Raw genomic sequence first — 54,742 nt, forward strand, 5'->3', positions numbered from 1 at the left:
ACCCCGGCCTGCCGGCCGCCGAGCCGTTCCCGATCCCGGTCCACTCCGGCGACATCCGGGTCGACGTGCAGTCCGCGCTCGCCATGCTCGCCCCGGTCTGGGGCCTGAAGCCGCTGCTGGACATCGACGCCGAGCAGGCCCGCGACGACCTCGCGCGCGCCGCCGTCATGGCGCTCTCCTACGTCGCCCAGTCCGCCCGCGGCCAGGGCCTGCCGATGGTCCCGCAGAGCGAGATCGACAAGGCCGAGACCGTCGTCGAGCGGTTCATGATCCGCTGGCGCGGCGAGCCGGACCCCAAGCACATCAAGGCCATCGACGCCTACTGGACCTCAGCCGCCGAGCACGGCATGAACGCCTCCACCTTCACCGCCCGGGTCATCGCCTCCACCGGCGCCGACGTCGCGGCCGCCCTGTCCGGCGCGGTCGGCGCGATGTCCGGCCCGCTGCACGGCGGCGCGCCGTCCCGTGTGCTCGGCATGATCGAGGAGATCGAGCGCACCGGCGACGCCACCACCTGGGTCAAGAACGCGCTGGACAAGGGCGAGCGGCTGATGGGCTTCGGCCACCGCGTCTACCGCGCCGAGGACCCGCGCGCCAGGGTGCTGCGCCGCACCGCCAAGGAGCTCGGCGCGCCGCGCTTCGAGGTCGCCGAGGCGCTGGAGAAGGCCGCGCTGGAGGAGCTGCACAACCGCCGCCCCGACCGCGTGCTGGCCACCAACGTCGAGTTCTGGGCCGCCATCATGCTGGACTTCGCCGAGGTCCCCGCCCACATGTTCACCTCGATGTTCACCTGCGCCCGGACGGCGGGCTGGTCGGCGCACATCCTGGAGCAGAAGCGCACGGGCCGGCTCGTGCGCCCCGCCGCGCGCTACATCGGCCCCGGCCCGCGCGGCCCGCAGGAGATCGAGGGCTACGACGCCATCGCGCGCTGACCCCGGCAGACCTCCGCAGGTCACCGCCCGACCGCGGGAGCGGCGGGTCCGGAATGTGAACCGGACCCGCTGTTTCCGCAGCTCGCAGGCCGGTCGACGGCATCTCAGCGGGCGGACCGCCGTCGATTTAGGCCACCCCTGCGGGTAGGCTGCGCCCGTGGCTCAGATCCAGATCCCCGCTGACATCAAGCCCGCCGACGGCCGTTTCGGCTGCGGCCCGTCCAAGGTGCGCCCCGAGGCCCTGAGTGCCCTCGCCGCGACCGAGACCTCCCTGCTCGGCACCTCGCACCGCCAGGCCCCGGTGAAGAACCTGGTCAAGCGCGTGCGTGAGGGCGTGAGCAGCCTGTTCTCCCTCCCCGAGGGGTACCAGGTGGTTCTCGGCAACGGCGGGTCCACCGCCTTCTGGGACATCGCGGCCTTCGGCCTGGTACGGGAGAAGTCCCAGCACCTCGACTTCGGCGAGTTCTCCTCCAAGTTCGCCTCCTCCGTCAAGGCCGCGCCCTGGCTCGCCGAGCCGAGCGTGATCAAGACCGCCCCCGGCACCCACCCGCTGCCGGTCGCCGAGGCCGGCGTCGACGTCTACGCGCTCACCCACAACGAGACCTCGACCGGCGTCGCGATGCCGATCGCCCGCCCGGCCGGCGGCGACGAGGGCTCGCTGGTCCTGGTGGACGCCACCTCGGGCGCCGGCGGCCTGCCGGTGGACATCACCGAGACCGACGTCTACTACTTCGCGCCGCAGAAGTCCTTCGCCTCCGAGGGCGGCCTCTGGCTGGCGTCGTTCTCCCCGGCCGCCCTGGAGCGCGCCGCCGCGATCGCCGGCTCCGGCCGGTACATCCCGCCGTTCTTCGACCTGCCGACGGCCATCGACAACTCGTCGAAGGACCAGACGTACAACACCCCGTCGATCGCCACCCTGTTCCTGCTGGCCGACCAGCTGGAGTGGCTGAACGGCAACGGCGGGCTCGACTGGGCCGTCGCCCGTACGGCTGATTCCTCGTCCCGGCTGTACGGCTGGGCCGAGAAGTCCTCGTTCGCCAACCCGTTCGTGGCGAACCCGGCCGAGCGCTCGCAGGTCGTCGGCACGATCGACTTCGACGACGCGGTGGACGCCGCCGCCGTCGCCAAGGCGCTGCGCGCCAACGGCATCGTCGACACCGAGCCGTACCGCAAGCTGGGCCGCAACCAGCTGCGCATCGCGATGTTCCCGGCCGTCGACCCGGCCGACGTGGACGCCCTCACGGCCTGCGTCGACTACGTGGTCGAGCGCCTCTGACCCGGTCCCACGGGCCACGGGCCGACAGGCCAACGGGAAGGGCCACCGCCTCCGGGCGGTGGCCCTTCCCGCATGTCGTCCGCGGTGGTCAGCCGCCGACCAGCGAGCTGATCAGCACGACGACCAGCAGCAGTACCAGGGCGCCGGTCACGATTCGCATTCGAGTCTTGGGATCCACGGTCAACGAGCGTACCCCCGACCGGTCCGCGCCCGGACGCCGAGGCCCGGGGAGCACGGTGGCCCGGCACTACTCCGCCTCGGCCTCCCAGCGGGCCAGCGGCCAGGAGGACAGCGAGGTGTAGCGGACCGTGCCGCCCTCGTGCGCGCTGAGCATCAGGTGCAGCTCGGCGGCCTCCCACTCCGGTCCCCGGTACTCGTCCAGCGCCGCCGCGAGGGCGTCCAGCTCGCCCGCCGCCAGCCGCTGCTCCGCCCGCCGCCGGCCGCGCGAGGAGCCGGCCCGGGCCAGCGTCAGGTGCGGGTGGAAGCTGAACGCGTCCGTCTCACCGGTCACCTCGGCGGTGGCCCCGTGCACCGCCTCGGCGAGCCGGCGCAGCGCCCAGTCCTGCCCCGTCACCCCGGCCCAGAGCACCCGGTCGCCGAACCGGCCGCCGCCGGCCAGCCGCAGCGTGTGCACCGGATGCCCCTCGGCGACCTCCGCCAGCGCGACCTCCAGCTCCGGCACCCGGTCGGCCGGCACCTCGCCGAGGAAGGCCAGGGTCAGGTGCCAGGCGTCGGCCGAGGTCCAGCGCAGCCGGTCCGCCCCCGGCAGCCCGCGCAGCGGGGCCACCGCGTCGGCCAAGCCCTGCAACGCCTCCACCGGAGGCAGTACCGCCACGAAGAGCCTCATGGAGCCATCTTCCCGCGCACGGCGGTTCGGGCTAGAACTGATGACCATGAAGATCCGCAACGGGGGCCCCGAGGACATCCCCGACATCCTGTCCCTGCTCGACGGCGCCGTGGCCTGGCTGGCCGCGCAGGGCCGGACCCGGCAGTGGGGCGACCGGTCGTTCAGCGGCTCGGCCGCCCGCGTCGAGCACATCGGCAGGTACGGCCGCGAGCCGTTCCTGATCCGGCTCGCCCTCGACGACGAGGGGCGCACGGTCGGCTCCTGCGTCCTGTCGGAGCAGCGGCCCGAGTACGCCACACCGGTGGACGAGCCCGAGCTGTACATCCGCAACCTGGTGACCGACCGGTCCCGCAAGGGCTCCGGGATCGGCGCCGCGCTGATCGCCGACGCGCTCGACGAGGCCCGCCGCCGCGGCATCGGCCTGCTGCGGGTGGACTGCTTCGGCGGTGACGACCGCAAGCTGGTCGGCCGGTACCGGGCGCTCGGGTTCACCGAGACCGAGTCCTTCGAGGTCGAGCAGCCGGCCGGTCCCTGGCCGGGGCAGATCCTCGCGATCCGGCTCTGACCGGTCGGCGGCCCCGGGAACGCCGTCGCGGCGCTCCCGGGGCCGGCCGGGTCAGCAGGCCGTGGCCAGCTCCGGCTTGGCGCCCGCCGCCGGACGCGGCACCAGCGCCACCACCCGGCCGCCGCGCCCCGGGTGCAGGTCCAGCCGCAGCCGCAGCTCGGCGCTGCGGGCCAGCACCAGGCCCACCACACCGGCCGCCGCCGCCGAGACCAGACCGCAGGCCAGCAGCCCCAGCCGGGGGCCGTACGAGGCGGTGACCCAGCCCACGATCGGCGCGCCGATCGGCGTGCCGCCGGTGAAGACCAGCATCAGCAGGCCCATCACCCGGCCGCGCATCGCGGGCTCGGTGGCCAGCTGGAGCGAGGCGTTGACCGAGGTGTTGAAGCTCAGCCCGAACACCCCGATCAGGGTGAGCAGCAGCGCGAAGGTCCAGTAGCCGGGCGCGAACGCCGCCACCACCTCCAGCGCGCCGAACCCGAGGGCGGCGCCGACCAGTCTGCGCAGCCGGGGCGCGCCCCGGCGGGCCGCGATCAGCGCGCCGGTCAGCGAGCCGACCGCCATCGCGGTGTTCAGCAGGCCGTACTGCCCGGCGCCGACGTGGAAGGTGTCGGTGGCGAAACCCGCCAGCAGGGTCGGGAAGTTGAAGCCGAAGGTGCCGATGAACCCGGCCAGCACCAGCGGCCAGAGCAGCTCGGGCCGCTCCTTGACGTACCGCAGGCCCTCCCGCAGCTGCCCCTTCTCGCGGGCGATCGGCGCGGTCGGGCGCAGTTCGCCCGTCCGCATCGCGAGCAGCCCGCCGATCACGGCGGCGAAGGACAGCGCGTTCAGCGCGAACGCCCAGCCGCTGCCGACCGCGGCGATCAGCAGGCCCGCGACGGCGGGGCCGACCAACCGGGCGGTCTGGAAGTTGGCGGCGTTCAGGCTGACCGCGTTGGCGAGGTCCTTCGGGCCGACCATCTCGGAGACGAAGGCCTGCCGGGTCGGGTTGTCGACCACCGTGACCAGGCCGAGCAGCAGCGCGAACACGTACACGTAGTACGGGGTCACCACGCCGCCGACGGTGAGCACGGCGAGGCCGGCGGCGAGCAGGCCCATCGCGCCCTGGGTGAAGATCAGCAGCCGGCGCTTGGGCATCCGGTCGGCGAGCACCCCGCCGAACAGGCCGAGCAGCAGCATCGGCAGGAACTGCATGGCGGTGGTGATGCCGACCGCGAGCGGGCTGCCGGTGAGGCTCAGGACCAGCCAGTCCTGGGCGATGCGCTGCATCCAGGTACCGGTGTTGGACACCACCTGGCCGGCGAAGTAGTAGCGGTAGTTGCGAACGCGCAGTGAGGAGAACATCCCCCCGGGCCGGGTGAAGCGGGCGCCGGTCGGGGACGCGGCCGCGCGGGTGCGGCCGGGAGCGGCGGGGTCGTCCGCCGCGGTGCGTTCGTCGGGGTCGTCGTCACCGCTGCCCGGCAGCCCCGTCGGGGCGGGTGCCTGGGCGTCGGCGGCCGCGGCGCTCGCCGCGGCGGGGTCGGTGGTCTGCTCGTCGGTCCGGGTACGGGTGGCGGCGCTGGCTGCGGCCGGCGGTGTCACGGTGGTCTCCCCTCGCGGCGCGACGGCCGGTGGCATGGCCGTCGCGCTCCTGGTGTCGGTCATCGGTCCTGCGGTGATGCGGTTCTCCTTCGTCCTCCGGCGGCTACCGGATCCGCTGTGCCTAGAGGTGTGCGAGCTTGTAGAGCACGGGCGCCGCCTCGCGGAGCTTCGCCCACTCCTCCTCGTCGAGCCCCTCGGCGAGCTCGGCGAGCCAGGCGTTGCGGCGCCGGCGGGACTCCGCCAGGATCTCCTCGGCCTGTTCGGTACTGCTGACGACCACCTGCCGGCGGTCCTCCGGGTGCGGCTCGCGCCGCACCAGGCCCTTCTCCTCCAGCATCGCGACGATCCTGGTCATCGAGGGCGGCTGTACGTGCTCCTTCCGGGCGAGCTCACCCGGCGTGGCCTTCCCGCACCGCGCGAGGGTGCCCAGCACCCCGATCTCGGTGGGACTGAGCGACTCCTCGACCCGCTGGTGGCGCAGTCGACGGGAGAGGCGCATGGCGGACGACCGCAGCTGACTGATCGCTGCGAGGTCCTGCTCGGACATCTCGGGCATGTTCTTTAGCCTACGTCATTACTTTGACTAAAGAAAATTGGATTGCGACCGTCCGCATCCCGGCCCCGGCCAGGGGTCAGCGCCGGGTGTCCACCGCCGCGAGACCGTCCGGCATGCCCAGCAGAAGCAGGGTCCCGGCCAGCGCCAGCGACCACACCTCCGAGCCCGTCCGCAGGTCCAGCGCCCCACCGCCGGCCAGGTCCCGCACCCGTACCAGCCCGTCCGACCAGGCCGCCGCCACCACCGGCCCGGCCGCCGTCGCCCCGGCGGCCACCGCCGTCACCGGGCAGCCGCGCCGGTCCGACGGCTCCGGCATCGGCGCCGAGCGCGGCCCCCAGAGCCGGACGGCGCCGTCGAAGCCACCGCTCACCAGCAGCGGGATCTCCGGATCGGACAGCGGACCGCCGCCCAGCGCGGTGCCGGCCAGCGCGGTCACCGGCCCGTGGTGCAGCCGCTCGCTCACCACCTTGCCGTCCTCGGCCCAGTGCACCGCGCCGTCCGCGTCACCGAAGGCGGGCGCCGCGTCGGCCAGCGCGCCGATCGCCGCCACCGCGCTGAGGTCCCCGGCCGCCGCCCGCACCGCGTCCAGCGCCGCCATCAGCCCGTACGCGTCCAGGCCCGGCCGCGGCTCGTCCGGGACCACCGGCTCCGGGCGGCCCCAGGCGTCCAGCAGCACCACCGAGCCGCCGGCCGTCACCGCGAGCCCGCGCAGCGGGCGCGGGGCGGGCACCACCACGGCACCGAGACGGCGGCCGGTGGCGGCGTCGAAGGTCCGCACCGAACCGGTCGGATCGGCCACCAGCACCTGCGACAGGTACGGCCCCGCCCCGGTGGTGAGCGCGACGGCCGGCCCCGGCCAGTCCCGGTCGCCGCCCTCCCAGCGCGCCCAGCGCCCGGCCCACGGCGCGGGCAGCTGCGCCAGGACGGCCGCGGCGGCCGCCGAGACGGTGTCCGCGCCCAGCAGCCGGGTGCGCAGCACGGCGGCCCGGACCGCCGGGTCGGGCTCGTCGACCACCGCCGGACCGGCGGCCCGCCAGGCCCGGGCGAGCGCGTCGTCGCGCCGCTCGACGGCCGCCGTCACCGGGACCGGACCGGCGAGCGCGTAGAGCAGCGGGTCGGCGGCCAGCGGGCCGGGGTCGGCGGCGGCGGCCGTCCAGAGCGCGGACAGCGCCTCCTCGCCAAGGGAGCGCAGGTCGGCCCCGGGCGGCGGCGGGACCGGCGCCGCCGGTCGTGCCGGTGCCCCCAGGGCCGGACCGGGCAGCGGATAGGCGGCCGGGTCGCCGCCGCGGGCCGTCGCCCACTCGGCGAACCGCGCCGGGTCCGTCCACTGCGGATCGCCGAGGTCCAGCACGGCGGGCGCGGGAACGGCGGTGAACGCCCCGGCCGCGGCACCTCCGGTCGCCGCCTCCACCACCAGCCGCACCCCCGGCAGCCGCAGCAGCGGGTCGAGCAGCCCGGTCACCAGGGCGGCCGGGTCCTCCGCCAGGTCCAGCTCGGGGACGCAGACCAGGACCGGCCGCCCGTCCGCCGCGAGCGCCTCCACCAACGGGCCCGGGGCGTGCGCGACCAGGTCGAGCTGGCGCCCCAACGACCAGACCGCCGTCCGGACGGTGGCCCCGGCGGCGGGCAGCACGGCGTGGACCCGCCGCCCGGCCGGCACCTCCCCCTCGGTGGCGCCGCGCACCAGCCACGCCAGCAGATGCGACTTGCCGGACCCCGGCGGCCCCGCCACCCGGCACAGCCGCGGCGCCCGCGGATCGTCCAGCCACCCCAGCAGCGCCAGCCCGGCCGGCCTGCGCCCCGCCCCCAGCGGCGGTATCCGTCGCCCGTCGCGCACCATCGCCCGCTTCTCCCCGTTCCCGGCTCAGCCCCGTCGTTCGGCCAGGCTGAGCATCAACGCCTTGATGCCGTTCTCCCTGGAGTCGGCCGTCGCCCCGTAGTCGAAGCCGTGGGTGAACTCCGCCTGCGGGAACTCCCGCGCCATCCAGCGCGCACAGTAGTGCCCGGGCATCATGCACGGCTCCAGCTCGCAGTACACGCGGACCACCCGCTCGGCCTCGACGCCCTCGGCCTGGAGCCGGTTCCAGAGCCGCTCCTCCGGGTGCAGCAGCCCCGGGCCGCTCACCTCGGTGACGATCCGCTTCGCGCCCTGCTCGTCGACCACCTCGAAGGCCGCCGAGGAGTCGACGTTCAGCGGACGCCGCAGGTCGTCCAGCACCCGCGGCCACCAGCCCTCGCGGTCCTCGAACGCCGCCGGGTCGACGGCCAGCAGACCCTGCCGCAGCTCCCGGTACGCGGCCAGGGCCACGTCCGGCCGCTCCGACCCGGCGAGCGCCGGCAGCAGCCGGTCCAGCAGCAGCAGCCCCTTCGCGAACGCCCCGACACCGGGAGCGACCGGCAGGTCGAGCGGCTCGTCCCCCGGCAGCACCGCCCGGACCGACCGGTCCGGTGCGAAGTACAGCTCGGCACCGCCGTCCGTCCCGATCCGCAGCTGCGCCGCCGCTCCCCCGGCGTCCCACCCCGCCGCGGCCGCGCACTCGCCCACCGACAGCGGATCCGACTCCTCCGCCGCCCGGAAGTACGGCCCCACCTGCAACGGCAGCCCCGGATCCCGCAACGGCCCCGCCGGCGCGATCGGCAGCGCCCGCAGCCCACGCGGCCCGAAGTGCGCCAACAGCGCCGCCGCCAGCTCGTCGTCCCTGTCCGCGCTCACGTCCGAACCGGCCCTCTCATGTCATGTGGTAGGAATCCATGAAAGCCTCCCAGAACCGCGTACCGTCCCCGAACGGGGTCTCGTCCCAGCGGTTCATGCCCTCCCGGACGAACTCCTCGGCATCGGCCCAGTCATGGGGCGTCGGCCGCTCCCCGGGGGACGGCTTCTCCACCTCGATCTTGTACACCAGGTACGCCAGCGACGAGATGTCGCGGTGGATCAGCTCGTACTCCTCGTCGGCGTCCGGATCGCACACCCAGATCGTCCCGTCGTCGAGGTTGAGGAAGACGAACCCCCCGTACAGCTCACCCAACTGCCGCAGCCGCCCGTGCTCCGTCTCCACCAGCCACGCGCTCAACGGCCGTGCGAACGCCCGTCCCGGATCCTCCGCCGGCCGCTCGGCCAGCTCCTCCAGCAGCCGGAACAGCCCGTTGGAGGGCACCCCGACCTCGGTGACGAACCGCACGGCCTCCGCGTCGTCCTGCCACAGCTCCGCCGCCGCCTCCGCCCCGAACCGCAGCATCGGGGCCCCCTCGGCGACCGCCCCCCAGTCGATCCGCACCAGCGTCACAGCGTCGCCCAGGTGTCGACGAACATCGCCCAGAACTCACTCTTGAACGGCAGCGAGTCCCACCGCTCCATGCCCTCGCGGACGATCTCCTCCACCTCGGCCCAGTCGTGGGGATCCGGGCTCTCGTCCGGGCCGGGGCGCTCGACCTCGAACTTGTAGACGAGGTAGGCCAGCGAGGAGATGTCGCCGTGGATCAGCTCGTACTCGATCTCGGAGTCCGGGTCGGAGACCCAGATCGTCCCGTCGCCGAGGTGCGCGTACACCGTCGCCTGGAACAGGCTGCCCAGCGGCTGGAGGCGGCCGTGCGGGGTGTCGACCGGCTGCGAGGCCCAGGTCTCGAAGGCGTGCGCCGGGCTCGCCGGGTCCCGGTCCGCGAACTCCGCCAGGATGCGGAAGAGCCCGCGGGAGTTCGGCACCCCCACCTCCACCGCGAACCGCGCGGCGTCGCCGTCCGGCCAGATGCGGGCGGCCGCGTCGGGCCGGAACCGCAGCAGGTCACCGGGCGTGGCCCGTTCGACGAGCAGCGGCCAGTCAATCCCCACCAGCACCAGTCATCCATCCTTCGGTCTTGGCCGTCACATGCCCTTGGGCTTCTTCTTCGCGGATTGCTTCGCCTCGGCGGCCGCCTTGTCTTGCTGCCCCTGCGCGTCGAAGTCCTTGGTGCCCATCGTGCCACCGGACTTCCCGGCGGCATGGTCCTGCTCGATCTGGTTCAGGTACGCCCGGTGCCCCCAGTCGCGGTCCTTGGTGGGCACCTTGTTGTCGTAGTCGACGCCGTGGGTGACCTTGAGGTCGGGGTTCTGCGACTCGAAGTGGCGGGCCAGCCAGCGCTCGCAGTTCGGGCCGGCCTGGCAGGGCGCCCGTTCGGTGTAGAGCTCGCTGACATTGGCCTCCCGGCCGCCCAGCAGGGGTTTGCCGATCGACCGTTCCGAGTGGCTCCGGACGTAGTCGCTCCGGCCGACCAGGATGAACTCGCCGTGCTCGTCCCGGTACCTGAGCGAGGCGTAGTTCTTGCCGCCGTAGTCCCCCTGGGCGCGCCGGGCGTCCTCGACGGCCTGGGACAGCTCGGTCGGCTGGGTGATCTTCTGGCTGACGACCTTCTCGTCCTGCTTCTGGTTGCCGTCGTCGTCCTTGTCGGACTTCTTGTACTTCTTCGCGTGGTACGTGTCCTTGAGGTCGTCCGGGCCCGCGTCCTTGACCTTGGGGGGCTTCCCGTCCACCAGCGGCCCGAGGGACTTGTCCGTCCCGTCCAGGTCGACCAGCTTGCCGTCCCTGATCTCCTGGACCCGGCCGTCGTCGTGGATGAAGTACTTGCGCGGCGGGTTCTTGGCCCCGTCGGCCCCGCCGCCCTTGCCCGTCTGCGGCGGTGGGGCGGCGTGGTCCTCGCCCTTCTTGTCGAAGCCGTTGGCGTTGTGGGTGTCGTTGTCCTTGTGGTGCTTGGCGGTCTTGGTGAGGTTGTCGCCCGCCTGCTTGTACATCTTGGTGGCGGCCTTGCCCATGTCCTCGGCCAGGGTCTTGCCGAGCTTCTTGGCGCTCTTCTGGAGCGCCTTCACGACCGCGTCGCTCACTCGAAGCTCACCGCCGCCACCCGGACGCCGAAGACCTGCGCGTGCTGGGCGACCTTCTCGGCCTGCTCGTGCAGGGCGCGGGCGTGCGCCTCGACGGCCCCCGGGTTGATCTTGAACCTGCTGCCCGCCGAGCCGCCGCCGCTGTTCACCGCCGCCTCGGCCGCCTCGAAGACCAGCCCGGACACCGCCTCCGCGACGACCTCGACCAGCGGGTTGACGGCCGCCTCGACCACCTGGCCGACGACGTACTCCTCCAACTCGTGCGCCAGGTAGGACATCAGCTTGCGCGCGGCCTGCTGGGCCGCGACGGCGCCCACCTCCGCCACTCCGAGGGTCGCCACCGCGGCGGCCTGGGCGGCGACGAACGTGGCGGCCAGCACGATGAGTTCGCCCAGCGCCTCCAGCTTCATCGCGACGATCGCGTCCGCCGCGATGTCCATCGCCTGCGCCACCACGTGCGCGGCGTCGACCACCTGGTCGAAGTGCTTGTCGGACATCAGCGCCCACTTGGCGGCCAGCGCCTGGTACGACTGCCCCTCGTAGGCCCCGCCCAGCTGATGGATCGTCGCCTTCGAGTCCGCGTGCACCTCTTCGAGGCCCTTCGCGAACTCCTTTACGTGCTCGCCGAACTCACGGACCTTGTCCTCGTTGACCGCGGGCCAACGGATGCCGATGAAGTCAAGGAGCGTCACCACTTCACTCGGAAGCTCGATCGCCATCGAGAAACCCCCCGTGAATAACAATCCCTCGATTGGATCAAAAGTTTATACAACTAACCTTTGTCCGCCGATGCTCAAAGCGTGCCGATTGTGTAGCGATCCGGAACGACCCTGACGGATTTGTGCTGGTCAACGGCCTGAGGACGCCCATCCGTCTCCGCACTCCCCCCACCCCGCCCCGACTGGCCGTGCCCTCCGTGACTCCCAGTGCGATGCTGGTCCTGAGGCCCGGTCCACGCGGGCCCCGGAGCCGCAGTACCGCTCAGCAGAAGGGTCGACCAGCCATGACCGACGTCGCCGCCGAGCAAGCCGCCACGGTCGACCCGGCCCGCGCGGCCGAGCAGGCCGGGCAGAACGACACCGGCTTCGCCCGCCTCGCCATGGTCACCATCGACTGCGCCGACCCGGTCGCGCTGGCCGCCTTCTACGGCGAGCTGCTCGGATGGGAGACCCGGCACGTGGACGAGCGGTTCGCCATCCTGGACAACCCCGAGGGCGGCAGCCCGCTCGGCTTCGGCCGGGTCAGCGGGTACCGGCCGGAGCCGTGGACCGAGCCGGACGGCGGCAAGCACTTCCACCTGGACTTCTACGTGGACGACCTGGAGGCGGCCACCGCCCGCGCCCTGGCCCTGGGCGCGACCGAGCCCACCTACCAGCACGGCCGCACGCTCAAGGTCCTGATCGACCCGGCCGGCCACCCGTTCGGCCTAGCACCCCTGGACGCCTGACCATTGCGTCCGATTTAGGCAGATCGGACGCTTTTGGGAAGAGTGCGTCAGGGCTTGGTGCCAAGATCATGCCGATCGCGTGAAGGGCGCCTCTGACCTGCGATTTCACAAGAAAACCGCACATTGTGGGACTCATCGGGAGCCGCTACTCTCCGGCGGTGTCAGGGCACCCCCCACCCCAGGCGTCCCCCCTCACGGACCCGGTTCACGGCCGGCCGGTCCGCCCTGCCCTGGTGTCGGTGCTCCCCCTCCCAACCCTCATCAGGAGTCCCTCGTGGGCGAGATCCACCACGCCAACCACGGCTGGGTGACACCGGCGGCCTCGTACCTGGTCGCCTGCCTCGGCGCCTTCGTCGCCCTGCGCGGAACCCGCTGGGCGCTGGTCTCCACCGGCCGCACCCGCGTCTACTGGCTGCTCTTCGCCTCGGCCTCGCTCGGTGCGGGCATCTGGTCGATGCACTTCATCGCGATGCTCGGCTTCTCCGTCACCGGCGCGGAGATCAGCTACCGGCCCGACCTCACCGTGCTCAGCCTGCTCGTGGCGATCGCGGTCGTCGGCATCGGCGTGTTCTCCGTCGGCTACGGCCGACGCCGGTGGACGGCGCTGCTGGCGGGCGGGCTGACCACCGGCCTCGGGGTCGCGGCGATGCACTACCTCGGCATGGCCGCGATGGTGCTGCCCGGCTTCGTCGGCTACGACCGGGACACCGTCGCGCTCTCCGTCGGCATCGCGGTGTTCGCGGCGACCGCCGCGCTGTGGGCCGCGCTCAACATCCGGAGCACCCTCGCCGTGCTCGCCGCCGCGCCGGTGATGGGCGTCGCGGTCTGCGCGATGCACTACACCGGGATGGCCGCCGTCTCCGTCCGGCTGTACAGCGCGCGGACGGTCGAGGACGGGCTGATGGCGCTGCAGTTCATCTTCCCGCTGGTGGCCGGGCTCGGCTGCTTCATCTTCATCGGCTCGCTGGCCTTCGCGGTGTCACCGAGCCGGTCCGCGGCCGGCGCGCAGCCGGTCCTGGTCGGCCGCGCCGCGCCGCTGGCCCCGCTCACTCCGCGCGAGCGGTGACCGCGCGCCAGCGGTGATCCGGCGGTCGCGACGACCTGGCGGGCGCGGCCGGCCCTTCGGCGCGTCAGCGCGGGAAGGCCCGCCGCGCCCGCCAGGTGGTGTGCTCGCGCGACACCGCGTCCTCCGCCTCCGCGGCCAGCCGGGCCCAGCGCTGCTCGGCGTCCGGCGTCCGCGGGTCGAGGTCGGACAGCTGGTTGCCGACGTTCTCCAACTCCCGCGCCGCCAGCTGGTACGCGGCCGCCAGCGGGCGGAGCTGCTTCAGCTGCGTCCAGGCGATCACGGCCGCGGCCGCCGCCGAGGTGGCACCGAAGACGTGCACCTGCAACGCCCCGGTCGCCTGGGCGACGGCCGCCGCCGCACCGATGATGATCAGCGCCGCCACGCCCAGGCCCCAGGTGACCGCCTGCGACTCGCAGGACTCGGCACGCGAGCGGTACCACGTCCGCTGGCCCTCCACCCGGGTGCGCAGGTACAGGGTGCGCCGCGCGGTCAGCGACTCCGCCCGCACCCGGCGCATCTCCGGGGTGATCTCGGCGACCGACCCCGGCGGCACGATCGCCGGGTCCTCGAACGCCCGCAGCACGTCCTCGACTTGCAGCAGGTAGCCGCGGTCGACGTCCGCCGACTCCGCGTCACCCTCGAACGGCCGGGCCCGCACCGAGTACTTCCAGGCCAGCGTCTTCACCGACTCGGCCGCCGCCCGCGCCTCGTACCACCGCGCCTGCGGATTGCTGCGGCGCAGCCGCAGCCAGAAGTACCCGGCCACCAGGAACGCCACCACCGAGAACAGCGGCGTGATGTCGGCGGCCCCCTTGTCGTCCGGCCCGGGCAGCGAACCCACCACCGCCGCGATCACCAGCATCGAGATGAGCCCCCGGTACCAGAGCAGCGTCTGCTGCTGGCCGGACAGCGAGGCCTGGTCGGCCGTCCGGAACAACTCCGGCAACAGCTGCGCCTCGACCCCCGCCGGCGGATCCTGTCTCACCATCGAACCGCTCCCCTCCCCCGTCTCCGCCCGGAGTATGCCCCTCGCCAACTCCGCTACACCGGTGCCTCCTTGAGATCCCCTCTTGCCCCCAGCCGCCCGCAACCCCTATAACCGGTTACATGACCGTGCACTGGAAGCTCGTGATCGACGCCACCGACCCGCACCGCCAGGCCGCCTTCTGGGCCGCCGCCCTCGACTACACCCTTGAGGACCACAGCACCCTGATCTCCGGTCTGCTCAAGGCGGGCGCGATCACCCCGGACCTGCTCACCGAGGTCGACGGCCGGCAGGCCTGGCTGTCCCTCGCCGCCGTCCGCCACCCCGATGACCCGCACGACCCCGTCAGCGACACCGGGCTCGGCCGGCGCGTGCTCTTCCAGCGCGTCCCGGAGCCGAAGCAGGGCAAAAACCGCCTCCACCTCGACCTCCACCCCGGCCCCGACGCCCGCGCCGCCACCGTCACCCGCCTCGAAGCCCTCGGCGCCACCACCCTGCGCGAGGTCGCCGAACCGGGCGGCTCCTGGACCGTCATGCAGGACCCCGAGGGCAACGAGTTCTGCGTCCACTGACGCGCGCCCGGCCGGCCTCGGAATCCGGGCGCTTCCCGTTTCCGACCCCGCCGGGAATTCACTCCCGACACGGGACGCACACCTTCTCCGACGAGGACTGGTCCCGCCCCCTCCGCACCGACGCCGACGGCCCCGCACCCGGGAAGGTGCGGGGCCGTCGAGGCTCAGCGGGGATCAGAGCAGGCCGAGGGCCGGCATCAGGTAGTAGAACGCGAAGACCGAGGCGACCGCGTACATCGGGACCGGCACCTCCCGGCCGCGGCCGACGGCGAGGCGCAGGACGCAGAAGGTGATGAAGCCGAAGCCGATGCCGTTGGTGATGGAGTAGGTGAACGGCATCATCGCGATGGTCAGGAAGGCCGGGATCGCGATGGTGTAGTCGGACCAGTCGATGTCCCGCACGGAGTTGGCGAGGATCAGGAAGCCGACGGTGACCAGGGCGGGGGTGGCGGCCTGGGCGGGGACCATGGTGGCGAGGGGGGTGAGGAAGAGGGCCACCACGAAGAGGCCGCCGGTGACGATGGAGGCGAAGCCGGTGCGGGCGCCCTCGCCGACGCCGGCGGTGGACTCGACGAAGCAGGTGTTGGCGGAGGAGGAGGTCGCGCCGCCCGCCGCGGTGGCGATGCCGTCGATCATCAGGACCTTGTTGATGCCGGGCAGGTCGCCCTTCTCGTCCAGCAGGTGGGCCTCGTCGGCGACGCCGAGGATGGTGCCCATCGCGTCGAAGAAGCAGGACATCAGGACGGTGAAGACGAAGAGCACGCCGGTGAGGACGCCGACCTTCTCGAAGCCGCCGAACAGGCTGACCTCGCCGACCAGGCCGAAGTCGGGGGCGGCGACCGGGTTGCCCGGCCAGGCCGGGACGGTCAGGCCCCAGCTGAGGGCGGGGATGTCGGCGAACTTGTCGATCACGACGGCCACGCCGGTCATCACGGCGATGGAGACCAGGATCGCGCCGGGGACCTTGCGGACCAGCAGGACGAGGGTGAGCAGCAGGCCGAGCACGAAGACCAGGACCGGCCAGCCGGTCAGGTGGCCGCCGGTGCCGAGCTGGAGCGGGACGGTGGTGTGGGCGGCGTCCGGGATGCGGCTGACGAAGCCGGAGTCGACCAGGCCGACCAGGGTGATGAACAGGCCGATGCCGATCGCGATGGCCTTGCGCAGGCCGAGCGGGACGGCGCTCATGACCCGCTCGCGCAGGCCGGTGGCGACCAGCAGCATGATCGCGAAGCCGGCCAGCACGACCATGCCCATGGCGTCCGGCCAGGTCATCTTGGGCGCGAGCTGGAGGGCCACGATGGTGTTGACGCCGAGGCCGGCGGCGAGGCCGATCGGGACGTTGCCGATGACGCCCATGAGCAGCGTGGTCAGGCCCGCGGTGAGCGCGGTGGCGGTGACCAGCTGGGCGCTGTCCAGGTGGGCCCCGGTCATGTCCGTGGCGCTGGCCAGGATGATCGGGTTCAGCACCAGGATGTACGCCATGGTGAAGAAGGTGGCGACGCCACCGCGGATCTCGCGCGGCAGGGTGGAGCCGCGCTCGCTGATCCGGAAGAAGCGGTCCAGCGCGCCGAACGGGGGCTTCGGCGTGTCGGGCTGGGCGGGCTCGGGCGACTCGGTGGTCGGCTGGGCCACGGGCATGCTGCGTCCTCTGTGGGGGGCGGAGGAGAGGGGGACCCGCCCGGGACGACGGTGGCCGGGCGACCCGGTGGGACGGGCACGAAGCACGGTGTCCTGAGCATGCCGCGACCGACCGGAGAGACAAGTATGGGTTCCCCGATCGCTCGTACGCTATCTTCGCGCGTAGAACGAATAACCCCTGTAACAAGCGCGGACAGCCCCGCACCGAATCGGTCGGACGTGCGCCAGCACCGTACCCTAGGCCCCATGCCCAAGACGCCACTGCACCCCTCTCCCCCGCCGCTGGAGGCCAACGACGTCGCCATCGTCGGCGGCGGCACGGTGCTCTGGTTCGTGGCGTTCGTGGTCCTGCTCCCGTTCTGGGGCACGCTCTCCGACCACGGCCACGGCAACTGGCCGTGGATCTGCCTGGCCGGCGGCGGACTCGGACTGATCGGCCTCTGGTACTGCCGGGCCCGCCGGGACGCCATCGCGCGCAGCCGGGCCGCCGCCGCGGCGGAGGCGCAGAACCCGGCCACCCGGTCGGACTGAATGGTCCTTTAGTAGCACGCATCGGACATAAGGCGCCCGTAGAGTCGGTGCCATGACGCAGCCTGCGCAGCCCGCCGAGGAACAGCCCGCCGGTGACCCGCCGGACGGCGCCCACCCCCTCGGTCTGCTGCCGGGGCGGCGCGGCGGGCTGACCGCCTCCGAGGTGGCCGAGCGGATCGCGCGCGGCCAGGTCAACGACGTACCGGCCCGCTCCAGCCGCTCCGCCCGGGAGATCGTCCGGGCCAACGTCTTCACCCGGTTCAACGCGATCATCGGTGTGATGTTCGCGATCATCCTGGTCGTCGGTCCGCTCCAGGACGGGCTGTTCGGCCTGGTCATCGTCGCCAACACGGCGATCGGCATCATCCAGGAGCTGCGCGCCAAGAAGACCCTGGACAGCCTCGCGCTGATCGGCGAGGCCAGGCCCCAGGTGCGCCGGGACGGCACCGCCCGGCAGGTCGCGGTCGGCGAGATCGTGCTGGACGACACCGTGCTGCTCGGCATCGGCGACAAGGTGATCGTCGACGGCGAGGTCACCGAGGCGGACGGCCTGGAGATCGACGAGTCGCTGCTCACCGGCGAACCGGACCCGGTGCTCAAGCAGCCCGGCGACCCGGTGATGTCCGGCAGCTTCGTGGTGGCCGGCGCGGGCGCGTTCACCGCCACCAAGGTCGGCCGCGAGGCGTACGCGGCGCAGCTGGCCGAGGAGGCGAGCCGGTTCACCCTGGTGCGGTCGGAGCTGCGCAGCGGCATCGACAGCATCCTGCGGTTCATCACCTGGCTGCTGGTGCCGACCGCGATCGGTCTGATCATCAGCCAGCTGGCGGTGGAGGGCCGGGACTGGCGCGAGGCGGTCCGCCGGATGATCGCCGGGATCGTGCCGATGGTGCCCGAGGGCCTGGTGCTGCTGACCTCGGTGGCCTTCGCGATCGGCGTGGTCCGGCTGGGACGCCGGCAGTGCCTGGTGCAGGAGCTGCCCGCGATCGAGGGGCTGGCCCGGGTGGACACGGTCTGCCTGGACAAGACCGGCACCCTCACCGAGGGCGGCATGGACGTCGTCGACCTGCGGATCATCGGGGCCGACGAGGGCGGCGCGCCCGCCGAGGAGCCCGGCGGGCCGGACGACGGCGCCCTCAAGGAGACCGTCAAGCAGGCGCTCGGCGTGATGGCCGGCGCCGACGCCCGCCCCAACCCGTCGATGCAGGCCGTCATCGACGCCTACGGCGACGGGCGCGGCGGCGGCGACGGCTGGCGGGTGATCGAGGCGATGCCGTTCTCCTCCGCCCGCAAGTGGAGCGGCGTGCAACTCCTGGAGCCGCGCGGCGACGAGGCCAGCTGGCTGCTCGGCGCCCCCGACGTGCTGCTGCCCTCCGGCCACCCGGCGCTGGCCGAGGTGGACGAGCTGGGCGCCCAGGGCCTGCGGGTGCTACTGCTGGGCCGCACGCCCGTCCCGCTGGACGCCCCGGACCCGGCCGCCGGACTGCGCCCGCTCGCCCTGGTGGTGCTCCAGCAGCGGCTGCGCGAGGACGCCGCCGAGACGCTGCGCTACTTCGAGGGCCAGCGGGTCCAGGCGAAGGTGATCTCCGGCGACGCGGCCGTCTCGGTCGGCGCGGTCGCCGCCCACCTCGGGCTGCCCGGCGCCGACCACCCGGTGGACGCGCGCGCCCTGCCCACCGAGCCGAACTCCTTCGCCGACACCGCCGAGCGCACCACCGTCTTCGGCCGGGTCACCCCGCAGCAGAAGCGCCAGCTGGTCGGCGCGCTGCAGTCACGCGGGCACACCGTGGCGATGACCGGCGACGGCGTCAACGACGTGCTGGCGCTCAAGGACGCGGACATCGGCGTGGCGATGGGCAGCGGCAGCGACGCGACCAAGGCGGTCGCCCAGATCGTGCTGCTGAACAACTCCTTCGCGGTGATGCCCTCGGTGGTCGCCGAGGGCCGCCGGGTGATCGGCAACATCGAGCGGGTGGCCGGACTGTTCCTGGTCAAGACGGTCTACTCGGTGCTGCTGGCGCTGCTGGTGATCTTCACCCACTCCCCGTACCCGTTCCTGCCCCGGCATTCCACCGTGCTGTCCACCCTGACGATCGGCGTGCCGGCCTTCTTCCTGGCGCTCGCGCCCAACAACGAGCGCGCCCGCACCGGCTTCGTGCGCCGGGTGCTACGGCTGGCGGTCCCGGGCGGCCTCATCGCGGGGACGGCCACCTTCAGCGCGTACGCGCTGGCCCGTGCCAACCACGCCACCGACCTGAAGTCGGACACCAGCGTGGCGACCCTGACGCTCTTCCTGGTGGCGATCTGGGTGCTGGCGATCGTGGCCCGCCCCTACAACTGGTGGCGGCTGCTGCTGATCGGGACGATGAGCGGGGTGTTCACCCTGGTGCTGACCGTGCCGTGGCTCTCCGACTTCTTCCAGCTCTCGCTGGCCGGCACCCGGGACCCGTGGATCGGCGTCGCCATCGCGGTCACCGCCGGAGTGGTCCTGGAGGTGGTCTGGCGGATCATGCGCCGCCGCACCGATGATTGACCTCTGGACCGGGCGACGGGGGGTGGCCGCGATGGGGCGCAGGGGCGGTGAACTGGAGGCCTTCGCGGCCTTCCTGGGTGGGTTGCTGATCACCGGGGTGCTGGCCCTGGCGATGGCGGGGGCCGGCGCGCTGGCCGGGATCCACCCCGGGCCTCGGCTGACCAAGGTGGTGATCGCCGTGCTGACGGCCGCCTGGGTGGTCGCCACCGTCACGATCTACCTGCGGCTGATCGCCCGCGGCCGGACCCGCCCCGGCTCCCGTTCCTGAGGCACGGGAGCCGAAGCGGGAGCCGGAGGGCGGAGCCGAAGCGGGAGCCGGAGGGGACGGCTCTCAGCCCTCGAAGTCCCGGGCGGCGGACAGCTCGTAGGCGCGGTCCGGCTCACTGAGCGCGGCCAGCACCTCGAACCGGCGGTGCCACTGCCCGACCGACCAGGCCAGTCCGGCGGCCAGCCCCTCCGGCGTGGCGGCGTGCAGCAGCCCGGGCACCGGCGGGAGCTCGAACTCGTCGTCCTCGTCCGCCTCCTCGGCCGACTCCGGGTCGTACGGCGCCTCCGGGGTGCCGCCCGCGCCGTCCCAGCGCCAGTCCACGGCGGCCTCCTCGCCGTCCGGGCCGACCACCAGCAGCTCCTCGTGCTCCTCGTAGGCGACCGGGCAGCCGGGCAGCAGCTCCCGCACCACGGCCGGCACCCGGTGCAGCGAGCCCTGGGAGAGCACCCGTCCGCCGGCCACCTCGCTGGCCAGCGAGACGTGCAGCCGCTCGGCGAGGTCGGCGGCGAGCGCCGGGGCGACCGGCAGCAGCGGGTGGTCGTGCAGCAGCTCCACCAGGTCGGGGGCGTCCGCGACGACCGCGTCCGCGGCGTCCACCACGACGGTGCGGTCGGGGCGGCGGCCGGTGGCGCGGTCCATCGGCGGCACCGCCCGCACCACGTCCAGCGGCTCGATCCGCTCCACCTCGATCCGGGCCAGCGCGCTGTGGATGCCGTGCAACTGGCGGTGCCCGACCTCGGCGACCGGGTCGGTGAGCCGGTCCAGCACCTCGTCCGGCCCGTGCGGCTCGGCGAGCAGCGCGGCCAGCGTGGTGCGCACCCCCAGCGCGTGCAGGAACTGCTCGTCCAGGGTGGTGCGGGCCTCGTCGTACAGGCCGCGCAGCAGCGGGTCGGCGCCGGCCGCGCGCAGCCCGGCGGGCTCGCGCCCGTCCAGCACCGGGTGGTCGCGAAGCCACCAGGCGGTGTACGGCGGCAGGTCGGCGTAGGAGCCGTCCGGCAGCAGGGTGCGGACGGGGGTGACGACGGCGTCCCGGTACGGCGGGCGGGCCAGCGCGGCCAGCGCCTGCGGCCAGGCGTCGTCGTCCACCAGGTCCAGGTCGCGGACGGCGAGCAGCTCGGCGGCGACCGGCGGGACGCCCAAGGTGTCCCCGTCGTCGGCGTGCAGCGCCTCCAGCGCGTCCTCGGCCCACTCGGCCAGGCCGTCCGGCGCCTCGTCGATCAGCCCGGTGGGGTGGCCGCCGGCCGCCCGGTCGGCGGGGGCGGTGGGGTCGAGCCGCTCCAGGTCGTCCGGGTCGAGCACCACGTCCTCGGCGCGGACCAGCACGAACTCGGCCGGCACGCCGGCGGCCGCGAGCACCTCGGGGCCCCAGCGCTCCAGCAGCTCGTCGTCCACCCAGGCGGCGTCGTCCTCGCGCGCCAGCGCGGCGAGCGGGCTGTCGGGCAGCAGCAGCTCACCGGCGCGGGCGGGCTCGCCCTCGTCGTCGAGCAGCGCCAGCCGGGCCAGCCAGGGGTGCTCGCCGGGCGCCGGGGCGGCCGCCCTGACCAGTGACAGCACCGCCTCGGCGAGGTCGGCGGCGGCGTCCGGATCGTCCTCGGCCAGCTCGTAGGAACGGGCGACGGCGGCCCGCACCTCGGGCGTGTCCAGCACCCCGGCCGGGGTGGCCGCGCCGGCGCCGAGCTTGGCCAGCAGCGGGTGGGCGGCCTCCGGGTGGGCGAGCCGCAGGTCGAGCACGGCGAGCGCGCCGGCCAGCGACTCGGGGTAGCCGGGGAAGGCCGCCCAGTCGGCGTCGTCGGAGGGCAGCAGGACGCGGCGCGGGCCGGTCACCGTCCGCCCGTCGGCCAGCGGCACCGGCAACGCGCCGAGCGCTTCCGGGTCGGCGCCGCCGAGCGCCGCGTAGAGGTTGCGCCACCAGGCCGGCTCCCGGTCCAGGCCGCCCAGCTGGTCGACCACCTCGGCGAGCGGGACCCGGCGCACGTTCAGTACCCGCAGCTCGGTGCGGCGTTCCAGGCCGGCCGGCAGCAGGCCGGGGAAGATCGGCGCCAGCGCCTCGACCACCGAGCCGTCCGCGCCCTCCAGCAGCGTGGCGTCCCGGGGCCGCAGCGCGGGCGTGCCCTCCTCGACCGGCGCCGGGTGCGGCAGGAACGGCGTGCCGGGCAGCCGGGAGAGCACGGCGGCGCGCAGCGCGTTGTCCAGCGCGCCCTGGCCGAGCGGGCCGGGCACCAGGCCGAGCGAGCCGAGGTCGCCGCCGCGGGCGCGCAGCAGGTCGGCGTAGGCGTCGGCGGCGCGCTCGGTGAGGAAGTCGGCGAGCGGGCCGGGGGCGACGTGCCGGCGGGTGGAGTCCAGCGGGTAGGAGGCGATCAGCAGCGCGGGCAGGCCGAGCGGCTCGTCGCTGGGGGTGGGCGCGTGCAGCACCGGGGCGATCGCGGGCCGCTGCGGGGCGCCCTCGTCGGAGACCGGCACCGCCCAGGTCACCGTCCAGTACGGGCGGGCGCGCTCCTCGGTGGGCCGGTCGGCGAGGAGGTCGGCGGCGAGCGCGCCGGCCGCCTCGGCGGTCTGCCAGACGGTGCGCCGCAGCCCCCCGCCCGCGTCGTCCGTCACCGTCACCTCGGTGACCCCGTCCGGCCGCGGCTCCGCCGCCGAGCGGGTCAGCGTGCGGGTGCCCTCCGAGGTCTCCACCACCACCTCGGCCAGCCCGGGCAGGGTGAGCAGCAGCGCGTCGTCGATGCCCGCCAGCAGTCGGCGGGTGAGGTCCTCGGCGGCGGCGTCGCGCAGCGGCAGCACCACCACGGTGTCGTAGCCCTCCGGCGCCGGGCCCTCGGCGGCGAACGGCAGGCGCAGCAGCGGGACGTGGCCGTCCCGGCGGCGCAGCTCCTCGGCGAGCGCGGGCTGCGCCCCGGTCAGTGCCCGGGCCTCGCCGAGCGACCAGCGCACCCCGCCGGCCGAACCGAGCACGGCGGGCTCGTCGGTCACCGCGAGGACGGCGGCGAAGCCGACGCCGAACCGGCCGACGGTGGTGTCCCGCTCGCCGCGCTTGGAGGAGGCCCGCAGGGTGGACAGCGACTCGACGGCGGCGGCGTCCAGCGGGGCGCCGGTGTTCGCGGCGGCCAGCACGCCGTCCGCCAGGGTGAGCCGCAGCCGGCCGGGGCCGTGCCCGGCGCGGACGGCGGCGTCGGCGGCGTTCTGCGCCAGCTCCACGACCAGCCGGTCGCGGTAGCCGCCGAGGGCCAGCTCCTCCTCGGCGTTGGCGTCCTCCCGGAACCTGGCCGGGGAGGCGGCCCAGGCGTCCAGCACCCGGCGGCGCAGCTCGGCGCTGCCGAAGGGGTCCGCGTGGTGCTCGTCCGTGCCGCTGCCGATGATCCGAGGTTCCACTGGACCTGCCGCCTTCCGCCGCCCTGTTGTGCCCTACGAGGGGCATTCTTCCTTGCCGGAAGGACTGCGCCGGACACGCCCCCGGCCGCGGCGCGCGCCGGACGCCACCGGGGGCGGGAACGGCGGCGGCCCGTCCCACCGGGTGGGACGGGCCGCCGCCGTTACGGCAGACGTGCTCAGGAGTGGCCGAGCTCCTCGGTCGGCGCGTCCGGCTCGACCGAGCCGGAGAGCCGGTCCGGGTGCAGCGGCAGCGGCTCGACCACCAGCTCGTCCAGGATCAGCTCGGCGGGCGCCGGCGGCGCCGGGATGACGGCCGCCTCGGAGTGCCCGCCGCAGCCGTACGCGAAGGAGACGATCTGGCCGTCGGCCGGGCCGAACTCGTTGCCGCAGACGCCGAAGGCCTGGCCGAGCGTGCCGCCGATCGGGATCAGGAAGCCGCAGCTGACGCAGGAGGCCGGGGCGGACTGCGCCATCGGCGTCTGCGGGCCGTGCGCCTTCTCCCAGCGGTCGGCGGCCAGGTGCATGCCGAGCCGGGAGAGCACCCGGCTGCGGCCCATGCCCAGCTCGTCGGCGACGGCGCTGATCTGGGCGCGCACCGGCGCCTGCTGGATGTCCGGGTCGGAGACCAGCACGTCCTCCTGCGCGGCCTGGGCCACCGCGGAGTTCGGCGCGGGCTCGTCCTCGCCGGTCCAGCCCGGCTCCAGGCGCAGGTCGTCGGCGTCGGTGGGGAGCAGGTCCCCGGGGCCCATGTCGCCCGGGCGCAGCCGCTCGCTCCACGGCACCCACTGCGGGGCGAGGACCGCGTCGGCGCCGGGCAGCAGCACGACCTCGTCCAGCGTCACGTTCTTGGCGCGCGGGGCGCGGGCCACGGTGACGGCCCAGTGCCAGCCCCGGTAGGCCGCGTCCAGGCACTCGAAGGTATGCGTGACGACACGGTCGGCCTCGGCCTGGACGCCCAGGTGGGCTCCGACGGTCTCGGCGCCGACAGCGTCCTCGGCGGCCTGACGGGCGAGTTCGACGGCCTCGGCACAGAGCCGATCAGGGGTACGGCTTCGCATCGCAGCACTCACGGCGTCGATTCTCTCCCAGTTCTTCTGTCGCCCACGGCGAGTTGCCTGTTCCGTCGCGGCTCGGTGTCCCTCGTCCATTCTGCGCGACCGCGGGCCACCGCGGATACCGGCCGCGCCGCTCGTCAGGTCCGCCGGCGCCGGTCGGGCCCTCGGGCGGACCCTGGGCAGGCTACCCGCCGGTCGGCCACCCGGCACAGTCCGGGGCGTCCGGGGCCTCCGGAGTGGCTCCGGGACGTCCGGATCGGGAACGCCGTCCGTCGGCCGCGCGGCGCGGCGTGGAATCCCGCGTCACTGTCCTGATTCTGGGGCAGGATGGGCATGTGGCGGACGAGAACCCGTCGCAGCACGCACTGCGCGCCTCGCAGACCGGCAGCCCCGACGAGGCGAACGCCGTGCCGCGACAGCAGCCTCCGGTCCACGCCGCGGACGAACCGCGGTCCGTGGACCCCTCGCCACTGCCCGGCACCGAGGCCGCCGCAAGCGCCGGGGCCGCAGGGGTGTCCGAGGGGGAAGAGGAGGAGCCGCGCCGGCACTTCCTGGTCCGCACCGCCTCCGCGGCCGGCTCCCGCACCGGCAAGGTGGTGCACGGCACCGGCCGCCGGATCCGCCGGGCCACCGCCGCCGAGGGCGCCGGCGAGTCGGGGCTGGCCAAGCTGATCGAACTGCATGCGCTGAACGCCTTCGGCGACATGCTGATCACCGTGGCGCTCGCCTCCACCATCTTCTTCTCGGTGCCCACCGGCGAGGCCCGTGGCCGGGTGGCGCTCTACCTGCTGGTCACCATGGCGCCGTTCGCCCTGCTCGCCCCGGTGATCGGCCCGCTGCTGGACCGCCTGCCGCACGGCCGCCGGGCCGCGATGGCGACGTCGATGCTGGCCCGCGCGGTGCTCGCCTGGACGATGGCCGGCGTGGTGGCCGGCGGCGGACTGGCGCTCTACCCGGAGGCGCTCGGTGTGCTGGTCGCCTCCAAGGCGTACGGCGTGGTGCGCAGCGTGGTGGTGCCCCGGCTGCTGCCCAGCCGGCTCTCCCTGGTGAAGGCGAACTCCCGGGTCACCCTGGCCGGGCTGCTGGCCACCATGGTCGCGGCCGGCGTCGGGGGCCTGCTGCACCTGATCGGGCCGGGCTGGCCGCTGCGCGGCGCCTTCCTGGTGTTCGTCGCGGGCACCCTGATGGCCTTCCACCTGCCGCACGCGGTCGACTCGGCCAAGGGCGAGCAGCGCGCCGTGCTGCACGCCGAGGAGCCCCCGCCGGGCCACCACCTCGGTGTGCTGCACGGCCGCGGTGACGCCGACGCCTCCGGTCCCGCCGCCGGGCAGCGGCCCAAGGCCTCGCTGCGCACCGTCGGCCCGTCGGTGATCCTGGCGCTGCGCGCGATGGCGGCGATGCGCTGGCTGGTCGGCTTCCTGGTGCTGTTCCTGGCGTTCCTGCTGCGCGACAACCCGATCGGGGGCCTGCAGCCGACCCTGGCGCTCGGCCTGGTGGCGCTGGCCGCCGGGACGGGCAACGCGCTCGGCTCGGTGCTCGGCGCCTGGCTGCGTCCGCGCGGGCCGGAGTTGACGGTCACCGCGATGCTGCTGCTGGCCTGCTGCGCCACGGCCGCCGCCGCGCTCTGGTACGGCACGGTGACGGTGGTCGCGGTCGCCGGGACGGCCGGACTGGCGGCCTCGCTGGGCAAGCTGTCGCTGGACGCGCTGATCCAGCGGGACGTCCCCGAGTCGGTGCGGACCTCCGCCTTCGCCCGCTCGGAGACGGCACTCCAGCTGTCCTGGGTGGCGGGCGGCGCGGTCGGCATCCTGCTGCCGCTGGACGGCGCGCTCGGCCTGTCGGTGGCCGCCGCCGTGGTCGGCGTGGCGCTGCTCTGGACGCTCCGCTCGCTGCTGCGGGTGGGACTGCGCCCCCGGCCGGCCGCGCCCCGGGTCGCGTAGGGGGCGTCCCCGCGGACAACACGCGGTGCCCGACCCCCGCGTAGCGTGATCGCGAAAGCCCGGTAGCCTCTGACGCATGAGCCTCAGCACCCGCGCAGTCGCCGGCCTCGGCGCCGTCGTCGTCATCGCCGCCGGCACGGTCGGCGGGTCCATCGCCTACGCGTCGAACCAGCACGAGATCAGCGACCACCGCGCCACCCTGGTGGTCGGCAACTCCTCGCAGGTCGTCGACCCGTTCTGCTTCAACGGCGGCCAGCCGCTGACCGAGCAGCAGCAGGAGGAGTGCCAGGACAAGGCCGGCAAGGCCCTGGAGGACGGCACCCTCCCCTCGTCCGACGTGGTCCTCAGCGACCGGATCGCCATCGGCGTCAGCCCGGAGGTCGCGGACCGCGGCTGGTGGGCCAACACCAACGGCGGCCAGCAGGGCCAGGGCGGCCGGTTCATCCTCGCCTCGGCGGCGCGCAACGTGACCTTCTCGGGCTCCGTGCCGGCCAGCAAGGCTCTCAACGCCTCCGGCAAGACCCTGATCACCGTGGTCGAGACCGACCCGAAGGCGCCGGACTCGATCTACGCCGTCTGGTACTTCCAGCTGAACACCCAGGACAGCTGACGGTCGACCGGTGACGGTACGACTCCCCGACGAGCAGTCGGACCCCGCGCGGGCCCGGCTGCTCGTCGTCGTCGCGGTACCGGCCGAGGCCGACGCCGTGCTGCGCGGCCTGGGATGCGCGCCGCAGGCCCCGCAGGAGCGGGTGGCGCTGCCGGGCGGCGCGCTGGACCGCGTCGCGCACCCCTCGGGCGTGACGGTGGACGTGCTGGCCGGCGGGGTCGGCCCCGGCGCCGCGGCGGCCGCCGCCGCCACCGCGCTCGGCGCCGCCCGCTACGACCTGGTGCTCTCGGCCGGCATCGCCGGCGGCTTCGCCCCCCGGGCGCTTGTCGGCGCGACCGTGGTCGCCACCGCGATCGTCGCCGCCGACCTGGGCGCCGAGACCCCCGAGGGCTTCGCCGACGTCACCGAACTGGGCTTCGGGACCGTCCGGCACACCCCGGCGCCGGCCGCCGTGGCGCTCGCCGCCGAGTCCCTGGGCGCGGTCGCCGGAACGGTGCTCACCGTCTCGACGGTCACCGGGAGCGCCGCACGCGCCGCCGCCCTGACCGCCCGCCACCCGGACGCGGTGGCCGAGGCGATGGAGGGCTTCGGGGTCGCCGAGGCCGCCGCCCGGCACGGCGTGCCGTCGTTCGAACTGCGCACCGTCTCCAACGCCGTGGGCCCGCGCGACCGGTCCGCCTGGCGGATCGGGGAGGCGCTGGACGCGCTGGAGCGCGCCTTCGCCGCCCTGCCCCACCCCGCGCTAGTGAAGGAGGCCGGCCGTGGCTGAACGGCTGAGCATCGCGTACTCGCCCTGCCCGAACGACACCTTCGTCTTCCACGCCTGGTCGCACGGCCTGGTCCCGGGCGCGGACGCCCCCGAGGTCACCTTCGCCGACATCGACGTCACCAACGGCCTGGCCGAGCGCGGCGGGCCGGACGTCCTCAAGGTCAGCTACGCCGCCCTGCCGTGGGTGCTGGACGAGTACACCCTGCTGCCGTGCGGCGGCGCGCTCGGCCGCGGCTGCGGCCCGCTGGTGCTGACCCGCCCGGAGAGCGGCGACGACCTGAGCGGCAGGACGGTGGCGGTCCCCTCCGAGCGGTCCACCGCCTATCTGCTGTTCCGGCTCTGGGCGGCCAAGGCGGTGCCCGGCGGCCTCGGCGAGATCGTGGTGCTGCCGTTCCACGAGATCATGCCCGCCGTCCGGGACGGCCGGGTGGACGCCGGCCTGGTCATCCACGAGGCCCGGTTCACCTACCAGGACTACGGTCTGCGCTGCCTCGCCGACATGGGCGAGGCCTGGGAGCGGGAGACCGGCTTGCCGATCCCGCTGGGCGCGATCATCGCCCGGCGCTCGCTGGGCACCGAGCGGCTGCGGGAGCTCACCGCGACGATCCGCGCCTCCGTCCGGCAGGCCTGGGACGACCCGGAGGCCAGCCGCCGGTACGTGCTGGAGCACGCCCAGGAGATGGACCCGTCCGTCGCGGACCGGCACATCGCCCTGTACGTGAACGAGTTCACCGCGGACCTCGGCGAGGAGGGGCGGGCGGCCGTACGCGCGCTGCTCACCCGGGCCGCCGCGGAGGGGCTGGTGCCTCCGCTCGGCCCGGGTGCGCTGGACTTCTGAGCCCCGCCGCGCGGGCGCCTAGACGTCGAACTGTTCGGCCACCGCGCGCAGCAGCACGGCGAGCTTCTGCCCGGCCGGCTTGGCCGGGTAGCGGCCGTGCTGGAGGCCCGGCAGCACCGCGTCCATCATCGTGATGAGGTCCTGCACGAGCGCCGCCATGTCGTCCGGGCTCTTGCGCTGGGCGGCGGCCACCGACGGCAGCGCGTCCAGCAGCTGGACCTGCATCGCCTGGTCGCCGCGGTGCCCGGCGACCACGCCGAACTCGACCCGCTGGCCCGGCTTCAGCGACGTGATCCCGGCGGGCAGCGCCTTGGTGTGGACGAAGACGTCGCCGCCGTCGTCGCGCGACAGGAAGCCGAAGCCCTTCGTCTCGTTGAACCACTTGACCTGGCCGGTGGGCATCTCGAACAGTCCTCGATGTGGGTGTGAGGGATCCCGGCCCTGGCCGGGGATCACTGGGTGGTGGGACAGCGGGCCGGCCCTGGGGGACGCACCCGCTGGGGCGCGCACGGTCAGCACGCTGTGAGGAGCAGACTAACGGTCCGTCACTGTCTCATCCGCGTTCCGCACAAGATGCGTACGGGGCTCCGACGGCCACGGGCGACCCGGAGCCGGCATGGCTGGGGCGCGGCTCGGCGCTGTCCACAGGCTCGCACCCCCGGTCGGAGAGAAAGGGGGCGCACTGATCGCACCCCTCGGCACAGCCTGCATACCCCCGCCCAGCAGGGATCAAAACTCCCAGCGCCCGGAAAACTGCGCAACGTGACGGGACCGCTCGTCCGCGAAGCGCTCCCGGGCACCGCCGCCGCCACCGTGCCGGAACGGCCCCCGGCGGCCTCTGCGAGACTGGGACGGCAGCCGAACCCGCCGTCCCGGCCGCAGAGGAGCAAGCCCCGTGAGCAGCCAGAGCCCCGACCGCGGCGACGCCTGCGTCAAGGCCGGAGCGATCGTCTTCGGGCTCGGCGCGCTCGCCACGCTCGTCACCTTCGTCCCGCTGTTCCTGGGCCTGACGCCGCTGCCCACCGCCGCGTACTGGCTGAGCATGCTGATGCCGCTGGGCTTCCTGCTCGCCCTCACCGGCCTGCTGCTCTCCGCGCGGGCCCAGCGCCGCCGCTCCCGCGCCGACGCCTGAGCCCTCGTTCGGACCGGGCCGGCTCAGACGGCCGTGCCGAGGTGCCCGGCCAGCCAGGCCGGGAAGGCGGTGAGGTCGGGCAGCACCACGTCCGCGCCCGCCGCCCGCAGTTCCTCGGGGCCGTACGGGCCGGTGGCCACCGCCACCGCGACGGCGCCCGCGTGCCGGGCTCCCCGGATGTCGCCCAGGTGGTCGCCGACGTAGACGGTGGCGCCGTGCTCGCGCAGCGCGTCGCCCTTGGTCTCCGCCCAGAGGTCGCCGGCCAGCGCGTCCGCCCGCAGGCCCGCGTGCTCCAGGTGGAGCCGGGCGTTCGGCTCGTACTTGCCGGTGATCACCGCGACCCGGCCCCCGTGCGCGCGGACCGCGTCCAGGGCGGCGTGCGCGCCCGGCAGGGCGACGGTCGGCGCGAAGGCGTGGTCCCGGTAGAGCGTGCGGTAGCGGTCCACGACCGCCTCCAGCCGCTCGGCCGGGAACCAGTTGCGCAGTTCGTCGACGAGCGGCGGTCCGAGCCGGGTGACCACCAGGTCGGCGTCGATGGCGGTCCCGGTCTCGGCCGACAGCGCCAGATAGGTCGCGCGGATGCCGGGCCTGGTGTCCAGCAGCGTCATGTCGAGGTCGAAGCCGACGGTGAGCGGGGTGTCCGGGGTGACGGGCATGCCGCCAGGCTATCCAACGGCCCGGCCGGGCCGTCCAGGCCCTCCGGGCCGCCGACCTGCCCGAAGGAACGATTTGCCCCGGCTTCCGCGTGGAACTTAGGTTTGCCTGAGCTATCTGCGAGAGAGAGCCATGACCGACACCACCGAGCCCGGCAGAGCCCGCCTGCTGCGCCGCCGAATACTGTGGCTCGCCGCCGCGCTGGCCGTGCTGGCCGCCGCGGTGCTGCTGAGCCTGGCGGTCGGCAGCCGGAACATCCCGTTCGGCGACACCGTCGACGCCCTGCTGCACGGCGGGGACACCACCAACGCCGTCGTGATCCGCGAGCTGCGGGTGCCGCGCACGGTCGTCGGCCTCGCGGTCGGCGCGGCGCTCGGCCTGGCCGGCACCGTGATGCAGGGCGTCACCCGCAACCCGATCGCCGACCCCGGCATCCTCGGCGTCAGCCAGGGCGCGGCGGCCGGCGTGGTGCTGGCGATCTCCGCGTTCGGGATCTCCACGCTCACCGGGTACGTCTGGTTCGGCTTCGCCGGCGCGGTGATCGCCACCGTGGTGGTGTACGGGCTGGCCGGGCGCGGCCGGGGCGGGGCGACGCCGATCAAGCTGGCGCTGGCCGGCTCGGCGATGTCCGCGTTCATCACCTCGCTCAACACCCTGGTGCTCACCACCGACGCCGCCGCGATGGACCAGTTCCGGTTCTGGCACGTCGGCTCGCTCTCCGGCCGCACCGCGGACGTCGCCTGGCAGCTGATGCCGTTCCTGGCCGTCGGCACGGTGCTGGTGTTCGCGGTGGCGCGCGGGCTGGACGCGCTGGCGCTCGGCGACGACACCGCCAAGGGGCTCGGCGCGAAGACCGGGCTGGTCCGGGCCGTCGGCGCGCTCGGCGCCACCGTGCTGACCGGCTCGGCGGTCGCGGCGGCCGGACCGGTCGCCTTCGTCGGCCTGGCCGTGCCGCACGCCGCCCGCGCGGTGGTCGGCGCCGACCACCGCTGGGTGCTCACGCTCTCCGCCCTGCTCGGCCCGGCGCTGCTGCTGCTCGCCGACACGCTGGGACGGGTGCTGTTCCCGCCCTCCGAGGTTCCGGCCGGTGTGATGACCGCACTGGTCGGTGTGCCGGTCCTGGTCGCGCTGGTGCGGCGGCGGAAGGTGGTGGCAGCATGACGGCCCCGATGGTCCCGCTGCGCGGCTACACCGTGGTGCGCGCCCGGGGCGCCTCCTTCCTGCTGCACCGGCGCTCCGGCTACGCGACGCTCGGCCTGCTGCTGGCGCTCGCCGCCACCGTCGTCGCCTCGCTCTGCCTGGGCGAGTCCACCGTGGCGCCCGGCGAGGTGCTGAAGGTGGTGCTCGGGCAGCCCAGCCCGCACGAGCTGGTGGTCGGCGAGTTCCGGCTGCCCCGGGTGGTGGTCGGCCTGCTGGTCGGCGCCGCGCTCGGGCTGGCCGGGGCGCTGATCCAGACCGTCGCCCGCAATCCGCTGGCCAGCCCGGACGTGGTCGGCGTCTCCTGGGGCGCCACCGCCACCGTGGTCGGCCTGCTGGCCTACGGCGTGGTCGACTCCACCGGCCAGGTGCCGTACGCGGCCGTCGCCGGAGGCCTGGTGGCCGGCCTGCTGGTCTACCTGCTGGCCTGGCGGCGCGGGCTGCACGCCCAGCGCTTCGTGCTGATCGGCATCGGCATCTCGGTCGCGCTCTCCTCGCTGACCTCGGTGTTCCTCACCAAGGGCGACGGCTTCCAGGCGCAGGCCGCCAAGGTGTGGATGACCGGCAGCCTGAACGGCGCCGGCTACGACCAGGCCGGCTGGCTCGCCTGGGTGCTGCTGGCCGCCGCACCGGTGGCGCTCTGGGCGGCGCGGGCGCAGCGCTCGATCTCCTTCGACGACGCCACCGCCGTCGGCCTCGGGCTGCGGCTGAACCGGATCCGGCTCGGCATGGCGCTGCTCGGCGTGGTGCTCGCCTCCTGCGCGGCGGGCGCGGCCGGTCCGGTGGACTTCGTCGCGCTGATGGCCCCGCAGGTCGCCGTGCGACTGGCCCGCTCGGCGCAGATCCCGCTGTTCTGCTCGGCACTCACCGGCGCGCTGGTCGTCGTGCTGGCCGACCTGCTGGCCCGCCGGATGCTGGCGCCCACCGAACTGCCGGTCGGCGTGGTGACCGGGCTGGTCGGCGCGCCGTACCTGATGTGGCTGCTGATCCGCTCCCGCCGTGGAGGTGCCTGAGTCGTGGAGGTCCCGATGCCCGCCGACGCCGAGTCCGCCGAGACCGCGCCCGCCAAGACCGAGTCCGTCGGCGCCGCGTCCGTCGACACCGCGGACCGGGTACCCACCCACCGCCTGGAGGCGCGGGACCTGACCCTCGCCTACGAGGCGCGGACCGTCGCCGAGCAGCTCTCGCTGCGCGTCCCGGACGGCAAGGTCACGGTGATCGTCGGCCCGAACGCCTGCGGCAAGTCCACCCTGCTGCGCGCGCTCGGCCGGCTGCTGAAGCCGACCCGCGGCGCGGTGCTGCTGGACGGCGAGGAGCTGGCGCGCGTCCCCACCAAGCAGATCGCCCGGCGGATCGGCCTGCTGCCGCAGTCGCCGTCCGCCCCCGAGGGCATCGCGGTGGCCGACCTGGTGTCGCGCGGCCGCCAGCCGCACCAGAGCTGGTGGCAGCAGTGGTCGGCGGAGGACGAGGCGGCGGTCGCGGAGGCGCTGGAGCGCACCTCGACGGCCGAGCTGGCCGAGCGCGGTGTGGACGAGCTGTCCGGCGGGCAGCGGCAGCGGGTCTGGATCGCCATGGCGCTCGCCCAGGGCACCGACATCCTGCTGCTCGACGAGCCGACCACCTTCCTGGACATCGCGCACCAGGTGGAGGTGCTGGACCTGGTGCGCCGGCTGAACGTGGAGCGCGGGCGGACGATCGTCGCGGTGCTGCACGACCTCAACCAGGCGGCCCGGTACGCGGACCACCTGGTGGCGATGCGGGAAGGCCGGATCGTCGCGCAGGGCCCGCCGGCCGAGGTGGTCACGGCGCAGCTGGTGCGCGAGGTGTTCGGGCTGGAGTCGGTGGTGGTGCCGGATCCGGTGACCGGGACGCCGTTGGTGGTACCGGGCGCGCCGTGGGCGGTCAGGACGGGCGCATAGCAAAACTTTATGCACAAATTCGGACATAATCGACGAACTGCGCTCACCCCGCGTTCACCCTCCCCCCGCCGTCCGAGGTGCCGATGTCCCCGCTCACCCGCCGTACCCTGCTGACCTCGCTCGGCGGGCTCGGCGGCGCCGCGCTCACCGGCTGCACCACCCGCCACCCCGCGCCCCCGCCGGCCGTCCTCCCGGCCGCCGCCGAGACCCCCGTGCCCACCCCGCTGCCGCCGGTCACCGTGGCCACCGCCACCGGCCCGGTCACCGTGCCCGGCGCGCCGATGCGGGTGGTCGTCCTGGACACCGCCGAACTGGACTCCGCGCTCACCCTCGGCATCACCCCGGTCGGGGCGGCCCGGCCCGCGGCGGACCGGGCCTTCCCCGACTACTGGCCCGCCTCCCGGCTCACCCGGATCGCCTACGTCGGCCCGGTCGGCGCCCCTGACCTCGCCGCGGTCCGCGCCCTGCGGCCCGACCTCATCCTGTCCAACCAGACCCGCGACGGCGGCCGGTACGACGACCTGCGGGCGATCGCCCCGACCGTCCTCACCCAGACCACCGGCGCGCCCTGGAAGGCCAACGTCCAGACCCACGCCCAGGCGCTCAGCCGCCAGGACGCGGCGGCGGCCTTCGCGGCCTCCTACCAGCGGCACGTCAACCAGGTGGTGACCGCGCTGGCGAACGCCAAGGCCACCGGGCGGAGGGTCAGCCTGCTCCGCTTCGTCGAGGGCGGCGGCATCCGGCTGTACGGGCGGCAGAACTTCCCGGGCTCGGTCCTCGCCGAGGCCGGCCTCGCCCGGCCGGACTCCCAGAACACCGACCAGGCCGACCAGGAACTCCCGCCCGACCAGCTCGCGAAGGCCGACGGCGACCTGCTCCTCTACGCCGGCTCCGGCGACCCGACCCGCAACGGCCTCACCGCCACCCTGGCGAGCCCCGCCTGGCACTCCCTGGAGGCCGTCAAGTCCCACCGCGCCTTCCCCGTCGACGACCAGCTCTGGTTCCAGCCCCTCGGCTACACCGGCGCCAACTACCTCCTCCAGCAGCTCCAACGCTTCCTCGGCGCCTGACCGGGGTTCAGCCGGCGCGGGGCGGGTCCGTCGCCACGATCAGGTGCTGGAGGCCGTGCCGCAAGCGGCCTCGGCGTCCGCGAGCAGCCGTTCGCGCGGGACGCCGTCGGCGCGCCCGGCGAAGACCTCGTGGGACGGACCCGTGGTGGTGTCATTCCTCCTCCTCGTCGGCGACGGCGTTCAGGGAGGTGATGAGGGAGGAGAGCCGGGAGTTCCAGTTCTGCTGGGTCTGGCCGTCGATGGCGTGCTTCCTGGCCAGGTCGCGGACGGAGCGCTGGGCGCTCTTCAGCTTGGCGGCGGCGTCGTCGGGGCGGCCCTCGTTGAGGCGGGCGGTGGCCTCGTCGAGGGTGCGCAGCAGTTCGACCTGGCGGGCGCGGTCCTTCTCCACCTGGGTCTGCGCGATGCTCTGCCGCAGGGCGTTGATCTGCATCAGCGGGGCCGGGTCGTACGGGGCCGGGGTGGTGGCGGGGGCCGTCGGGGTGGGGCGGGCGGACGGGGTGGTGGCGGTCGGGGTCGGGGTGGGGGTGGGGGTGGGCGTCGAGGTGGCGGTCGCGGTCGCGGTGGGGCGAACGGACGGCGCGGCGGCGGGGGTGGACGGGTCGTCGAAGGCGGTGAGCGCGAGCACCGCGGCGCCCGCGACACCGGCCAGGCCGAGGGCACCGAACACGATCGGCTTGCGGCGGCTCTCCCGCTCGGGCTCCGGCAGCGGCGGCGGGCCCGCCGGGATCGGCGCCATCACCGAGGTGGCCGCCGGCGGCATGGGCGGCGCCGGCATGGGCGGCAGCAGGGTGGTGTGCTGCTGGTCCGGGGCGGCGGTGGGGAAGGCGGGCGGCAGCGGGGTGGCGGCGAGCAGTTCGGTGGTCGGGTCGGCGGGCACCAGCCCCGGCACGCAGGCCAGCAGTTCGGCCCGCGCCGCGGCGGCGTCCGCCGGACGGGCGGCCGGGTGCTTGGCGAGCAGCCGCAGCACCGCCGCGTCCAGCACGGGCGGCAGGCCGGGGCGCCGGGCGGAGGGCGGCAGCGGCTGCTCCCCGACGTGCTTGTAGGCGATCGCCACCGGGGTCTCGGCGGTGAACGGCGGCGCGCCGGTGAGCATCTCGGTGAGCACGCAGCCGACCGCGTACAGGTCAGTGCGCCCGTCCAGCGGGCTCGCGGTGGCCTGCTCGGGCGACAGGTACGCGGCGGTGCCGAGCACCGAGGCGGTCTGGGTCAGGTTGTGCGAGGAGCCCGCCCGGGCGATGCCGAAGTCGACGACCTTCACCCCGCCGTCGTCGGTGATCATGATGTTGCCGGGCTTGATGTCCCGGTGCACCAGGCCCGCCGCGTGCGCGTGGGCCAGCCCCTCGCAGACCGCGGCCGCGATCCCGACGGCCTGCTCGACCGGCAGCGCCGGCCGCTGGGCCAGCAGCGCGGCCAGCGAGCGGCCCTGCACCAGCTCCATCACGATGTACGGCGAGCCCTGGTCGACCCCGGAGTCGAAGACCATGACGATCCTCGGGTGGACCAGCATCGCGGCGTGCTGCGCCTCGCGGCCGAACCGCTCGGCGAACCGCGGGTCGTCGGCGAGGCCCCCGTTGAGGACCTTGACGGCCACCTGGCGTCCCAGCACGTGGTCCACCCCGCGCCAGACCGTGGCCATGCCGCCGACGCCGAGTATCTCGACGAGTTCGTAGCGCCCGTTCAGCGCGCGTCCGATCACCTGGAACCGCTCCCCTCGGAGGCCCTGCCCGGGGTCCCGGACCGCCTCGTGCACCTGTGCACGATAGCCCCGGCCGCCGGCGGGCCCGCCGGAAGGAGGAAGGCGGCCGGGGAACCGGGCAGCGGATCCCCGACCGCCGGCTCGTGGTCGTACGGGGACGACGGTCACGATCGGTCCTGGTCGGACTGGTCGAGCGGGGTGCCGGCCCGCCCTGACTGCGGGCGGGCGGGCCGGCGGGGTCCGGTCCGGACGGTCCTGCGGGCGCGTTCCGGGGTGCGCCCGCGGGACCGTCCGGGACCGGCCGGGTGGACGACTGGCACGGGGGAGCCGGCCGGCCACCCGGGGTCCTCGGGTGGAGCGGGGTACTGCGGCTACTGCGGTTTCTGCGGTGGTGCGGGTCCTGCGCTACTGCGGTGGTGCGGTCCGGATGGGCGACGGGCCCGGGGGGATTCGCTCGCCGCCCATCCGGAGATCGTGGGTCACCTCGGGTTGCCCGGGGTGTTGCCGCCGGTGCTGTCCGACCGGTCGGTCAGCACCGGCCCCGGCACGTCCGGGGTGACCGCCGTGGGCGGCGCGGTGGCCGCCTTCGATTCCCGGCCGGTGCCCTGGCCGTTGGTGCCCTGACCGTTACTCCCCTGACCGCCCTGGCCGTTGCCGCCGGAACCGCCGGTGCCCTGGCCGTTGCCGGTCCCGCCGCTCCCGCCGCCTCCGGAGGTCCCGGAGCTCGCGGCGCCGGACCGGGACGGTGCCGGAGTGCCCTGGCGGCCGTCGTCGCCCGCGCCGCGCAGCAGCCGGGCGCAGTACTCCGCCACCTTGTCCACTCCGCCGGCCGCGGCGACCAGCCCGCCGAACTGGGGGTCGGTGACCAGCGTGCGCGGGCGCTCGCCCTTGCCCTCCCGGTCGGAGAACGCCTTGCAGAGCGCCGCGTGGGCCACCGGGTTCGACGGGCCGCGCCCGTCCCCCGGCGTGACGGCGGGCGGCTGCGACGCCGTCGGCCGGTCGGCCGGCGCGGAGGGCGCGGAGGGCGCGGAGGGGGCCGGATCGGGGGTGGCCGGGGCGCTCGACGGACCGCCGGTCGCTCCCCCGGCCTTACCGACGGTGGACGGCTCCGCCGACGGCGTTCCGGAGCGGGTCCCGGCCGCGCTCTGCGGAGCGGACGTCACGGGGACGACCACGTGCCGCTCCGGCGTGTTCGAACCGCCGCCCAGCGGCGAGGGCAGGTTGCCCGTGCCGGCCGCGACCGCGACCCCGCCGAGCGCCGTGGCGCCGAGCACGACGACGGCGGCCTTCGTACTGAAGGTCCTCGTCAGCGCGGCGGTTGCCATCGAACGTCTCCGAACGGGTGCGGGTGCGGCGGGTACTGCGGGGACGGGCGCGAGACGGGCCTCCCGGAACGCGGCCAGGGCCGCCTCCTCCCCGGCCAGTTCACCCTGCTCCGCCGGCGCCGCGGCGGCGGCGAGCACCCGGGCGACCCGCTCCTGCGGCCCGTTGCCGGGCGGAAGGGGTCCCGCGTGCCCGGTGCTGCCGTCCGGGCCGGTGAGCGAGGCGTCCCGCCCGGCCGACGGGCCGCCCACGGCACCGGCGAGCAGGTGCTCGGCGGTGTCACGGTCGATCCGACGGGATCGGTTGGTGCTCATCTCATGTCCTTCAGCGTCGCGGCCCGGCGTTCTGTCACACCCTGCGGAGAATTTTTTTTCGCGGCCCGTCCGAGCCCCTTCCGGGCCGCCCCACCGCCGGTCGGCCCCCCGGCCTGACCGCCGGCCGGACCGCCCGCCGGAGCACCGTCCCCGCCGCGCCGCGCGGCCGGGATGCCGGGGCCGCCCGCGTTCGCCGGGAACGACTGCTCCAGCAGCTTGGCGAGCCGCTTCAGACCCCGGTGCGCGGCCATCCGGACGGAGCCGGAGCGTTTGCCGAGCACCTGGGCGGCGCTCTCCGCGTCCAGCTCCATCACCACCCGCAGCAGCACCGCCTCGGCCTGGTCCCGGGGCAGCCGGGAGATCAGCGCCAGCGCGTCCGCGGTGCCGACCGAGGCGAGTGCCGCGCCCGCGGTGTCGTCCCCGCCGGCCAGCCCGGACAGGTACTCGAAGGGCAGGTCGGTGACCGGCCGGCGACGGCGGGCCCGCAGGTGGTCCAGCGCCCGGTTGCGCGCGACGGTCGCCGCCCAGCCGCGGAAGCCGTCGCCGTCGCCGGTGAAGGAGCCGAGGTCGCGGGCGATCTGCAGCCAGGCCTCGGAGGCGATGTCCTCGGCGTCCTGGGCGTCCTCGGGCCTGCCTCCGACCAGCACCCGCAGGTAGCGGAGCAGGCCCGGCTGGACGCTCCGGAACAGCAGCCGGAAGGCCTCCTCGTCCCCGCCCTGCGCCGCCCTGACGGCCTCGGTCAGATCGACGGGGGTGGTGGTCGCGCCGCCCGCGGGCGGGCCTGGTGGCGGTCCGGACGTCGGGGCCGGTCCGGACCGGCCGACCGCGTTGTCGGTGCCCGCTCCGGGGCGTTCTGCACTCTGCACCCGCCACATCATCCGCCATTCGGGCGAACGTCCCGTGCCATGGGGCCGGGACCGTCCCGCGGCACTCCGTCCGCAACCCGGCGGACGGCGACCGGAACGCGGATCACCCCCCATGCCACCTTCAGGTCGAAGGTCCCGAGAGGTCCCGACCTTCGCATATGACACCAGAATGGCCTTGTCGCCTACGTTGTAGGTGAACGATCCATTCTCGCCGCCGCCTCGCGCCCCACCACCTCCCCCGTGCCGCAGGTGCCGCCGGCCGCTCCCCCACCCCCAGGAACGCCATGACCTCCGCTGCCCACGAGCTCTTCGAGCGCGGCCTGCGCGACCACCTCGCGCCCACCCTCCGCCTGCTGGGCCTCACCGGCTGGCGGCGGACCTTCAGCCTCCCCGACCCGACCCACTGGGCGCTGCTCGGCCTGGTCGAGCAGCGCGCCGGCGGCCGGCTCCGCTACACCTTCGACCTGAGCCTGACGCACCGCGCCGACTGGACCGCCGCGGCCTTCCCCGGCCCCCGCCCCGACCCGCGCGCCGTCTACGGCATCGAGTCCTGGCGGGCCCGGATCGGCGAACTGCTGCCGGTCTGCGAGGACGTCTGGTGGGAGGTGCTGCCCGGCCCGCGCTGGCGGGTCGCCCTGGACGACTCGGTGGCCGCCGTCCGCCACTACGGACTGCCCGAGCTGCGCCGCCGGGCCGAACGGGAGCGCGGCGCCGCGGCCGGCGAGACCTACCTCTCCCCCGCCGAGCTCGAACAGGTCAACGCCGCCCTGCTGGCCGTCCCGGTGGCCCGGATCCAGCGCGCCGAGCTGATCGGCGGGGCACTCGTCCTCACCGGCGCCTGGACGCGGGCGGACGCGGCCGCGCGCACCGTGCTGCGCGGCGTCGCCCACGGCTTCCTCTCGGCCGGGGGCGGGTTCTTCGCCGTCGTGCGGTGCGTGGACACCCTCGGCCGGCCGCTCTGGGACTTCGACCACCCCTGACGCGGCCCCGGACTCCGCGCCACTGATCATCCGACCATCACAGGAACCATCCGGCTTCACCGGAAGTCCTCGCATAACGAGGGGGTAACGGGACCCCCTCGTCAAGGAAACGGGGAACCGATGAGCCGGGCCGACGCGCGCGCCACCACCACCGAGGACCGCACCCTGGTCTGGGACGGCTGCCTCAACGTCCGCGACCTGGGCGGGCTGCGCACCACCACCGGCACCCGGACCGCCCCCGGCGCGATCGTCCGCGCCGACAACCTGGACCGCCTCACCGCCGAAGGGCGGGACGCCCTCCTGGACCACGGCGTGCACACCGTCGTCGACCTGCGCAACGCCGAGGAGTACAAGCCGCTCCTCCCGCTCCCCGAGGGCGTCGAACTGATCCGCGTCCCCCTGGACGAACTCGCCGGCCCCGCCTGGTGGCAGGCCTACGGCCACCTCGACGGCACCCCGCTCGCCCTGCGCCCCTACCTCGACCACTGCCCGCACGCCGCCGCCGAGTTGATCACCACGATCGCCGGCGCCCGCCCCGGCGGCGTGGTCGTCCACTGCGGCGCCGGCCGCGACCGCACCGGCCTCGCCGCCCTCCTGCTGCTCGCCCTCGCCGATGTCGAGCCCGCCGAGATCGTCGCCGACTACCTGCTGAGCACCCCCAACGTCCGCCCCCTCTACGGCATGCTCGGCCTGCCCGACCCGTTCCACCGCATCGACGCCGCCCTCGCCGAGGCCGGCACCACCGCCGAAGCCGCCCTCGCCGCCACCCTCACCGGCTTCACCCCCGCCTCCTACCTCCTCGCCGCCGGTGTCACCCCCACCGACCTCGCAGCCGTCCGCGCCCGTCTGCTGCCCTCCTGACGGGACATCCGGGGAGCGGGAGGTCGGCCCGCCCGACTTCCCGCTCCGGCACCGGCTCCGCGCCCTGGCAGACTCCGCGCTCTGGCAGACTCCGGGCGTGATCCTCCGAACCGCCACCCGCCGGGACCTGCCCGCCGTCATCGCGCTGCTCACCGACGAGGCGGGCGTGACCGATCCGGCCTCCGTCGAGGTGGGCGAGGCGTACGCCCGGGCCTTCGCCGACATCGACGCCGATCCGCGCAACGAGATGCTGGTGCTCGACGAGGGGGACGGGACGGTGCTCGGATACCTCCAGGTGACGTACATCCCGGGGCTCGGGCGGGGCGGGTCGGAGCGGGCGCTGATCGAGGGGGTCCGGGTGCGGGCGGACCGGCGCGGGGCCGGGCTGGGGCGGGAGTTGATGGACCGGGCGATCGAACGGGCGCGGGCGCGCGGCTGCACGCTCGTCCAGCTCACCAGCAACAAGCGGCGGACCGGGGCGCACCGGTTCTACGGCTCGCTCGGCTTCGACCGCAGCCACGACGGATTCAAACTGACGCTCCGATAATCGTTCGCGGCCGACCGGGGCGGCGCCCAATACTGCCGGGCATGGTGGACTTCTCCGACTTCGACACCCGCAACTACCCGACCGTGGACGTCCGGACCGGTTACGCCGGCTGGGTCGACAGCTATGAGCAGACCGTCGAGGACGCGATGGACCTCGCCGTCCTGGACCGGCTCGCGACACCGCCCTGGCCGGAGGTCCGCCGGGCCGCCGACCTCGGGTGCGGCACCGGGCGGACCGGCGCCTGGCTGCGCGGGAGGGCCGGCGACGGCCTGGTGCTGGACGGGGTGGACCTCACCCCCGAGATGCTGGCGCGCGCCGGGGAGCGCGGCGCCCACGACAGCCTGAAGGAGGGCGACGTCGCCGCCACGGGGCTCGAAGCCGGCGCCTACGACCTGGTGGTCTCCTCGCTGATCGACGAGCACCTGGCCGACCTCCGCCCCTACTACCGCGAGGCCTTCCGGCTGGCCCGCCCCGGCGGTCGCTGCGTCCTGGTCGGACTGCACCCGTACTTCATCATGGCCGCCGGCATGCCGACCCACTTCACCGGCGCGGACGGCGCGGACATCGCCATCACCACGCACGTCCACCTGGTCTCCGACCACCTCACGGCCGGCCTGGCGGCGGGCTGGACGCTGGTCGAGATGCGGGAGGCGGTGGTGGACGACGCCTGGATCGCGCTCAAGCCGAAGTGGGAGAAGTACCGCAGCCACCCGGTTTCGGCGGCGTACGTGTGGGAGAGGCGGTAGCGGCCAACTCGCCCTAGCGTCAACCCAAGGTTGACGATCCCGAATCGACAACCTACGGTTGACGCTATGGAGAATCCGATCGTCCCCAAGACCACTCAGCTGCGCCTCGACGACCTGATCGACGCGATCAAGAAGCTCCACACCGACGCGCTCGACCAGCTCTCCGACGCCGTCATCGCCGGCGACCACCTCGGTGAACTCGCCGACCACCTCATCGGCCACTTCGTCGACCAGGCCCGCCGCTCCGGCGCCTCCTGGACCGACATCGGCCGCAGCATGGGCGTCAGCAAGCAGGCCGCCCAGAAGCGCTTCGTCCCCAAGGACCCGGCCACCCCCAACGACCTCGACCCGAGCCAGGGCTTCGGCCGGTTCACCGACCGGGCCCGGCACGTCGTGATGGCCTCGCAGGAGGAGGCCCGGCAGGCCGGCAACGCCGAGATCGGCGCCGAGCACCTGCTGCTCGGCCTGCTCGCCGAGCCGGACGGCCTGGCCGTGCGGGCGCTCGCCGCCCAGGGCGTCACCCCGGAGGCGCTCCGCATGGCCGCCGCCGCCGTGCTGCCCGCCCCCGGCGCCGAGGTCCCGGCGCTCATCCCCTACGACACCCGGGGCAAGAAGGCCCTGGAGCTGACCTTCCGGGAGGCGCTGAAGCTCGGCCACAACTACGTCGGCACCGAGCACATCCTGCTGGCCCTGCTGGAGTTGGAGAACGGCGCCGGGGTGCTGAACGACCTCGGCGTGGAGAAGGCGGAGACCGAGCGGTTCGTCGCCGAACTCCTGGCCGCCTTCATCGCGTCGAGCAGCGGCGACCAGCAGCAGGACTGAACAAGCCGTTCCGGGGCCGTGCGGGACGGGTGCGGCCCCGGAACACCACCGGCGGGTCAGAAGCCCGACACATGGGTGGTGACGATCCGCACCCGCCCGTCCCGCTTCGCCTCCAGGGCCGCGCGCAGCCGCAACGAGCGGGCCGGGCCCAGCAGTTCGAGCGCCTCGTCATCGCCGACCCAGCGGTGGTCGTCCAGCTCGCCGGCCGGGACGGTCACGGGGGTGCCGTCCGGGACGCTGCCGAAGTCGAAGAGGAAGTGCTCGGCCGGGTGGTCGAGTTCGTCCGACGGGTGGGTCCAGGAGATGGCCAGCAGGTCCCCGGCCTCCCGGACGATGCCGGTCTCCTCCAGCAGTTCCCTGGCCGCGCACTCGGCCGGCCCCTCCCCCAGGTCGACGGTGCCGCCGGGGAACTGCCAGTGCTCCCGGTATCCCGCCTTGACCAGCAGGATCCGCCCGGAGGCGTCCCGCAGGACGCACCCCGCCGCCGCGTAGATCCGCGGCAGCGAGGCCAACCACTCTTCACGGGACTTCAACGGCTCGACCGACACGGCGGGGGCCTCCTGGGGCGTGGGGACGGGGGTGCGCCCCCACTCTGCCAGCCCCCGCTCCGCCGGCCCCCCGTTCCGCAGCCCCCCGTTCCGCCGGCCCCGGACGGTCGGCTCCCGAACGGTCAGCTCCGGGCGGACAGGTGCTCGACCAGCCGGTCGAAGCTGGAGTTGTGGCCGGCCTCCGCCTCCGGGCCCAGGAACATCGCCGGCACGTTCTCCTGCTCCATGAGCACCCGGGTGCGGCCGTCGCCGAGGTCGGTGAGGGTGATCCGGCCGGTGAGGCCGACGCCCTCCTCGACGAACTCCAGCATCTCGCCCGCGCGGATCGCGGTGAAGCGGCCGCTCAGCGGGTAGCGGTCGCCGGTCGCCTCGATCACCATCGTGCTGTCGAAGCGCCCGCCCACCTCCGGCTCGATGGTCACGGTGTCCAGCGGCACGTGGGTGCCGACCGGGCCCCAGAAGCGGACGAACTGCTCCGGCTCGACGTACGCCCGGAAGACCTCGGCCGGGGTGGCCGGCAGCTCGCGGACGATGGACAGGGTGCCGAGGTTCTCGGTCATGGTGGTGGTTCCCTCTGTTCGGTGGACGCGCCGCTCGGTGCCGCGCTTTCACAGGGGTAGACCGGGGGCGCGCCGGAAACTCATCGCTCCCCGGCGAAGTTTTTTCCGGAATCTTTCCGCCGGGCCGATGAGCCCCGTCCGCCGCACCGGTCTCACCTCCGTGAAGACCCGACCGGAAGCACCCGCCGACCGTCCGCTGAGCTGCGACCTCGGCGCCCTGACCACCCCCGACCTGGCCGTCGTCGACGCACTGGCCCGGCTGCGGCTCGCCGCCGGCCGGCACGGGGTGCGTCTCGTGCTGCGCAACGCGAGCGGCCCACTGCGCGAACTGCTCGCGTTCAGCGGGCTGGCCGCCGTCCTCCCCGCCGAGGAGGAGGACGGCGTCGAGGAGGACGCCGCGGGGCTACTCCCCGGCCGCCGGCCGCGGCGGCAGGCCGAAGAGCGGGAACAGCACGTCGGTGTCGAGGAAGTTGGTGAGCCCGGTGATCCGGCCCGCTGACACCTCCAGCACGATCAGCGCCCACGGCTCGTGCCCGCCGTCCGGGCTCGGCCGGTACTGGCCGAACGCGGGACCGCCGTTGGCCTCCACCGGCACCAGCCGTGAGCCCCGGCAGCCGTGGCCGGGCCCCAGCATCCACTCCCGGATGTCCGCGTGCCCGGTCAGCCAGAGCGCGAACGGCGGCATGTTGAGCGTGACGTCCTCGTGCAGCAGCGCCGCCAGGCCGTCCATGTCGTACGCCTCGAAGGCGGTGACGTACCGGGCCAGCAGTGCCCGGTGGTCCTCGTCCAGCCCCGCCGCCGGCCGGGACGCGGCCGGGTCGGCGGCGAGCGCGGCGCGGGCCCGCTGGAGCGCGCTGTTCACCGAGGCGACGGTCACGCCGAGCAGTTCGGCCACCTCGTTGGCCCGCCAGCCGAGCACCTCGCGCAGGATCAGCACCGCCCGCTGCCGGGGCGCCAGCCGCTGGAGCGCGGCGACGAAGGCCAGCCGCACCGACTCGCGCTGCGCGGCCACCTCGGCCGGGTCGCCGGTCTCGGGCAGCACCCGGCCGTCCGGAGTCGGGCCGATCCAGGTGACCTCGGGCAACTGGGCGTCGGTCGCGGTGGCCACGGTGGACGGGCCCGCCAGGTCCATCGGCCGGGCCCGGGCGTTGCGGCCGTTCAGCGCATCCAGGCAGACGTTGGTGGCGATCCGGTAGAGCCAGGAGCGCAGCGCGGCGCGGCCCTCGAAGCCCCGGTACCCGCGCCAGGCGCGGACCATGGTGTCCTGCACCGCGTCCTCGGCCTCGAAGACCGATCCGAGCATGCGGTAGCAGTACCCGGTCAGCTCCGTCCGGTACCGCTCCAGCTGGAGCTCGACCGGCTCCTCCGTCATCGGCCCGGTCATCAGCCCGGTCATCAGCCCGGTCATCGTCCGCGCCCCCGCTCACCTGCTGTCGTCGATCACCGGGAAAGGTACCGCAGCGCACTGACAACGCCACCGCGCGCCCTCGGCCGCCGTCCTGAACACGGGTCAGGACGGCGGCCGGGGCGCGTTGGGCGCTCAGTGCGCGCTGTGCTTCTCGGCACCGCGGTGCCGGTGCCCCTTGAGTTCGGCATGCTGCGCGGGCGCGGAGTGCGGGACCGCCGTCGCCGCGTCCCGCCCACCGTGCCGGAAGGAGGCGCCGCCCGCGGTCCCGGCACCGGCGGCGGCGGACTGCGGGGTCGCGGTGCGCAGCCTCGGCGGGAGCGTGTCCGGCGTCGTCGCCATGCCCCGGCGCTCCAGCAGCTCCTGGGCACCGCTGCGGAGCCTGGACGGGCTTCCCGCTGTTCGCTTGGTCATCGTCGGCCTCCCTTCGGTGGCCGCCGGCCGGACGGAACCCGGCCGGGGGCCGCACGGGCGTTATGTCCCGATTGGTCGGGGATTACACCTCAACCCATGGCCGCCGGAACGTCAACCCGGTCACCCCATGAGGTCATGGACGAAACACCACCGCCAGTCCTCTCCCGGCTCGTAGGACCGGATCACCGGGTGCGAGCTTTCGTGGAAGTGCGCGGTGGCGTGCCGCTGCGGCGAGAAGTCGCAGCAGCCGATGTGGCCGCAGTCCAGGCAGAGCCGCAGGTGCACCCAGTCCCGGCGCCCCTGGGCCAGGCAGTCGGCGCAGCCGTCGACGGGCGGCCGGGGCGCGATGTCCCGGGGTGCGGCGGCGAGGTCTTCGCAGGCGCTCATGGAACGCACAGTAGTGACGCCGGGCCCGGCCCGCTCCCCGGGACACGCGCCCGAGGGCCCGTGGGACCATGCCCCAGTGGCGGAAACAACGGGGAGCACGACGGTTGGCACGACCAGCGACACGGGGGACCCCCCGCCGTCCGGCATATCCGGGACCGGCCGGATCCGGCAGCCCGCGGCACTGATCCGGCTGCTCGCCGGCCTCACCGTGATCGCCCTGGCCCTGCTCTGCGCCGACTACGCCCGCGCCACCACCAGCGGCCTCGCCGAGGACGTCGCCGCGGCCGCCGCACTCGTGCCGCACCCACTGGGCGGCGTCGCCACCGGCCTCACCACCGCCGCGCTGCTGCTCCTGCCCGTGCTCTCCGCCGCCCGACGGCTGCTGCGCCCGACGGCCGACCGGCGGCACGTCCTCCAGCAGCTCGCCGACGGCGTGCTGGCCGCCGTCCTCGCCTACGGCGCCTCACTCGCCCTGGACCTGTGGATCGACGGGCCCGCGCCGTTCTCCCTGGTCTCCGCGCTCACCCAGCCGCTGCCCGGCGACCCGCTGGCCCGCACCGAGCCGGTCTACGGCCACCTCGCCCCGGTCCTGGCCTTCCTCATCGCCTCCGCGGCCCGCGAACGCCGGGTGCCGCGGACCGTCCTCGCCCTCTCCGCGCTGGCCGGGCTCGCCGGCGGGGCCGCCACCCCGACCGCCCTGCTCCTGGGGGTGCTGATCGGCTGGACGGCCGCCCACGGCACCCGCTGGGCCGTCGGCACCCCGGACCCGCGCCCCCGGCCCGCCCAGCTGCTGCACAGCCTGCGCGAGGCCGGCCTGCGCCCGGTCGCCGCCACCCCGGCCGGCCAGGACCGCTACCTGGTCCGCCAGCAGGACGGCCGCCCCGAGCTGGACGTCCAGCTGCTCGACCGGCAGGCGGTCACCGCCGCCCTGGTGCAGCGGGCCTGGCGGCGGCTGCGGCTGCGCACCGCCCCGCACCCGCGCGCCCTGCGCTCGCTGCGCACCGGACTGGAGCACGAGGCGCTGGTCTCCTACGCGGCCGTCGCCGCCGGGGTCCGCACCCGCCCGGTCGCCGCCACCGCCGAACTCGGCCCGGACACCGCGCTGGTCGCCTACCAGCGGCTGCCCGGCCGCGCCCTGGACGAGCTGGCCGACGAGGAGCTCACCGACGCGCTGCTCGCCGACGCCTGGGGCCAGCTGGCCCTGCTCCAGCGGCGGGCGATCGCGCACCGCGCGCTGGTGCCCTCCGCGCTGCTGGTCGATGCGGCGGGCGCGGTGCACCTGGTGGGCCTCGCGGACGGCGACATCGCGGCGGGCGAACTGGTGCTGCGCAGCGACATCGCCCAGCTGCTCACCACGCTCGCGCTGCGCACCGGGGCCGAGCGGTCGGTGCGCGCCGCGGTGGCGGTGCTCGGCCCGGACGCGGTCGCCGCCGCGCTGCCGCTGCTCCAGCCGATCGCGCTGACCCGCGGCACCCGGCACGCCCTCAAGCAGGCCGGACGGGCCGCGCAGAACGCGGGGACCGCGGGGACCGGAGCACCCGCGCCCGACCTGCTGGAGGAGATCCGCGCCGAAGTCCTCCGCAGCCGCCCGCAGGCCCCCGTCCGCCCGGTCCGGCTGGAGCGGCTGCGCCCCCGTACCCTGCTCGCCGTCGGCGGCGGCGTGGTGGCCGGCTGGCTGCTGGTGCCGCAGTTCTTCGCCACCGAGCGCAACCCGATCGCCGCCGTCGCCGACGCCGACCCGTTCTGGCTGGTCCTCGCCCTGCTCGCGGCGGCCGTCAGCCACGTCATGGGGGCGATGGGCTTCGTCGGCTTCGTCCCCGAGCGGCTGGACTTCCGCCACGCGGTGCTCGCCCAGGTCGCCGGCTCCTTCGTGAAGCTCGTCTCCCCCGGCGGGGTCGGCGGCGTCGCCCTGAACACCCGCTTCCTCCAGCGGGCCGGCATCCCGACCGCGCAGGCGCTCTCCAGCGTCGGCGTGGGACAGCTGCTCGGGCTGGTGCTGCACCTGCTCCAGATCGGCGCCTTCGTCTACCTGACCGGGGTGGAGACCGGCGGCTCCGAGCTGGAGGCCCTGCCGTTCGTGGTCGGCGGCCTCGCCGTGGCGGGCGTCCTACTGGCCGCGGTGTCCGCCGTACCGCCGGCCCGGCGCTGGCTGGCCGCCCGGCTGCGCCCGCTGACCGCCGAGGTGCTGCCCCGGCTGGTGGAGCTGCTGCGCAATCCCTGGCGGCTGGCGGTCGGCTTCACCGGGCAGCTGCTGGTGTCGATCACGCTGATCGCCTGCCTGTACTGCTCCGCCCGGGCGGTCGGCTCGGAGCCGGGCTTCGCCGCGGTCGGCGTGGTGTTCCTGGTCGGCAACACCGCCGGGAGCGCGGCGCCGACGCCGGGCGGGGTCGGAATCGTGGACGGCGCCCTGGTGGCCGGCCTGCAGTGGACCACCTCGATGGAGAACGGCGGGGCGGTGGCCACCGTCACGCTCTTCCGGCTGCTCACCTTCCTGCTGCCGGTGCTCCCGGGCTGGGCGGCGTTCAGCTGGCTCCAGCGCCGCGGGGCGCTCTGAGCCCGGCCCCTCCCCGGCGCGGGGCTACTCCCGGTACTCGTCCTCGTCGAGCTGGACGATCCGGCTCTGCTCGGCGACGTCCGCGACATCGGTGGCCAGGTCCGCGCCGAGCGCGCGCCGCTCGGCCAGCTCGTCGTACTCGTCCTCCACCGCCTGCTCGTCCGGCTCCGCGGCCTCGTCGACCTCGTCCAGGTAGTCCTCGTGGTTCTGCGGCATGGCGTCCGTCCTCGTTCCTCGAAGGTTCCTCGGAGACTTCATCGGAGACTTCATCGGAGGCTTCCTCTGACCCGGTGGCGACTGCCCGGTGCGGTACTGGCAGTATCCGTCGGCCGCCGCCCGGGCGCGAAGCGCCACCGGCCCGTCGGCGTGTTGCCTCCTACCCGGATTGACCCGTCGAAACCGACCGGGAATGGACCCCGCGCGGGGTTCACCCGCTTCCTAGGGTCATAGCCATGACGACGAACGCGCACACCCCGCAGCACACCGCCCGCCTCGACTACGCCCGCACCGCCCCCAAGGTCTTCCGCGCGATGATCGCGCTGGACGCCGCCGCCAGGGAGGGCCTCGACCCGGCCCTCGTCGAGCTGGTGCAGATCCGCTCCTCCCAGCTCAACGGCTGCGCCTACTGCCTGGACATGCACGTCAAGGACGCCCGCAAGGCCGGCGAGAGCGACGAGCGGATCTATCTGCTGCCCGCCTGGCGGGAGGCCCCCGAGGGCGTCTACAGCGAGCGCGACCGCGCCGCCCTCGCGCTCGCCGAGCAGATCACCCACATCGGCGGCGGCGTGTCCGACGAGGTGTACGGGCGGGCCGCCGAACTGTTCCCGGAGCAGGAGCTGGCCCAGCTGATCTCGCTCTGCTACACCATCAACGCCTGGAACCGGATCAACGTCGCCACCCGCAAGACCCCCGGCACCCACTGACCGCCGCGGGCCGGGCGCTCGGGCAGACCGGGTCTCCCGGACACCGGGGTACGATCGGAGCCGTACCAGCAGGGCTTACCCACACCTCCCGGTGGCCCCGAGGCCCTTACGAACGACGGGGAAATCATGTCCGGCTCGCACTACTTCACCGGTGCACCCGAGGTCGCCAGCGAGCGCCGTCCGATCACGGTCACCCTGCCGGACCTCACCCTGGAGCTCACCACCGACGCGGGCGTCTTCTCCCGCACCCGGCTGGACCCCGGCACCCGGATCCTGCTGGAGCACGCGCCGCAGCCCCGGGTCCGCGGCCCGATCCTGGACGTCGGCTGCGGCTACGGCCCGATCGCGCTGACCTGGGCGAGCCGCCGCAAGCGGCTCCCGGTCTGGGCGGTGGACGTCAACGGCCGCGCCCTGGAGCTGGTCCGGCACAACGCCGAGTCGCTGGGGCTGGGCAACGTACAGGCCGCGCTGCCCGAGGAGGTCCCCGCCGACCTGCGGTTCGCGGCGATCTACTCCAACCCGCCGATCCGGATCGGCAAGGCGGCGCTGCGCCGGCTGCTGGAGCAGTGGCTCGGGCGGCTGACCCCGGACGGCTCCGCCTTCCTGGTGGTGCAGAAGCACCTCGGCTCGGACTCGCTGCAGAAGTGGCTGAACGAGCAGGGCTGGCCGACCACCCGGCTGACCTCGGTCAACGGGTTCCGGATTCTGGAAGCGCGGCCCCGCCCGGCGGCGGGCGAGGGCCCCGAGAGTGGACGAGGGACGACGTCGTGAAGCAGCTCCGCGGGACCGAACTGAAGCGGCTGCACCGCTCGTGGCGGCGTGGCAACGAGTTCCGGCTCGCGATGATCCTGGAGAACCTCCAGTCGCCGTTCAACGTCGGCTCGGTCGTCCGGACCGGCGCCGCGATGGGCGCGGAGAAGCTCTACCTCACCGGTGACACCCCGTCGGTGCGCTCCTCCGGCGCGCAGAAGGCGGCGATGGGCACCGACAAGTACCTGAAGGTGGAGCACTTCCCCACCGTCGCCGAGGCGATCGCGGCGGCGAAGGCCGACGGCTTCAAGGTGGTCGGCCTGGAGCTCGCGGACGAGGCGGTGCCGATGTTCGCCGCCGCGCTGACCCCGGCGGTCGCCTTCGTGCTCGGCCACGAGGACCGCGGGGTGACGGCGGAGGCGCTCGGCCTCTGCGACCAGGTGGTGTTCGTGCCGCAGCTGGGCCGGGTCGGCTCGCTGAACGTCTCCGCCGCCGCCACGGTGGCCTGCTACGAGGCGCGCCGCCAGGGGTACGCGCTCACCGGCACCCCGGACGGCACCGACGCCGGCGGCCTCGACGGCCTCGACGAGGACTGAGGTTCCCGGGTGCCGGGCGGGCGGACGGAGTCGTCCGCCCGCCCGGCACCGGCTCACACCTCCACCAGCACCTTGCCCCGGTTGGCCTCCCGGTCCAGGTAGAGGCTCCGGTAGGCCTGCGGAATCGCGTCGAAGCCCTTGTGCACGGTCTGGTGGTAGCGGATCTCCCCGCCGGCGACCAGCCCGCCCAGCTCCCGGTGCATCTGCGCCAACAGCGGCTCGGTGAACCACTCCTGGGCGAAGATCCCGCGGATCGTGGTGCGCGGGAACATGATGTACGGCAGCAGCCGCGGCCCGGTCAGCTCACCGTTCACGGTGGTCGCCCACTGCCAGCAGACCGCCACCCGGCTGTCCACGTTCAGCATGGTGAACACCGCGTCCGTGACGGTCCCGCCGAGGTTGTCGAAGTACCGGTCGACGCCGTCCGGGGCGGCGAGCAGCAGCGCCTGCCGGGCCTTCTCCGCGTCGTCGCCCTGCGAGTAGAGCACCACCTCGTCGAAGCCCAGCTCGCGCAGGTACTCGGCCTTGCCCGGCGAGCCGGTGGTGCCGACCACCCGGCCGGCGCCGGCCCGCTTCGCCAACTGGGCCACCAGGGTGCCGATCGAGCCGGACGCGCCGCTGACCACCACGGTGTCGCCGGGGCGGACCTCCAGGAAGCGGGTGAGCGTGCCCCAGGCGGTCATCCCGGGCGCGCCCATGATGCCGAGGGCGGTGGACAGCGGCAGCCGCTCGTCGTACCAGGACGGGTCCAGCCGGCGGTAGGCCGGGAAGACCATCGGGAAGATGCCGGTGGTCCACAGCTCCTCGGCGCCGTTGTGGACGACATGGGTGCGCCAGCCGCCGAAGCCCTGCACCAGGTCACCGACCGCGAACGCCGCCTCCGGCCCGGCCTCGACCACCTCCATGATCGAGTCGGCGCCCATGTGGTGGCCGACCGGGGTCTCCAGCGCCAGCCCGTTCTGGTACGGGTCCACCGAGACGTACCTGGTCCGGAACAGCATCTCGTCCGGCCGCAGGTCGATCTCGACGTCCTCCACGACCTTCTCGTAGATCCGGTTGACATCGGGCACACCGTCCAGGTGCTCCCGGACCACCCACTTCTCGATCCTCATGCCAGGGCTCCCGTCTCCACGTTCTCGCTGTCCTCGGTCCGTGCCGCCTTCCCGACGCCCGCCGGCACCGTCCGCCGGGCCGGCTCGGCGGACCGGCCCACCGGGATGACCAGGTGCGTCGGCGGCGGCGCGGTGCGGTCGATCTCGGCGGTGAACTCCAGCCCGTCGTCCCGGCAGATGAACTGCATGACGTGCCGCCCGGCGGCGGCCGCCCTGATCAGCCCGCCGATGGTCGCCCAGACCCCGGAGAGGTAGAAGTTCGAGAGCCCGGGCAGCACCGGACCGCTCTTCTTGATCTCCTCCTCCACCGTCTCGGCCCCCTCCACGAAGGGGTTCCAGCCGGGGAAGGTGCCGTCGTAGACGCCGGTGTAGCGGACCTGGGTGAGCGGGGTGGACACGTCGGCGACGGCCACCGCGTCCTTGAAGCCGGGGAAGCGCTCGTCCAGGAAGCCGACGATGCCGTTGCGGACCCGCCGCTTGGCCGCCATGTACTCCCGGCCGTGCTTGACCGGCAGGGTGTGCAGCTCCTCACCGCGCCGGATCCGGGAGGACTGCTCGGGGCCCTCGTGCAGTGCCCGCCAGGGGCCGATGTCCGAGAAGTACGTCGCGAACACCACGGTCGAGTCGGCCGGTGCCAGCTCCGGGTAGTGCCTGGTGCGGAACTGGACGTTCATCGACGGGCACCGGATCCCGGTCAGCTGGGCCGCCTCGCGCTCGCCCAGCAGGTAGGTGGTGCACGGGTCGCCCGCCGGGAAGGGCTTGCGCAGGCCCAGGAAGAGCGCCACGTAGCCGGGCGACAGCTGACCGGGCTCGTCGATCAGCGAGGTGTAGAGCCGGCGGTAGGTGTCGTTGAGGTACTGGCCCTTGAGCAGCTTCATCACCGTGGTGTGGCCGTCGGCGGCGGACACCACGATGTCGGCCCGGTACTCGCGGCCGTCGCTGAGCCGCACGCCCACCGCGCGGTCCCGCTCGACCAGGATCTCCTCGACCTTGGCGTTGTAGGTGATCTCGCCGCCGAGCCCGCGGTAGCGCTCCTCGATCGACCGGGCCAGCGCCAGCGAACCGCCCTCCGGCACCCCGGCGGCGCGGTTGGCGTGCGAGGCCAGCTGGAAGTAGAACGGCAGCACCGGGAAGGCCGGGTGCTTCTCGTAGAGGATGAAGTTGAACGCCTCGCGCAGCAGCGGGTCACGGAAGCGCTGCGAGAAGTCCGTCATCAGCACCGCGATCGACTTGCGGATGGTGTTGAAGTACGGCGTGAAGGAGGCCAGCATCCGCCAGCGCTCCAGCCGGCCCATCAGCCCGACCGGCTTGAGGAAGGGGTAGGCCGCGAGCGCCTTGCGGAAGGTCCGGATGCCCGCGCAGAACTCCCGGATCGGCACCGCGTCGGCCGGCGAGAGGCCGAGCAGGTGTGCCTCCAGCCGGTCCGGGTCGGAGTAGAAGTAGACCGCCCGGCCGTCCCGGCTCCGGACGATGTTGAACACGTCGAAGTGCCGCATCTCCTTGCCCTGGAGCGCGCCCAGTTCGAGCCAGATCTGGTACATCTCGTTGCCCGGGCCGTTGCCGAGCAGCCAGCTGATGCACCAGTCGAAGGTGAAGTCGCTGCGGTCCCAGCCGGTGCAGGAGCCGCCGGGGATCTCGTGCATCTCGAAGATCCTGGTGCGGTAGCCGTTCATCCGGGCGTAGCACCCGGTGGACAGGCCGCCGAGCCCGCCGCCGACGATGATCATCGACTCCCGCCGGCGCGCGGTGTCTGTCTGCCGTGCCATTCCTGGCCTTCCTCGTCGTCCTTGCCTAGCCGTTGCCGTGGTGCGGTGCGCGTTGCCGTGGTTCGGTGTGCGTTGCCGTGCCTTGCCTTGCTGTGGTGTGGCGTCAGTAGGGCCGGCGGCCGCTCACCAGGTGATCGGGAGCGCCTGGAGGCCGTTCACCATGGCGTCCTCCTTCCAGCGCAGTTCACGCTCGGGGACGGCCAGCCGCAGCCCCGGCAGCCGGGTCAGCACCCGCTCGATCGCCACCTGGAGCTCCAGCCGGGCGAGGTGCGCGCCGATGCAGTAGTGCACACCGTGGCCGAAGCCGATGTGCGGGTTGGCCGGCCGGTCCAGCACCAGCCGCTCCGGCTCCTCGAACACCTCCGGGTCCCGGTTGGCGGCGGCGGTGGCGATCATCACCGCCTCGCCGGCCCGGATCACCACCCCGCCCAGCTCGACGTCCGCGGTGGCGTACCGCGGCAGGCTGAAGCCGGTGAGCAGCGGCACGTAGCGCATCAGCTCCTCGACGGCTTTGGGGATCGCCTCGGGACGCTCCCGCAGCCGCGCCGACTCCCCCGGGTTCACCAGCAGTTGGTGGAAGAAGTTGCCGATCTGGTTGGTGGTGGAGACGAACCCGGCGATCAGCAGGTCGCAGGCGATGGAGAGCAGTTCCTCCTCGCTGATCAGCCGCTGCTCCCGGCAGGCCCGGACCAGCGTGGTCAGCAGGTCCGGACCGGGCTCGCGGCCGCGCAGCTCCAGCACCCCGGCCATGTAGTCGATGAACGCCTGCCCGTCGACGGCCAGCACCTCGCCGGGGGTGACGGCGGACAGCACCGTCTCCGCCCAGCGCCAGAGCATCCGGTGGTCCTCGGCCGGGATGCCGAGCACCTCGCAGATGATCGTGGTCGGCATCGGGATCGCGAAGTCCTCGACCAGCTCCGCCGGTTGCCCCTTGGCGAGGATGCCGTCGAGCAGCTCGTCGGCCAACTGCCCGGCCCGTACGCGCAGCCCCTCGACCCGGCGGGCGCTGAACTCCTTGGCCACCAGCGAGCGCAGCCGGGTGTGTTCGGGCGGCTCGGTGGAGAACAGGCCGGCGCCGGTGCGGGCCACCGGGCGCATCCGCGGCTGGTCCTCGCCCATCGCGGCGGCCAGGCTGAACCGCGGGTCACCGAGCACCGTCCGGACGTCCTCGTAGCGGGTGACCAGCCAGGCGCCGTCGCCGTACGGCATCCGGATCCTGACCAGCGGCTGCTCGCGCAACTCGGCGTAGCGGGGGTCGAGTTCGAGGCCGTTCGGCTCGAAGGGGTAGGTCAGCGGCGGGTGCTGGCGGAGCATGGGCGGATCCGTCTCTCGTGCGGGGGCGGGCAGGCTCGGGGCGCGGCCCCGGACCGTGTCAG

At 74.4% G+C, this 54,742-nt stretch carries 56 protein-coding genes (2 of these 56 running past the window's edge); 28 read left to right on the top strand and 28 right to left on the bottom strand.

All coding sequences use genetic code 11. The features are described 5' to 3' along the window. Positions 1 to 932, top strand: the 3' portion of a protein-coding gene (locus ACFZBX_RS01215; protein ID WP_391530648.1) for a citrate synthase 2. Its footprint begins 169 nt before the window's first position; the window shows 932 of its 1,101 coding nt (coding positions 170–1,101); its start codon lies off the left edge, out of view; it ends in the stop codon at positions 930 to 932. A 157-nt stretch (positions 933 to 1,089) separates the two neighbouring features. After that, positions 1,090 to 2,208 (top strand): phosphoserine transaminase, encoded by a 1,119-nt coding sequence (gene serC, locus ACFZBX_RS01220; RefSeq protein WP_391530650.1) that lies wholly within the window; start codon positions 1,090 to 1,092, stop codon positions 2,206 to 2,208. A gap of 247 nt (positions 2,209 to 2,455) precedes the next feature. Here the strand turns inward: serC and thpR are convergent, their stop codons facing one another. Continuing rightward, positions 2,456 to 3,055: an RNA 2',3'-cyclic phosphodiesterase gene (thpR, locus tag ACFZBX_RS01225; RefSeq protein WP_391530652.1), complete on the bottom strand. Its 600-nt coding sequence runs from the start codon at positions 3,053 to 3,055 to the stop codon at positions 2,456 to 2,458. Positions 3,056 to 3,101: 46 nt separating this feature from the next. On the opposite strand from thpR, the gene ACFZBX_RS01230 reads away from it, so the two are divergent. Continuing rightward, complete coding sequence (locus ACFZBX_RS01230) at positions 3,102 to 3,620, top strand: GNAT family N-acetyltransferase (protein WP_391530653.1); 519 nt, start codon at positions 3,102 to 3,104, stop codon at positions 3,618 to 3,620. 51 nt (positions 3,621 to 3,671) lie between these two features. Here ACFZBX_RS01230 and ACFZBX_RS01235 read toward each other — a convergent pair whose 3' ends face one another. The 8 genes from ACFZBX_RS01235 to ACFZBX_RS01270 form a co-directional block, all read right to left on the bottom strand. Next, positions 3,672 to 5,261 carry an MFS transporter gene (locus tag ACFZBX_RS01235; RefSeq protein ID WP_391530655.1) on the bottom strand — a complete coding sequence of 530 codons (1,590 nt, stop codon included), beginning with the start codon at positions 5,259 to 5,261 and terminating at the stop codon, positions 3,672 to 3,674. A 58-nt stretch (positions 5,262 to 5,319) separates the two neighbouring features. Continuing rightward, positions 5,320 to 5,754, bottom strand: coding sequence for a MarR family transcriptional regulator (locus ACFZBX_RS01240; RefSeq protein WP_350541345.1), 435 nt, complete (start codon positions 5,752 to 5,754; stop codon positions 5,320 to 5,322). Between the two features lie 76 nt (positions 5,755 to 5,830). Next, positions 5,831 to 7,594 (bottom strand): hypothetical protein, encoded by a 1,764-nt coding sequence (locus ACFZBX_RS01245; RefSeq protein ID WP_391530657.1) that lies wholly within the window; start codon positions 7,592 to 7,594, stop codon positions 5,831 to 5,833. Positions 7,595 to 7,618: 24 nt separating this feature from the next. Then, entirely contained in the window at positions 7,619 to 8,467 is an 849-nt protein-coding gene (locus ACFZBX_RS01250) for a nucleic acid/nucleotide deaminase domain-containing protein (RefSeq protein WP_391530659.1), read from the bottom strand. A gap of 16 nt (positions 8,468 to 8,483) precedes the next feature. Continuing rightward, positions 8,484 to 9,029, bottom strand: a complete 546-nt coding sequence (locus tag ACFZBX_RS01255) for an SUKH-4 family immunity protein (protein ID WP_391530661.1) — start codon at positions 9,027 to 9,029, stop codon at positions 8,484 to 8,486. Positions 9,030 to 9,034: 5 nt separating this feature from the next. Further along, positions 9,035 to 9,586 (bottom strand): SUKH-4 family immunity protein, encoded by a 552-nt coding sequence (locus ACFZBX_RS01260; RefSeq protein WP_391530662.1) that lies wholly within the window; start codon positions 9,584 to 9,586, stop codon positions 9,035 to 9,037. Positions 9,587 to 9,613: 27 nt separating this feature from the next. Next, a complete protein-coding gene (locus ACFZBX_RS01265; protein ID WP_391530663.1) occupies positions 9,614 to 10,606 on the bottom strand; it encodes a nucleic acid/nucleotide deaminase domain-containing protein in 993 nt (330 codons plus the stop codon). Beyond that, on the bottom strand, positions 10,603 to 11,298 hold the full coding sequence (locus ACFZBX_RS01270; protein WP_391530664.1) for a WXG100 family type VII secretion target: 696 nt from the start codon (positions 11,296 to 11,298) through the stop codon (positions 10,603 to 10,605). Before ACFZBX_RS01270 ends, ACFZBX_RS01265 begins: the two co-directional genes overlap by 4 nt. 311 nt (positions 11,299 to 11,609) lie before the next feature. Here ACFZBX_RS01270 and ACFZBX_RS01275 point away from each other — a divergent pair, with 311 nt between their 5' ends. Both ACFZBX_RS01275 and ACFZBX_RS01280 read left to right on the top strand, forming a co-directional pair. After that, positions 11,610 to 12,053 carry a VOC family protein gene (locus ACFZBX_RS01275; protein ID WP_391530665.1) on the top strand — a complete coding sequence of 148 codons (444 nt, stop codon included), beginning with the start codon at positions 11,610 to 11,612 and terminating at the stop codon, positions 12,051 to 12,053. Positions 12,054 to 12,327: 274 nt separating this feature from the next. Then, on the top strand, positions 12,328 to 13,119 hold the full coding sequence (locus ACFZBX_RS01280; RefSeq protein ID WP_391530667.1) for an MHYT domain-containing protein: 792 nt from the start codon (positions 12,328 to 12,330) through the stop codon (positions 13,117 to 13,119). A 64-nt stretch (positions 13,120 to 13,183) separates the two neighbouring features. Here ACFZBX_RS01280 and ACFZBX_RS01285 read toward each other — a convergent pair whose 3' ends face one another. Beyond that, positions 13,184 to 14,107: a DUF4231 domain-containing protein gene (locus ACFZBX_RS01285; RefSeq protein WP_391530668.1), complete on the bottom strand. Its 924-nt coding sequence runs from the start codon at positions 14,105 to 14,107 to the stop codon at positions 13,184 to 13,186. A gap of 119 nt (positions 14,108 to 14,226) precedes the next feature. Here ACFZBX_RS01285 and ACFZBX_RS01290 point away from each other — a divergent pair, with 119 nt between their 5' ends. Then, a complete protein-coding gene (locus tag ACFZBX_RS01290; protein WP_391530670.1) occupies positions 14,227 to 14,676 on the top strand; it encodes a VOC family protein in 450 nt (149 codons plus the stop codon). A 174-nt stretch (positions 14,677 to 14,850) separates the two neighbouring features. On the opposite strand, the gene ACFZBX_RS01295 is transcribed toward ACFZBX_RS01290, so the two are convergent. Then, entirely contained in the window at positions 14,851 to 16,314 is a 1,464-nt protein-coding gene (locus ACFZBX_RS01295) for an NCS2 family permease (protein WP_391530672.1), read from the bottom strand. A gap of 246 nt (positions 16,315 to 16,560) precedes the next feature. Here ACFZBX_RS01295 and ACFZBX_RS01300 point away from each other — a divergent pair, with 246 nt between their 5' ends. Genes ACFZBX_RS01300 through ACFZBX_RS01310 form a run of 3 tightly spaced genes read left to right on the top strand, consistent with a single transcriptional unit; the run spans position 16,561 to position 19,643 of the window. Further along, positions 16,561 to 16,845, top strand: a complete 285-nt coding sequence (locus ACFZBX_RS01300) for a DUF2530 domain-containing protein (RefSeq protein WP_380760504.1) — start codon at positions 16,561 to 16,563, stop codon at positions 16,843 to 16,845. Between the two features lie 52 nt (positions 16,846 to 16,897). Next, positions 16,898 to 19,375, top strand: a complete 2,478-nt coding sequence (locus ACFZBX_RS01305; RefSeq protein ID WP_391530673.1) for an HAD-IC family P-type ATPase — start codon at positions 16,898 to 16,900, stop codon at positions 19,373 to 19,375. A gap of 31 nt (positions 19,376 to 19,406) precedes the next feature. Continuing rightward, positions 19,407 to 19,643, top strand: coding sequence for a hypothetical protein (locus ACFZBX_RS01310; protein WP_391530675.1), 237 nt, complete (start codon positions 19,407 to 19,409; stop codon positions 19,641 to 19,643). Positions 19,644 to 19,706: 63 nt separating this feature from the next. On the opposite strand, the gene ACFZBX_RS01315 is transcribed toward ACFZBX_RS01310, so the two are convergent. Then, positions 19,707 to 23,012: a sacsin N-terminal ATP-binding-like domain-containing protein gene (locus tag ACFZBX_RS01315; RefSeq protein ID WP_391530677.1), complete on the bottom strand. Its 3,306-nt coding sequence runs from the start codon at positions 23,010 to 23,012 to the stop codon at positions 19,707 to 19,709. 176 nt (positions 23,013 to 23,188) lie between these two features. Beyond that, positions 23,189 to 24,070 carry a DUF3027 domain-containing protein gene (locus tag ACFZBX_RS01320; protein WP_391530679.1) on the bottom strand — a complete coding sequence of 294 codons (882 nt, stop codon included), beginning with the start codon at positions 24,068 to 24,070 and terminating at the stop codon, positions 23,189 to 23,191. Between the two features lie 509 nt (positions 24,071 to 24,579). Between ACFZBX_RS01320 and ACFZBX_RS01325 the strand changes: the two genes are divergently transcribed. From ACFZBX_RS01325 to ACFZBX_RS01340, 4 genes are all read left to right on the top strand, one after another. Then, entirely contained in the window at positions 24,580 to 26,007 is a 1,428-nt protein-coding gene (locus ACFZBX_RS01325; RefSeq protein ID WP_391531034.1) for an MFS transporter, read from the top strand. Between the two features lie 76 nt (positions 26,008 to 26,083). Continuing rightward, the gene (locus ACFZBX_RS01330) at positions 26,084 to 26,617 is read left to right on the top strand and encodes a hypothetical protein (RefSeq protein ID WP_391530681.1); all 534 of its coding nucleotides are present in this window, start codon (positions 26,084 to 26,086) and stop codon (positions 26,615 to 26,617) included. Positions 26,618 to 26,627: 10 nt separating this feature from the next. Next, positions 26,628 to 27,386 (top strand): futalosine hydrolase, encoded by a 759-nt coding sequence (locus ACFZBX_RS01335; RefSeq protein ID WP_391530682.1) that lies wholly within the window; start codon positions 26,628 to 26,630, stop codon positions 27,384 to 27,386. After that, positions 27,379 to 28,224, top strand: a complete 846-nt coding sequence (locus tag ACFZBX_RS01340; protein WP_391530684.1) for a 1,4-dihydroxy-6-naphthoate synthase — start codon at positions 27,379 to 27,381, stop codon at positions 28,222 to 28,224. The genes ACFZBX_RS01335 and ACFZBX_RS01340 overlap by 8 nt, the downstream gene beginning before the upstream one ends. An 18-nt stretch (positions 28,225 to 28,242) precedes the next feature. On the opposite strand, the gene ACFZBX_RS01345 is transcribed toward ACFZBX_RS01340, so the two are convergent. Continuing rightward, the gene (locus ACFZBX_RS01345; protein WP_391530685.1) at positions 28,243 to 28,626 is read right to left on the bottom strand and encodes a cold-shock protein; all 384 of its coding nucleotides are present in this window, start codon (positions 28,624 to 28,626) and stop codon (positions 28,243 to 28,245) included. A 493-nt stretch (positions 28,627 to 29,119) separates the two neighbouring features. Here ACFZBX_RS01345 and ACFZBX_RS01350 point away from each other — a divergent pair, with 493 nt between their 5' ends. Next, entirely contained in the window at positions 29,120 to 29,356 is a 237-nt protein-coding gene (locus ACFZBX_RS01350) for a hypothetical protein (protein ID WP_391530687.1), read from the top strand. A 23-nt stretch (positions 29,357 to 29,379) separates the two neighbouring features. Here ACFZBX_RS01350 and ACFZBX_RS01355 read toward each other — a convergent pair whose 3' ends face one another. Next, positions 29,380 to 30,012, bottom strand: a complete 633-nt coding sequence (locus ACFZBX_RS01355) for an HAD family hydrolase (protein WP_391530689.1) — start codon at positions 30,010 to 30,012, stop codon at positions 29,380 to 29,382. 130 nt (positions 30,013 to 30,142) lie between these two features. Between ACFZBX_RS01355 and ACFZBX_RS01360 the strand changes: the two genes are divergently transcribed. From ACFZBX_RS01360 to ACFZBX_RS01375, 4 genes are all read left to right on the top strand, one after another. Then, on the top strand, positions 30,143 to 31,171 hold the full coding sequence (locus ACFZBX_RS01360) for a FecCD family ABC transporter permease (RefSeq protein WP_391530691.1): 1,029 nt from the start codon (positions 30,143 to 30,145) through the stop codon (positions 31,169 to 31,171). Further along, a complete protein-coding gene (locus ACFZBX_RS01365) occupies positions 31,168 to 32,220 on the top strand; it encodes a FecCD family ABC transporter permease (protein ID WP_391530693.1) in 1,053 nt (350 codons plus the stop codon). Before ACFZBX_RS01360 ends, ACFZBX_RS01365 begins: the two co-directional genes overlap by 4 nt. A 15-nt stretch (positions 32,221 to 32,235) precedes the next feature. Beyond that, positions 32,236 to 33,126: an ABC transporter ATP-binding protein gene (locus tag ACFZBX_RS01370; protein ID WP_391530694.1), complete on the top strand. Its 891-nt coding sequence runs from the start codon at positions 32,236 to 32,238 to the stop codon at positions 33,124 to 33,126. Between the two features lie 83 nt (positions 33,127 to 33,209). Continuing rightward, positions 33,210 to 34,196: an ABC transporter substrate-binding protein gene (locus ACFZBX_RS01375; protein ID WP_391530696.1), complete on the top strand. Its 987-nt coding sequence runs from the start codon at positions 33,210 to 33,212 to the stop codon at positions 34,194 to 34,196. Between the two features lie 151 nt (positions 34,197 to 34,347). Here ACFZBX_RS01375 and ACFZBX_RS01380 read toward each other — a convergent pair whose 3' ends face one another. The 3 genes from ACFZBX_RS01380 to ACFZBX_RS01390 form a co-directional block, all read right to left on the bottom strand. After that, entirely contained in the window at positions 34,348 to 35,946 is a 1,599-nt protein-coding gene (locus ACFZBX_RS01380; RefSeq protein ID WP_391530698.1) for a protein kinase, read from the bottom strand. Positions 35,947 to 36,371: 425 nt separating this feature from the next. Then, the gene (locus ACFZBX_RS01385) at positions 36,372 to 37,529 is read right to left on the bottom strand and encodes a hypothetical protein (protein WP_391530699.1); all 1,158 of its coding nucleotides are present in this window, start codon (positions 37,527 to 37,529) and stop codon (positions 36,372 to 36,374) included. After that, positions 37,526 to 38,272: an RNA polymerase sigma factor gene (locus ACFZBX_RS01390; protein WP_391531036.1), complete on the bottom strand. Its 747-nt coding sequence runs from the start codon at positions 38,270 to 38,272 to the stop codon at positions 37,526 to 37,528. The genes ACFZBX_RS01385 and ACFZBX_RS01390 overlap by 4 nt, the downstream gene beginning before the upstream one ends. 407 nt (positions 38,273 to 38,679) lie before the next feature. Between ACFZBX_RS01390 and ACFZBX_RS01395 the strand changes: the two genes are divergently transcribed. The 5 genes from ACFZBX_RS01395 to ACFZBX_RS01415 all read left to right on the top strand — a co-directional run bounded on the left by ACFZBX_RS01395 (position 38,680) and on the right by ACFZBX_RS01415 (position 42,351). Then, entirely contained in the window at positions 38,680 to 39,375 is a 696-nt protein-coding gene (locus ACFZBX_RS01395; RefSeq protein ID WP_391530700.1) for a hypothetical protein, read from the top strand. Between the two features lie 120 nt (positions 39,376 to 39,495). Next, complete coding sequence (locus ACFZBX_RS01400; protein WP_391530701.1) at positions 39,496 to 40,236, top strand: tyrosine-protein phosphatase; 741 nt, start codon at positions 39,496 to 39,498, stop codon at positions 40,234 to 40,236. Between the two features lie 97 nt (positions 40,237 to 40,333). Further along, positions 40,334 to 40,783, top strand: a complete 450-nt coding sequence (locus tag ACFZBX_RS01405; RefSeq protein WP_391530703.1) for a GNAT family N-acetyltransferase — start codon at positions 40,334 to 40,336, stop codon at positions 40,781 to 40,783. A 41-nt stretch (positions 40,784 to 40,824) separates the two neighbouring features. Next, positions 40,825 to 41,529 (top strand): class I SAM-dependent DNA methyltransferase, encoded by a 705-nt coding sequence (locus tag ACFZBX_RS01410; protein ID WP_391530704.1) that lies wholly within the window; start codon positions 40,825 to 40,827, stop codon positions 41,527 to 41,529. Between the two features lie 66 nt (positions 41,530 to 41,595). Beyond that, the gene (locus ACFZBX_RS01415) at positions 41,596 to 42,351 is read left to right on the top strand and encodes a Clp protease N-terminal domain-containing protein (protein WP_391530706.1); all 756 of its coding nucleotides are present in this window, start codon (positions 41,596 to 41,598) and stop codon (positions 42,349 to 42,351) included. A 56-nt stretch (positions 42,352 to 42,407) separates the two neighbouring features. Here ACFZBX_RS01415 and ACFZBX_RS01420 read toward each other — a convergent pair whose 3' ends face one another. Further along, positions 42,408 to 42,899, bottom strand: a complete 492-nt coding sequence (locus ACFZBX_RS01420; protein ID WP_391530707.1) for an NUDIX domain-containing protein — start codon at positions 42,897 to 42,899, stop codon at positions 42,408 to 42,410. Positions 42,900 to 43,021: 122 nt separating this feature from the next. Continuing rightward, a complete protein-coding gene (locus ACFZBX_RS01425; protein WP_391530708.1) occupies positions 43,022 to 43,459 on the bottom strand; it encodes an SRPBCC domain-containing protein in 438 nt (145 codons plus the stop codon). 127 nt (positions 43,460 to 43,586) lie between these two features. On the opposite strand from ACFZBX_RS01425, the gene ACFZBX_RS01430 reads away from it, so the two are divergent. Next, positions 43,587 to 43,958: an STAS domain-containing protein gene (locus ACFZBX_RS01430; protein ID WP_391530709.1), complete on the top strand. Its 372-nt coding sequence runs from the start codon at positions 43,587 to 43,589 to the stop codon at positions 43,956 to 43,958. Here ACFZBX_RS01430 and ACFZBX_RS01435 read toward each other — a convergent pair. The 3 genes from ACFZBX_RS01435 to ACFZBX_RS01445 form a co-directional block, all read right to left on the bottom strand. Next, a complete protein-coding gene (locus ACFZBX_RS01435; RefSeq protein WP_391530711.1) occupies positions 43,863 to 44,867 on the bottom strand; it encodes a sigma-70 family RNA polymerase sigma factor in 1,005 nt (334 codons plus the stop codon). The two genes, ACFZBX_RS01430 and ACFZBX_RS01435, sit on opposite strands and share 96 nt — an antisense overlap. Before the next feature lie 132 nt (positions 44,868 to 44,999). Then, positions 45,000 to 45,278, bottom strand: a complete 279-nt coding sequence (locus tag ACFZBX_RS01440; protein ID WP_391530712.1) for a hypothetical protein — start codon at positions 45,276 to 45,278, stop codon at positions 45,000 to 45,002. A gap of 120 nt (positions 45,279 to 45,398) precedes the next feature. After that, complete coding sequence (locus tag ACFZBX_RS01445; RefSeq protein ID WP_391530713.1) at positions 45,399 to 45,665, bottom strand: UBP-type zinc finger domain-containing protein; 267 nt, start codon at positions 45,663 to 45,665, stop codon at positions 45,399 to 45,401. A 76-nt stretch (positions 45,666 to 45,741) separates the two neighbouring features. Here ACFZBX_RS01445 and ACFZBX_RS01450 point away from each other — a divergent pair, with 76 nt between their 5' ends. Further along, complete coding sequence (locus ACFZBX_RS01450; RefSeq protein ID WP_391530715.1) at positions 45,742 to 48,219, top strand: lysylphosphatidylglycerol synthase domain-containing protein; 2,478 nt, start codon at positions 45,742 to 45,744, stop codon at positions 48,217 to 48,219. 24 nt (positions 48,220 to 48,243) lie between these two features. Here ACFZBX_RS01450 and ACFZBX_RS01455 read toward each other — a convergent pair whose 3' ends face one another. Beyond that, positions 48,244 to 48,435 (bottom strand): hypothetical protein, encoded by a 192-nt coding sequence (locus ACFZBX_RS01455; RefSeq protein ID WP_391530717.1) that lies wholly within the window; start codon positions 48,433 to 48,435, stop codon positions 48,244 to 48,246. 236 nt (positions 48,436 to 48,671) lie between these two features. Between ACFZBX_RS01455 and ACFZBX_RS01460 the strand changes: the two genes are divergently transcribed. From ACFZBX_RS01460 to ACFZBX_RS01470, 3 genes are all read left to right on the top strand, one after another. Then, on the top strand, positions 48,672 to 49,142 hold the full coding sequence (locus ACFZBX_RS01460) for a carboxymuconolactone decarboxylase family protein (RefSeq protein WP_391530719.1): 471 nt from the start codon (positions 48,672 to 48,674) through the stop codon (positions 49,140 to 49,142). Between the two features lie 126 nt (positions 49,143 to 49,268). Next, on the top strand, positions 49,269 to 49,913 hold the full coding sequence (locus tag ACFZBX_RS01465; protein WP_391530720.1) for a class I SAM-dependent methyltransferase: 645 nt from the start codon (positions 49,269 to 49,271) through the stop codon (positions 49,911 to 49,913). Further along, positions 49,910 to 50,488, top strand: a complete 579-nt coding sequence (locus ACFZBX_RS01470; protein WP_391530722.1) for a TrmH family RNA methyltransferase — start codon at positions 49,910 to 49,912, stop codon at positions 50,486 to 50,488. Before ACFZBX_RS01465 ends, ACFZBX_RS01470 begins: the two co-directional genes overlap by 4 nt. A gap of 53 nt (positions 50,489 to 50,541) precedes the next feature. Here ACFZBX_RS01470 and ACFZBX_RS01475 read toward each other — a convergent pair whose 3' ends face one another. The 4 genes from ACFZBX_RS01475 to ACFZBX_RS01490 all read right to left on the bottom strand — a co-directional run. After that, a complete protein-coding gene (locus ACFZBX_RS01475) occupies positions 50,542 to 51,600 on the bottom strand; it encodes an MDR family NADP-dependent oxidoreductase (protein ID WP_391530724.1) in 1,059 nt (352 codons plus the stop codon). Then, complete coding sequence (locus ACFZBX_RS01480; RefSeq protein WP_391530726.1) at positions 51,597 to 53,366, bottom strand: phytoene desaturase family protein; 1,770 nt, start codon at positions 53,364 to 53,366, stop codon at positions 51,597 to 51,599. Before ACFZBX_RS01480 ends, ACFZBX_RS01475 begins: the two co-directional genes overlap by 4 nt. 123 nt (positions 53,367 to 53,489) lie before the next feature. Continuing rightward, positions 53,490 to 54,680 (bottom strand): cytochrome P450, encoded by a 1,191-nt coding sequence (locus ACFZBX_RS01485; protein ID WP_391530728.1) that lies wholly within the window; start codon positions 54,678 to 54,680, stop codon positions 53,490 to 53,492. A gap of 58 nt (positions 54,681 to 54,738) precedes the next feature. Next, positions 54,739 to 54,742: the 3' portion of an amino acid adenylation domain-containing protein gene (locus ACFZBX_RS01490; protein ID WP_391530730.1), read on the bottom strand. Its footprint extends 9,488 nt past the window's final position; only the last 4 of its 9,492 coding nucleotides appear in the window; its start codon lies off the right edge, out of view; it ends in the stop codon at positions 54,739 to 54,741.

It is taken from the genome of Kitasatospora sp. NPDC008115, assembly GCF_042957205.1.
Lineage (GTDB): Bacteria > Actinomycetota > Actinomycetes > Streptomycetales > Streptomycetaceae > Kitasatospora.

Excerpts from the sequence above, each read along its gene's own strand:
- thpR (WP_391530652.1), bottom strand. The coding sequence starts at position 3,055 with ATGAGGCTCTTCGTGGCGGTACTGCCTCCGGTGGAGGCGTTGCAGGGC.
- ACFZBX_RS01230 (WP_391530653.1), top strand. The coding sequence starts at position 3,102 with ATGAAGATCCGCAACGGGGGCCCCGAGGACATCCCCGACATCCTGTCC.
- ACFZBX_RS01235 (WP_391530655.1), bottom strand. The coding sequence starts at position 5,261 with ATGACCGACACCAGGAGCGCGACGGCCATGCCACCGGCCGTCGCGCCG.
- ACFZBX_RS01240 (WP_350541345.1), bottom strand. The coding sequence starts at position 5,754 with ATGCCCGAGATGTCCGAGCAGGACCTCGCAGCGATCAGTCAGCTGCGG.
- ACFZBX_RS01245 (WP_391530657.1), bottom strand. The coding sequence starts at position 7,594 with ATGGTGCGCGACGGGCGACGGATACCGCCGCTGGGGGCGGGGCGCAGG.
- ACFZBX_RS01275 (WP_391530665.1), top strand. The coding sequence starts at position 11,610 with ATGACCGACGTCGCCGCCGAGCAAGCCGCCACGGTCGACCCGGCCCGC.
- ACFZBX_RS01285 (WP_391530668.1), bottom strand. The coding sequence starts at position 14,107 with ATGGTGAGACAGGATCCGCCGGCGGGGGTCGAGGCGCAGCTGTTGCCG.
- ACFZBX_RS01290 (WP_391530670.1), top strand. The coding sequence starts at position 14,227 with ATGACCGTGCACTGGAAGCTCGTGATCGACGCCACCGACCCGCACCGC.
- ACFZBX_RS01295 (WP_391530672.1), bottom strand. The coding sequence starts at position 16,314 with ATGCCCGTGGCCCAGCCGACCACCGAGTCGCCCGAGCCCGCCCAGCCC.
- ACFZBX_RS01300 (WP_380760504.1), top strand. The coding sequence starts at position 16,561 with ATGCCCAAGACGCCACTGCACCCCTCTCCCCCGCCGCTGGAGGCCAAC.
- ACFZBX_RS01305 (WP_391530673.1), top strand. The coding sequence starts at position 16,898 with ATGACGCAGCCTGCGCAGCCCGCCGAGGAACAGCCCGCCGGTGACCCG.
- ACFZBX_RS01310 (WP_391530675.1), top strand. The coding sequence starts at position 19,407 with ATGGGGCGCAGGGGCGGTGAACTGGAGGCCTTCGCGGCCTTCCTGGGT.
- ACFZBX_RS01320 (WP_391530679.1), bottom strand. The coding sequence starts at position 24,070 with ATGCGAAGCCGTACCCCTGATCGGCTCTGTGCCGAGGCCGTCGAACTC.
- ACFZBX_RS01330 (WP_391530681.1), top strand. The coding sequence starts at position 26,084 with ATGAGCCTCAGCACCCGCGCAGTCGCCGGCCTCGGCGCCGTCGTCGTC.
- ACFZBX_RS01345 (WP_391530685.1), bottom strand. The coding sequence starts at position 28,626 with ATGCCCACCGGCCAGGTCAAGTGGTTCAACGAGACGAAGGGCTTCGGC.
- ACFZBX_RS01355 (WP_391530689.1), bottom strand. The coding sequence starts at position 30,012 with ATGCCCGTCACCCCGGACACCCCGCTCACCGTCGGCTTCGACCTCGAC.
- ACFZBX_RS01360 (WP_391530691.1), top strand. The coding sequence starts at position 30,143 with ATGACCGACACCACCGAGCCCGGCAGAGCCCGCCTGCTGCGCCGCCGA.
- ACFZBX_RS01365 (WP_391530693.1), top strand. The coding sequence starts at position 31,168 with ATGACGGCCCCGATGGTCCCGCTGCGCGGCTACACCGTGGTGCGCGCC.
- ACFZBX_RS01370 (WP_391530694.1), top strand. The coding sequence starts at position 32,236 with ATGCCCGCCGACGCCGAGTCCGCCGAGACCGCGCCCGCCAAGACCGAG.
- ACFZBX_RS01375 (WP_391530696.1), top strand. The coding sequence starts at position 33,210 with ATGTCCCCGCTCACCCGCCGTACCCTGCTGACCTCGCTCGGCGGGCTC.
- ACFZBX_RS01385 (WP_391530699.1), bottom strand. The coding sequence starts at position 37,529 with ATGAGCACCAACCGATCCCGTCGGATCGACCGTGACACCGCCGAGCAC.
- ACFZBX_RS01395 (WP_391530700.1), top strand. The coding sequence starts at position 38,680 with ATGACCTCCGCTGCCCACGAGCTCTTCGAGCGCGGCCTGCGCGACCAC.
- ACFZBX_RS01400 (WP_391530701.1), top strand. The coding sequence starts at position 39,496 with ATGAGCCGGGCCGACGCGCGCGCCACCACCACCGAGGACCGCACCCTG.
- ACFZBX_RS01410 (WP_391530704.1), top strand. The coding sequence starts at position 40,825 with ATGGTGGACTTCTCCGACTTCGACACCCGCAACTACCCGACCGTGGAC.
- ACFZBX_RS01415 (WP_391530706.1), top strand. The coding sequence starts at position 41,596 with ATGGAGAATCCGATCGTCCCCAAGACCACTCAGCTGCGCCTCGACGAC.
- ACFZBX_RS01425 (WP_391530708.1), bottom strand. The coding sequence starts at position 43,459 with ATGACCGAGAACCTCGGCACCCTGTCCATCGTCCGCGAGCTGCCGGCC.
- ACFZBX_RS01430 (WP_391530709.1), top strand. The coding sequence starts at position 43,587 with ATGAGCCCCGTCCGCCGCACCGGTCTCACCTCCGTGAAGACCCGACCG.
- ACFZBX_RS01435 (WP_391530711.1), bottom strand. The coding sequence starts at position 44,867 with ATGACCGGGCTGATGACCGGGCTGATGACCGGGCCGATGACGGAGGAG.
- ACFZBX_RS01440 (WP_391530712.1), bottom strand. The coding sequence starts at position 45,278 with ATGACCAAGCGAACAGCGGGAAGCCCGTCCAGGCTCCGCAGCGGTGCC.
- ACFZBX_RS01445 (WP_391530713.1), bottom strand. The coding sequence starts at position 45,665 with ATGAGCGCCTGCGAAGACCTCGCCGCCGCACCCCGGGACATCGCGCCC.
- ACFZBX_RS01455 (WP_391530717.1), bottom strand. The coding sequence starts at position 48,435 with ATGCCGCAGAACCACGAGGACTACCTGGACGAGGTCGACGAGGCCGCG.
- ACFZBX_RS01460 (WP_391530719.1), top strand. The coding sequence starts at position 48,672 with ATGACGACGAACGCGCACACCCCGCAGCACACCGCCCGCCTCGACTAC.
- ACFZBX_RS01465 (WP_391530720.1), top strand. The coding sequence starts at position 49,269 with ATGTCCGGCTCGCACTACTTCACCGGTGCACCCGAGGTCGCCAGCGAG.
- ACFZBX_RS01475 (WP_391530724.1), bottom strand. The coding sequence starts at position 51,600 with ATGAGGATCGAGAAGTGGGTGGTCCGGGAGCACCTGGACGGTGTGCCC.
- ACFZBX_RS01480 (WP_391530726.1), bottom strand. The coding sequence starts at position 53,366 with ATGGCACGGCAGACAGACACCGCGCGCCGGCGGGAGTCGATGATCATC.
- ACFZBX_RS01485 (WP_391530728.1), bottom strand. The coding sequence starts at position 54,680 with ATGCTCCGCCAGCACCCGCCGCTGACCTACCCCTTCGAGCCGAACGGC.